Source organism: Halobellus sp. LT62 (genome assembly GCF_037031285.1).
Lineage (GTDB): Archaea > Halobacteriota > Halobacteria > Halobacteriales > Haloferacaceae > Haloquadratum > Haloquadratum salinisoli.
Genome location: NZ_JAYEZO010000002.1, coordinates 448131 through 503353 on the forward strand (window position 1 = coordinate 448131; position 55223 = coordinate 503353).

The window sequence follows — 55223 nt, forward strand, 5'->3', positions numbered from 1 at the left end:
CCGGTGGCGAGGGGAGCGTCGGCTTTGACGGTCGGATTCGCGCGACCTTCGCCGACACGCCGCTCGAAGAACCGATGAACGAGTTCGCGACTCGCTGGGCGCACGTGACACCGTGGCTTCGCCCCGTCTGGATGTCTGGCTGGGACTTCGTCTGGGCGATCTGCGCGGTGCTCGTCGGAGTAACGTGGGCGAGCGGCGAGCTGATTGTCGGGCGACACAAGATCGCAGCCGGAATCCGTCGCCTCGTCGACCGGTGACTGACGTCGCTCTCGCCCTGAACGGTCTCTCGGAACGCCTCTGTGCGTTTTCTACGCACTCGACCACGTGACTCTTTACGTCGGCGTTCCTACCCGGACGTGATGTCTGATCTAGTGCTGTACGAACTCGAAGGCTGCCCGTACTGTGCGAAAGTGATTGACAAGCTGAACGAACTCGGCTTGGAGTACGAGTCGGTGAAAGTCCCCTCCGCGCACAGCGAGCGGACGGCAGTCGAGGAGATCAGCGGCCAGACCGGCGTTCCCGTCCTCGTCGACGAGGCGAACGGCGTCGAGGGGATGCCCGAGAGCGACGACATCGTCGAGTATCTCGAGGAGACGTACGGCGACGCGGCGAGCTGAAGCGGGCCAAACGGCGAACCGGGCGCGAAACGCCGTCGTCCGAGGCGAGCGATGACCATTCGCTAACGAGTGTTCTTTTGTGGACGCGATGAACGCGTTTCGTCGGCGACGATACCCGAACCGCTAGCTACTGGGGCGAATCGTTAGCTACTGAGACGAACCGCTAGGCTTCGGTCGGTTCCTCCGACCGGTCGCGGATGAGGTCGCGGATCTCGTCGGGGTCGTCGATGTCCGCCAGCTCCTCGCAGCTGACGAGTGCGGTCCCCTCGACGGCGTCGCGCTTCGACTGCCCCTCGGTGAAGTACACCGACCGCGTCCGCGTGACCTCGCCGAGCGAGGACATAATCCGCGCGCGCTTCTCGGCGCTGCGCGTGAAGGTCGAGTGACCGGTGAGCATCGGCATGAAGCCGGTCCGGCGGTCGTCGTCCTCGCTGACCGCTTTGAACGGCGCGCGAGCGGTCGGATGGACGGTGAATCCCGCCCGCGTGAGGACGTGCACGACGTGCTCGTCGCCGGATTCGGGGTCCGGATCGTCCGGAGTCGGTTCGGCGTCGCGGACGTCTTCGGCCCCCTCCATCACCTCCACGGGGCTCGAAAACGGCTGGTCGAACATCTCTTCGAGTTGGATCGCGACGTCGATGCTCGCGTTCATCCCGTCTTCGTACTTCGAGACGGTGCGCCGGGAGACGCCGAGCTCCGTCGCCAGTTGGCCGAGGCTCCAGCCGCGTTCTCGTCGTTCGTCCGCGAGGAGGTCGCCGTCGATGTTGACGTACAGGCCGCCCGGCGCGGCGTAGATGAGCGGGGGGACGCCCTCGACGAACAGCTCCATCGCGGTGTCGGGATTGAACACGGGTACGCCGTGGCGGAAGTAGACGACGCCGGGTTTCAGGTCCTCATCGCGGGTTCGCAGGCCGACGACCATCGGCGTCGCGTTGAGGTAGGTTCCCAATCGCCGCATCTCCTCGCCGGTCCTCCCGTCGAACGCGTCGATGTTTCCGAGGATTTTGAGGAGTACGAGGTCCTCGCCCCGCCGCGCGGCGACGTCGAAACTCTTCGGTCGGATCGCACAGCGCTCGCTGACGAGAAATCCCGCGTCCTCGAGCATCGCCGTAATGTTTCCGACTATCGCCGACCGAGACATAGGCACATATAGGGGAGTCAGCCCATATATGCGTTGTGCCGCCGGAACCGCCCGCGTCCGGTGGTTTTGCGGTTTACAAGTCCAGCTCGGTCGCGTCGCTCACCTCGAACTGCGTCACCGTGGGCTCGCCCGCCAGAATCTCCGGCAGGCGCGCCTCGAACTCTTGGAAGTGCGCCGACCCCGCGTGCGCCTCGAAGGCCGGTTCGTCCTCGTACCGCTCGAAAAACCGGAGTACGGTCTCGTCGTCGACGTCCACCGCCGCGCGGTACTCGACGGTTCCCGGTTCCTCGTTCGACTCCTCGACGAGCGCTTCCTCTCGGTGCTCCGGATCGATCGGAAAACTCGCGTGGAGTACGATCATCGGACAAATGGTGTCGCCATACCGACAAATATCCTGCGCAACCCCCCAATCGTCGCCGCGTCCCGAAAGCCGTTAGCCGCCGCGCCGCCTACCCGAGGCCGATGACCGTTATCGGCCTCGACGATACCGACTCCCGCGAGCGGGGGATGTGCACGACGTACCTCGCGACGCGGCTCGCCGAGCGTGTCGTCGCCGAGGGCGGAGCGGTCGATCGCCGCCTCTTAATCCGCCTCAACCCGGCCGTCGAACACAAAACACGCGGTAACGCGGCGCTCGCGCTCCACACCGACATCGACCCCGAGCGAGCGCTGGAACTCGCCGTCGCGGAGTTGGAACCGCTCGCCGAGATCGACGACCCTCGGACGAGTCCCGGCGTCGTCGTCGCCGACGGCACTCCCGACGCGGTCCCCGACGATGTCGCAGATTTCACCCACAGTGCGATCCGCGACCTGCTCGATCCGGCCGACGCGCTCACCACTATCGACGAGTTCGGCTACCGCCACCACGGGTGGGAGGGCGGCCGCGGCCGAATCGGTGCGCTCGCCGCCGTCGGTGCGTGGGCCGCCCTCGACGAATGGACGTACGAGCACATCTCCTATCGGGCGTTCGAGCGCTGTGGGTCACCACGTGACGTCGACGAGGCGTCCGTCTTCGCGGCGGCCGACCGATTCTATCCCGACGCGTGGGACACCGTCGACCGCACCGAGCGGCAGGCGGTTTGCGTCCCCAACGCGCCCGGTCCGATCCTCTACGGCGTCCGCGGCGACGACCCTGACGTGGTCGTCGATCTCGCCGATCGAATCGAGAGCGAGCCGATCGAGCGCTCGGCGACGTTCCTGACGAACCAGGGGACCGACGCGCATCTGCGCGACGGCGCGATCGGTGACCTTCGCGACGGTCGCGCCTACCGCGTCGACGGCACTGTCGCGAACGACCCGGAGACGCGGCGCGGTGGGCACGTCTTCTTCGAGCTTGCGGGTGGGGACCGCGCCGATCCCGCGGCTCCCGACGGCGGGATCCCCGGCGACACCCGTCTCGACTGCGTCGCCTTCGAGCCGACGAAGCGCTTTCGCGACCGGATCAGAGCGCTCCGCGTCGGCGACGAACTCACCGTCTGCGGCGAAGTGAGCGGTGGGACGCTCAAACTGGAGAAGTTCGCCCTCGACTCCCTGCGACGGACCGAGGAGACGAACCCGACGTGTCCCTCCTGCGGTCGCTCGATGGCGAGTGCCGGTCGCGAGCAGGGCTATCGCTGTCGCGACTGCGGAACGTCGACTGCGGAGCCCGCGACCGTCTCACTCGATCGCGACCTCGAACTGGGGTGGTACGAGGTCCCGCCCTGCGCGCGCCGGCACATCGCGAAGCCGCTGATCCGTGGCGGATTCGACGCCCCGATTCACCCCGAGCGGTGAGCGGGCGGTCGCAGTCGCGATCCGATTCGATCCAATTCGACCCGCTCACTCCTCGACGACCAGAACCTCCGTGTTCGATCTCCGGTCGACGTACTGACTTCCCGAGGGCGGCTTCACGTCGACGACGAGCGTCCCGGTCTCTTGATTCGCCCGCGTGTCGACGTCGACAGTAACACTCGCGACCCCGTTCGCGTCCGATCTCGCCGTCACGACTCCCTCCATCTCGGCGCTGCCGTCTTTCACTATCACCGTCGCGCCCTCGACGCCGTCACCGTCGTCGTCGACGACGACGAGTTCGAGCTCCTGTTCGCCCGGCTCGACAACGTCCGGCGTTGGCCGCACGTCGAGTTCGGAGACGGCGAGCCCCTGCACCCCCGAGAGCATATTCAGCATCACGCTCATCGTGGCGACGCCCACCACGAGGGCGATGACGAGTCTGATCGGCAGTCCTTCGATCGCGCGGTCGTCCCCGGCGAACCGTCCGAGTTCGTCGAACATACCGCCCGTGGTCCCGTCTCCGTATATAAACGCTCGTCCGGGGGTTCAAGTCGGATGGCGCGGCCACTCCCTACGATGCACACAGAGGTACTCGGTCGGGGCGACGGTGCCGACGCCGCCACCGACGACGCAGCGCCGACTGCGGCACCGACGTTCGCCGGACGGTTCGGCCACCACCGCGCCCGCGACGGCAGCCGCGGCGCGCCCGTCGCGATCGATTTCGACCGCCCGCACGCCGCGCTGGTGGTCGGCAAACGCGGTTACGGCAAGTCCTACACGCTCGGGGTACTCATCGAGGAAGCGGCCCGAACGCCCGGCGTCGCGCCCGTCGTGATCGATCCGATGGGCGTCTTTCGCGGTCTCGAAGACGACGCCTCGGGCGAGGCCGTCCCGACACGGGTCGTCGAGGAGCCGCGTATCCGCGCGGACGCGATCCCGGCGGCGAACTGGCCCGCGCTCGTCGGCACCGAGCCGGACCGCCCCGTCGGCGCGCTCGTCTGGCACGCCGCGGCCGCGGCGGCGACGCTCGACGGAATGTGCGAGGTCGTTTCCGACTCCGACGCGACGCCCGACGTCCGCCGCGCGGCCGCCAACCGCCTCCGGCGCGCCGCCTCGTGGGACGTCTTCGATCCCGACGGGTTGGACGCGCGGTCGCTCGGAGATGGGTCAGCGACGGTCCTCGATTGCTCCGCGCTCGACGACGCGCCGTCGAACGCCGTCGCCGCCGGCGTCGCGGCCGCGCTGTACGACAGCCGGCTCGGCCGGTCGGCGTCGGACGGAGATGGGCCATCCCACATCGACCGCCTGCCCTGGCTCTTCGTCGACGAGGCGCACGTCTTCTTCGAGGGCGTCGCCAGCGCACCGCTCCGCACGATCCTCACACGCGGCCGCGCACCGGGCGTCTCGCTCGTCGCCGCCACGCAGCGACCGAGCGCCCTTCCCGCGGTCGCCGTCTCGCAGTCCGATCTCCGGATCGTTCACCGACTGACGGCCGGTTCGGACATCCGCGCGCTGGCCGCCGCGGATCCCGCCTACGTCGACGGCGACCTCGCGGCATCGATGCCGACAGAACCGGGTGAGGCGCTCGTCGTCGACGACACCGCTGAAGCGACTCGTACGGTCGCGATTCGCGCGCGCGACACCCCACACGGCGGATCGAGCTCTCGGGCTTCGGCGGTGGCGCGGTCCGTCCACTGCGGAGTGAACGCCACCGAAACTGACGAGTAGTCGCACGGAAAATGGCACTCGATGGCCGATCGGCTCCTCCCGGTGCTCGTCGCCCTCGGCGGCTTCCTCGGGGCGACGGCGCGCTACCTCGTCGGCACGGTCGCCGGCGGCCCAATCGGGACGCTCCTCGTCAACGTCGCCGGGAGTTTCGCGCTGGCACTCGCCGTCGGGAACGTTCGATCGACGCGCCTGCGGACGCTGCTGATGACTGGGCTGCTCTCCTCGTTCACGACCTACAGCACGTTCGCCGTCGAGACGGCATCGCTCGGGCTAGAACTTGGAATCGCCAACGTCGTCGCCACATACGCGCTCGGCTTCGCCGCCGCGTTCCTCGGACTCCTCGTCGGGAGGCGATGGGCGTGACGGCCGTCGTCGCCGACCTCCTCGGCGCGCTCCCCACGCCACTGCTCGTCGGCCTCGGCGGCGCGTTCGGCGCGCTCGTTCGCTACGGCGTCGATCTGGGACTCGACGGCGGTCGACGGAGCACGTTCGCGGTCAACGTCCTCGGGAGCGTCGCCCTCGGCGCGCTCGTCGCCTCCGCGCCCGCGGACGCGACGCTCGCGCTCGCTGGGACGGGATTCTGCGGCGCGTTCACGACGTTCTCGTCCTTTGCGGTCAACGTCACCCGCGCTGTCGACGCGGGCGACTACCGGCTCGCGGTCGCCGACGCCGTTGGGACGCTCGCGTCGGCGCTCCTCGGCGTCGGGATCGGTTTTTGGCTTGGTGGCGGTTGGTAGAATCCGTGCTCGGGAGCCGTCGAACATCTGTGCTTTGGCACGCGATTGCTGATTGACCGACTGTCGGGCGGACTGAAGGGGCCGCGCTCTCGACGAAGACGCGCGAAGTAAGCACTGCAGGAGTGAGCGGAGCGAACGACGAAGCGCACAGCGAGCGCATCGAGTCGAGAGCGCGGGGGCTTCCGAGTGGGTACTGTTCTATTGCGTCAATCGACTCGTTCCACTGAGAACTCGGCGGGATTTGAACTTCACTCGTTCCGCTTCGCTCCACTCGCTAGTTCAAATCCCGCTGTGAGCGTTTTCCGACATCGGGCTCGCTCGTCGCTTCGCTCCTCGCTCGCGTAGATGTCGGAAAAAGCGCCCGAGGCGGGATTTGAACCCGCGTCACGACCGTGACAGGGTCGTATGATGGGCCACTACACCACCCGGGCACACCGTCGGAGCCAAGCACAAAGCGCCCGAGGCGGGATTTGAACCCGCGTCACGACCGTGACAGGGTCGTATGATGGGCCACTACACCACCCGGGCTTGCTCCATCTCCTCGTAGCCCGGTAGTCTAATTAAGACTTATCATCTGACGGCGGCGTGGGAGCGATCCCCGGGGCGTCCGGCGATGGCTCTCGGCCGCTGTGAGTCTCGTCGAAAACGTGGCCGAAGCGTTCGGTTCGCGCGAGCGGTACGCCGGTCGAACAGGAAACCGGGCCGTCAGGCGTCCGCGGGGGCTGCGGCGGCCGCTTCCTCGGCTTCCTTCTCCTCTTTCTCTTCTTCTTCCTTTTTGTTCTTGATCTTTTTCAGTCGGAAGATCTCCTCGCGTTCCTGCTCTTCGAGCTTCTGTTCGATGTACTCCTTGTTCTCGTACAGTTCCGGCAGGAGCTTGAACTCCAAGGCGTTGACACGGCGCTTGGTCGTCTCGATCTCGGTGAGCATCTTCTTCATCGCGGTCTCGACCTCCGCGGCGAGGATGATCGTTTCGAGCAGCTCCTCGTAGGCGTCGGCGGCCTCGTCGATTCGCGCCGAGGAGCCGAGCAGGCCGTAACCGCGCTGATCGAGGCTCTTCTTCACGCGCGAGGACTCGATCTGCGGGACGACGACGCCCATAATGTTCTTCGATTGGGTCGTGATCTCGGGGTGTTCTTTCAGCGCCGCGGCGGCACCGCGGACGGCGACGTCGCCCTCCATCGCCCGCGCCATATTGATCTTCTCTTGGGCGGTCTGGTAGTTCGCGTCGAGTTCCGAACGGACGTCTTGGGCCTGATCCAGAATATCCATAAACTCCATAATGAGGCCGTCACGCTTCTGTTCGAGCGTGTCGTGACCTCGTTCGGACAGTTGGATGCGATCCTCGATCGCCATCAGATTCTTACGGGTCGGTTTGACGTCTTCGGCCATCTTGTAGAACGCTAGTGAACCGAGGCTGTTAACCTTTTACTGTTCGCCCCGGATTCGGGTGCGACCGGCGCTCTCACCCCGATCCGTCCACGTCACGGTCGCGACGTGTGGACTCGCGATTACGAGGCAACGAACTCCCGATTACGACGTACAACATCCCGAGTACGACGTTCGAGATCCATTCGGATGTCACGCTACCGGGTCGCGGTCGGTGCAAAAATAATTCGTCCACAGGGGGACGCCCGTGCCGACTCGAATACCGATCAGTCGGCCGTCGCTTCGGCTTCCGTGTTGTCGGCGTCGGTCGCGTCCTCGTGGTAGTACTCCTCGATGAAGTCCTCGTCGACGCGGTTGAGTTCCTCTTTCGGCAGCATCGAGAGGAGTTCCCAGCCGATTTCGAGCGTCTCCTCGAGCTCGCGGTTCGTCTCGAAGCCCTGATCGATGAACTCCTCTTCGAACCGGTCGGCGAAGTCGAGGTACTTGTTGTCGCGATCCGACAGCGCCTCGCGGCCGACGATGTTCACGAGGTCGCGCAGGTCCTCACCCTCCGCGTACGCCGCGTACATCTGATCGGAGACGTCGGCGTGATCCGCGCGGGTGAGCCCCTCGCCGATGCCGTCGTCCATCAGTCGCGACAGGCTCGGCAGCACGTTCACCGGCGGCTGCAGGCCCTGACTGTTGAGGTCGGGGTCGACGTAGATCTGCCCCTCGGTGATGTAGCCGGTCAGATCCGGGATCGGGTGCGTGTCGTCGTCGCCGGGCATCGTGAGGATCGGAATCTGCGTGACCGAGCCGTCACGGCCTTGGATCCGGCCCGCGCGCTCGTACAGTTGCGCCAGGTCGGTGTACATGTATCCGGGGTAGCCACGTCGGCCCGGGACCTCCTCGCGGGCTGCACCGATCTCGCGGAGCGCCTCGCAGTAGTTGGTCATGTCCGTCAGGATGACGAGCACGTGGTAGTCCTTCTCGAAGGCGAGGTACTCCGCGGTCGTCAGGACCATCCGCGGGGTGACCGTCCGCTCGACGGCGGGGTCGTCCGCGAGGTTCATGAAGACCACGGAGCGCTCCAGCGCGCCGGTGCGCTCGAAGTCCTCCATGAACTCGTTGGCCTCTTCTGCCGTAATCCCCATCGCGCCGAAGATGACGGCGAACTCGGAACCTTCGCCCTCTCCTTCTTCCTCTTCGGGCACACTCGCCTGCCGGGCGATCTGCATCGCCAGTTCGCTGTGCGGCTGGCCCGAACTGGAGAAGATCGGGAGCTTCTGGCCGCGAACCAAGGTGTTCATCCCGTCGATTGCGGAGACACCCGTCTCGATGAACTCCTCGGGATACTCCCGGGAGTAGGGGTTGATCGCCGCGCCCACGATGTCTTGGCGCTCCTCGGGGACGATGTCCGGGCCGCCGTCGATCGGCCGGCCGGACCCGTCGAGCACCCGTCCGAGGAGGTCCTCGGTGACGGGCATCTTCATCGTCTCGCCAAGGAAGCGAACCGATGCGTGCTGGTCGATACCGCTGGTGCCCTCGAACACTTGGATGGCGACGACGCCCTCCGAGGATTCGAGCACCTGACCGCGCAGGGTCTCGCCTTGGGCCGTCTCGATCTCGACGATCTCGTCGTACCCGATCGCCTCGTCGACCTCGGCGAACACCAGCGGACCGCTGATCTCGGTGATTGTTTGGTACTCTTTCATTGTTAGTAGAGACTCCGGAGCTCGTCTGCGATGTCCGATTTGAGTTCGTCGACGTACTCCTCGTAGTCCTCTTGGACACCGATCCGGTTGATCCGCGGCACGGACTCGACGTCGATGATCTCCTCGACCGGAACGCCCGCTTCGAGCGCGTCGAACGCCTCGTCGTGGAACGTCTCGATCGTCGTCAGCATAAGGTACGTCTTCTCCGGCGGACAGAAGGTGTCGACCGGGTGGAACGCGTTCTGCTGCAGGTACGCCTCGCGCAGGTAGCGCGCGACTTCCAGCGTCAGCTGCTGGTCCTCCGGCAGCGCGTCCTTGCCGACGAGCTGGACGATCTCCTGCAGTTCCGCCTCCTCGTCGAGGACGTCGACCGCCCACTGGCGCTTATCGGGCCAGTCGTCGGAGACTTCCTCTTGGAACCAAGGGTCGAGCTGGTCCTTGTACAGCGAGTAGGACTCGTTCCAGTTGATCGAGGGGAAGTGCCGACGCTCCGCGAGGTCGGCGTCGAGCGCCCAGAACGTCTTCACGATACGCAGCGTGTTCTGGGTGACCGGCTCGGAGAAGTCGCCGCCGGGCGGGCTGACCGCCCCGATCGCCGAGACCGACCCCTCGGAGCCGTTGATGTTCTCGAAGTAGCCGGCGCGCTCGTAGAACTGTGAGAGGCGCGCGGCGAGGTACGCGGGATAGCCCTCTTCGCCGGGCATCTCTTCGAGGCGCGAGGAGATCTCGCGCATCGCCTCGGCCCACCGCGAGGTGGAGTCGGCCATCAGCGCGACGTCGTAGCCCATGTCGCGGTAGAACTCCGCGATGGTGATCCCCGTGTAGACGCACGACTCGCGCGCCGCAACGGGCATATTCGACGTGTTCGCGATGAGCGACGTCCGGGCCATCAGCGGGTTCCCCGTCGAGGGATCCTCGAGCTCGGGGAAGTCGTCGATGACCTCGGTCATCTCGTTCCCGCGCTCGCCGCAGCCGACGTAGATGATGATGTCGGCGTCGGCGTACTTCGCGAGCTGGTGCTGGGTGACCGTCTTCCCGGAGCCGAACGGCCCCGGAATCGCGGCCGTCCCGCCCTTCGCGATCGGGAACAGGCCGTCGAGGATCCGCTGCCCCGAGACGAGCGGCGTCCGCGGGGTCTTCTTCTCGACGGTGGGTCGGGCCTCGCGGACCGGCCACTCCTGCAGCATCGTGACGTCCTCGCCGTTGTCGAGTTCGGCGACCGTCTCCTCGACGGTGAACGACCCGGACTCGACGGAGACGATCTCCGCCGTCTCGCCCTCCTCGAGGGCGTCCGGCGGGACCATCACCTTGTGGTCGATGGTGATCGTCTCCTCGACGACGCCGACCACGTCGCCGCGGCCGACTTCGTCGCCCTCCTCGACGGTGGGCTCGAACTCCCACTCCTTGTCGAGTTCGATGCCCGGCGCGTCGACGCCGCGGTCGAGGTACGGGCTCCCCATCTTGTCTTCGAGGACGTCCAGCGGACGCTGAACGCCGTCGTAGATCGTGTCGAGAAGGCCCGGACCGAGGTCGACGCTCAGCGGCTCCCCCGTGTTCTCGACGGGTTCACCGGGGGCGATCCCCGACGTCTCTTCGTACACTTGAATCGTCGTCGTGTCGCCTTCGATCTCGATGACTTCGCCCATCAGACCCTCGTCGCCCACGTAGACGACGTCGTTCATTCGGGCGTCGAGATCGCGGGCGACCACGACGGGGCCACTCACGCTCGCGATGATGCCGTCCTCGCGGACGGCTTGCTCTGTCTGACTCATATATTAATTGTCCTCCTCCATCAGATCGATTCCGATGGCTCGCTTGATCTGGTCTCGGAGGCCGCCCGCGCCCGCGCCGCCGCCGAGCGTGACCAGCGTCGGTTCGATGCTGGTCTCGACGTCGTTGCGGACCGATCGGGAGAGGTACTCGAGGTCGTCGTCGTGCATCACCACGATGCCGACGTTCTCGTCTTCGAGTACCCCGCTCACGGCCTCGTCGAGCTGTTCGTCCTTCTCGTCGTCGGCGACGGTCTCGAACTTCCGGACGCCCGCGAGGCGGAACCCGGTCGTGAAGTCGGGACTGCCGATGACGGCGATCTCTTGGCTCATAGGATCACCAGCTCCCGTTCGATCTGCTCCTCGGGCAGGCCCGCCTCGCGTCCCCGCGCGATGGCGCGAATGTTGTCGACTTCGCGCTCCTTCGCGAGGATGTACGACGCGATCGGCGTGATCGACAGGGGGAACACGTGGCCGAGTGCCTCCGTGTATTCGAGCAAGGCGACGTCGAGGGCCCGCTCGAAGTTGATGAGGCTCTCCGCGGACTCGAGTTCGTCGAGCGCCGCAGAGAGGTCGTCACCGTACTTCGACTCGCGGATCTTCGTGACGAGCTCGTCGCGGTTCTGCGACAGCGTCGAGAGCTCGCTCGCGTTGAAGAGCGACCCGCCGTCGATGTAGTAGTCGGCGGGGTCGATGTCCGCGCCGCTCTGAGCGAGCCGAAGCGCGTTCCGGGCGTTCCGGAAGTCGATCTCGGCCTCGAGGAACTCGCGGTACTGCTGGGTGGCCTCGTCGACGACGAGGTCCTCCAATAGATGCTCGTAGTACGTCCTGTCGACCGCGTTTTCGAGGGGCACGAGGACGCCGGTGTCCTCGTAATCGCCGTAGGCGTCTTCGAGCCCGGGACCGAAGATCGTCCCCGAGAGGCGGTCGACGACGTCCTCGATGGTCGGCGCGTCGAGCAACTGATCGAGCAGTTCCTCGTCGAACTCGCCGGCCCGGATCAGATCGTCCGCGATCGCGTCGCGGTCGGCCTCCGAGTAGATGCCGCGGATGACGGTCTTGACGTTCCACGCGTCGAATTTTCGCAGATAGCGCGCGATCAGGTCGTACAGCCGACCGTCGGCCCAGCGGAGGAGGTCGTCGAACTGCTTCGCGAGGTTTCGGTTGAGGGCGTACTCGATGAGGTCGACGCCCGAGTGCCGCGAGCCGAGCGCGTTGATCTCGGCTTCGTAGTCGGACTCCTCCATGAACCGAGCGATCTCGGCCGGACCCATCCGAATCAGTTTGCGGTACTCTTCGTCCCCGTAGAGCGCGCCGGAGCGCGCTCGCACGCGGGCCGTCACGTACTCGGGGTTGGAACCGCCGGCGGAACTCATTGGTCGAACAGTCTCTCGCTGACGTTCTTGAGGTTGTTCTCCCAGACGCTTCCGAGAACCGAGTCGAACGTGTTGTTCACCCGAACGCGGGAGCTCTCGCCTTCGACGACGACACCGCCGAGGCAGTCGTACTCTCCGGCGTACTCGAAGCCGTCGTGTTCCGCACAGAGCGTTTCGAGCAGCTCTTCGTCGCCGGCGCGTCCGTACACCGACACGGACTCACCCTCGTCGAACTCGTCGGTCGCGTCCTCCAAGAGCGCGCGGGTCAGTTCCTCGCGCTTCTCGTCGGGAAGCGAGGCGAGTTCGTCTTCGACCCGACTCCGGACGTCTTCGAGGACGTCGCGGCGGGCTTCGAGCCGTTCTTGCTTCGCTTCGAGCTTCGCGCTCGACAGCGCCTGTTCGCGCTCCTGTTCGATCTGGCGCTCGACGGATTCCTTCCGCGCTTCGAGGAGTTCCTCGGCGTCAGTCTCTGCCGTCTCGACGATCTCGTCGGCGCGACGCTCGCCCTGCTCGCGAATCTCTTCCGCACGCGCGCGGGCTTCGTCTCGGATGTCTTCGACGACGTTGTCCAAACTCATTGATGGAAAGAGCGGGGGGCGTTCAGACCAGGAATACGACGACGAGCGCGAGAATGACGAGCGTCTCCGGCAGAACGGTCAGGATCAGACCGTTGACGAAGAGACTGTCGTCCTCCGCGATGGCTCCCATCGCGGCCGCGCCGATGCCGCGCTCGGCATACCCTGCGCCGAAAGCCGCGAGGCCGACCGCGAGCGCGGCGGCGGCGGTTGGTTCAAGAGCCGGGGCAGCTTCTGCCTGCTGTAGGAGTGCTTCGAACATTGTTGGTAGTGTTGACCGGATAGTCGTCTCCGAACGTGCGTAATTGAACCCACGTATCTCATAAAGCTTCCCAAACTGACTCGCCGCAACCGGTGCGAAGCGCCCGGACTCGCCCGTATTCGACCGATTTGAGAATGAGTGACACGGGGTTTCGAATCGAGCGTACCGGAGGTTCCGAAAGCGAGGATGCGACCGCACCCGCGAGCGCGATGCGCTCGGTGCGGTGACCCCTCCCGCGTCAGTCCTCGGTCGTGAAGCGCCGCTCGTAGCCGAACGGTTCGTACTCGCGGCCGCCGCCGTCGAAGAACTTGTTGAAGAACTCGACGTATTCGAGACGCACCGCCTGCAGGCCGGCGCTCGTGACGCCGAGTGCGAGGACGAGCAGGTGGCCGAGCACGAGCACGAGCAGTCCGATCAGGATCGTCGCCGCGTCGCCGTGGACGAGCCCGCCGAACATAATCTCGGTCACTTCGTAACCGTGGTAGCTCAGCGTCTCACCCTGCCCGAGCGCCGCCACGGCCTCCGCGTCCGGCATCCCGGTGAGACCGAAGTGCCAGCCGCCGTGGTCGTCGACGTACACGCCGAAGAACAGGAGATTGACCGTGAAGGCCATCCCCGCTTTCGCGAGCAACACCGCGGCGATACGCGTGTACGAGAGGACGTTCACGAGGACGTTCAGGAACTCGACGACCTCGATCGGCTCGCCGATCGCGAGCAAGAGGAGACCGGCGATGAACACGAGGAGCGGGACCGTGATCGGCCCGACGCCGGGGATGGTGAATACTTCCATCGTCGGGAAGCCGCTGAAGCCGAGCGGGATAACGCCCTCGCTGGAGAACGTCGTGTAGAGGAATCCGGGGGCGACGCTTGCGAGCGCGTCGCTGAAGACCCACACCCACAGACCGTTCATCATCAGTAGCCACGAGCCGTTCTCGTAAATCGCGTGTTCGAGGTCGTGTAGCTGGTAGTCCTCGATGAAGCCGAAGATCCACGCCACGTTGAGGTGGAAGATGCCGATGAGGACGCTCACGACGAGCCAGCCGCGGGCCCAGTCGATGCCGGCGGGCGAGAGGCCCTTCTCGATCGGCGGGTGCGCCAGTCCGAGCGCGCCCTCCCAGAAGTACGTCGAGATGACGTGCAGGCCGAACAGTTCACCGTAGAGTACCCCGAAGATCGCCGTGAAGATCCCTGCCGCGATCGTCACGCCGCCCATGCTCCGGAACGCCGGCCGGTCCGCGAAGTTGGTGTAGAGGTAGTAGCCGATCGCGGTGTAGATGATCCCGTAGCCGAGGTCGCCGATCATGAACCCGAAGAACGCCGGGAACGTCAGAAAGAGGATGATCGTCGGATCGAACTCGTAGTAGCTCGGCCGGTTGACGGCCTGTACGAGGATCTCGAAGGGTTTGACCGCACCGGGATTGTCCTGCACCGTCGGCGGTTCGTCGTTTTCCATAACGACTGCGCTGCCGCCGTCGGCGCGGGCCTGCGAGCCGCCGTCTGCGGCCGCCGCGGCTCCACCGTTGCCACCTGCGGGTACCTCCTCGCGGACGTGGTCGGTCCCGTCCTTCGAGAAGGTCGCGCGCTCTAACTCCTCGACCTCGACGCGGTCGCCGACAGCGTCGGTGACTGCGCCCTTGAACTCCGTGTAGCGCTCCGAGGGAATCCAGCCCTCGGCGATGAAGGCGTTGTCCGTCGTCGCAAAGGACAGCGGCGCTTCGGTCTTCTGGACGTCGATCGAGAGCTTCTCCTCGGCGGCGAGTAGGAAGCCCGCGGCGTCAACTTTCTCGGACTCCAGCTCGTTCTCGACGGTCGAGAGCTTCGATTCCAGTTGCTGTTTCTCGTGTTCGAGCTCGGCCTTGTAATCGCTCGGCTCCTCGTTCCCGTCGGTTTCCGGAATCTCGTAGGCGGTGAAGTCCGCGCTCACCAGCGCGTCGACGAGCGCCGAATCGTCCGCGTCCGCAGCCGGTCGAGCGAAGACGGCGAGGACGTCGTTACCGGCGAAGATTTCGTGTGAGCGGAGCTCGTCGGCGTCGATGACCGCGCGCTCGATGGTGTCGCGGTCGCCGGAGCCGACGGCGACCTGCAGCGTGTCGTAGCCCGAGAGCAGGTCGAGGTCGATTCCGAGGTCGACGAACGGCTCGACGGCGTCGAGCCGGTCTTCGAGCGCTCGGATCTCCTGACGGAGCTCCTGTCGACGGTCGTCGAGTTCGTTGACGTGGGTCCGAATCTCTTCGAGTTCCTCGTCGAGCGCCTCGTCGGTGACGATGCGCGTCGGCCCCGCGTCGTCGGCGTCGACGTCGAGAATGCTCTCTAGGGAGCGAACCGTGACGAGTCGGTCGGAGGACTCCTCGGCCCCTTCGACGGGGTTTCCCGGGTCGAAGCCGTCCCACGATCCGTCGTACTCGGTGACGTGCAGGAGGTTCAGGCCGTGAGCGGTCTCGATGACCTCGTCCATCACGGCTTTCGATCCCGTCACCGAGACCTTGCTCATCTGCTCAGGTCTGAGCATGTACCGCCTCCTCGAACTGACTGATCGCGTATTCGACCGCCTCGTCGGCGTTCTCCTCGGCGGACGCGACCAGTTTCTCGCGGGCCTGCTTGCCCTCTTCGATGAGCTCCTCGCGCTCGGCCTCGATCTCCTCGCGGGCCTCGGCGAGCCGCTCGGATTCGTACTCGTCGGCCTCCGTCTCTGCGTCGGCGCGGATCTCCTCGGCTTCGCGACGCGCTTCCTCGATGCGCTCGTCGCGATCCTCCTCGGCCTGTTTCACGATGTCTTCGGCCTCGGATTCCGCCGTTTTGATCCGTTCGAGAACCTCTGGTCTCGGCATACTCGTATCACCGAAACGTTGCGCAAGCGGCGTATAAGGTGTTTGCGAAACACCGTCACCACGCGCTCGCGAAACACCCGCTCCACACGTTCGCCGATCCGCCGTGAGACGGGAGCGGATCCGCACCGTTATGATTCTCCCGTTCCAACCGCCGTCCGATGGGTGTCCTCGAAGACAAGGCCAACGCGCGCCTGTTCTACAAGTACCTCTCGAAGGTCTACGACCGGATCAACCCCTTCATCTGGAACGAGGCGATGCGCGACGAGGCGCTGGAGTGGTTCGACGTACGGCAGGGCGATCGCGTGCTCGACGTCGGCTGCGGCACCGGCTTCGCGACCGAAGGCCTGCTCCGCTACACCGACGACGTACACGGCCTCGATCAGAGCCGCCATCAGATGGAGAAGGCGTTCGAGAAGTTCGGCTCGCGCGACCGCGTGCGGTTTTACCGCGGCGACGCGGAGCGACTCCCCTTCGCCGACGACTCCTTCGACGCCGTCTGGTCGTCGGGATCGATCGAGTACTGGCCCGATCCGGTCGCGGCGCTGACGGAGTTCCGCCGCGTCGTCAAACCCGGCCACACGGTCCTCGTCGTCGGCCCCGACTACCCGAACAACCGCATCTTCCAGCATCTCGCGGACGCGATTATGCTCTTTTACGACGAGGAGGAGGCCCAACGGATGTTCGAGGAGGCCGGCTTCGTCGACATCGAACACCACATCCAACAGGCGTATCCCGGGAGCCCCCGAGCGATCACGACTCTCGCGCGTGCGCCAGAGGAATAATCTAGGACCCCGCTCTCCTGCGACCGCTCAATCAACGGTCCCGCGCACCCGACTCACACGCGCGGATTCGACGTAGACGGTGACCGAGACGGTTCGCCCGCGCCGCAACTGCGGGTCGTTCGTGCCGGCGATCCGGAACGAGCCCGTTTCGCCCTCCGACCAGACGCCGTCGCTCGCGAGGTTGAACGGCCCCGTCGGCCCGCCGCGAAAGCCCGTCGCCGCGAAGAACGGGACGGGCGGTTGATACCGCAGTTCCTCCCCGTCGACCGCGACGACGACTCGCACGTCCGCGAGGGGCAGCGGCGCACCGCGCTCGTGCGTGAGCGCGATCGTATCGCCGTCGAGCCGCAGCGAAAGGGCGACCGTTCCCACCTCGGAACCCGGCGGCGAGGCCGCGTCGCTCGCGATTCCCGGTTCGCCCGTCGCCGCCGCGACGGCCTCCGCACCGGCGGCGACGACGCCACCGAGCACGACTCCGACGAGGAGCAGCAGTACGACACCGATCACCGACGCCGACGCACGGGGAGACACGCGGGGCTCTGGGCGCTCGATGAGTTATGAACCTTCGGCCGCCGCGGGGTCTGTCAGTTGGCAAGAACGCCGGTCGGCGTCATCGACTCCGAATCGTTGCCCAGCGCGCTCTCGTTGACCGCGCCGTAGACGAACGGCGTCGGCGTGGGGTCGACTGAGAGCACGACGACCGAGCTCCCGTCGATGGCGGTCACTTGGTAGGTTCCGCTGGGTGCGAGCGTCCACAGCGAGCCGTCGTCGCCGGTCCGGCCCACGACGGAGCTCCGTCCGCCCTCGGGACCGACGGTGAGTTGCGCGTCGACCGGTTCGTCGTTCGACGTGCTGTTGAGTTGCAGTCGGACCGGACCGCCCGGATACGTCCGGTGGGCGGTCAACTCCAGGCCGTCTTTGACGGCCGAGGTCTCCGACCCGGTCGTCACCTGATCGATCGGGCGGTACTGGTACTCTTTGAACACGCGCTCGCTCCCGCTGTCGACGAACGCGACGAGCCGGCCTCGTTCGTGTTCGATGGTTACGCGCGTGCTGTCGCTCTCCGGGTTCCCGACGATGTCGTCGCGGATCCGAAGCTCGGTGATCGTCGGGTACGCCTCTTCGGTCGCGTTCACCGCGTCGGCGAGCGAGAACGAGCCACCGTTACCGAGTCGAAGCTCCCCGCGGTACGTCTCGCGGACGTACGTACCGTCCCGGATGACCGAGAGCTCGATGCTGTCGGCCCCCGACTGGACGAAAAAGCGCGTCGATTCGGCCTCTCCGTTGAGCACCGACGCCGCGTGGCCCCGAACCGGGCCGGTGAGCGTGTTCAGCTCCAGTTCGATGTTCCCGAAGCGCGACGAGGAGATGCTGAATCCCGGCGTCGACTCGACGAGCGACTGGAGCCGCTCGCGACGCTGCTGGAGCTCCCGCGCCTCGGCGTCGATCACGGCGAGTTCGTAGAGCAGTCGCCGCGGCGTCAGCTCTCCGCTCCCGTACGCCGCGATGACCTGCTGCTGTCTGGTCCGTAGCGTGATCGTCCGCTGTTCGATCGCGCTGACCTCCTGCAGCAGGTACTGCTGTCGTCTGTCGTTGGCCCCGGCGGCTTCGATCCGTTCGACGACCGCGGCGCTTTCGAGGCGGACGTCCGTGGTCTGTGACCCGAACGCGAGGCCGCTTCCGAGTTCGACGTACTCCGTCTTGAGCGTACTCCGAGTGGCCGATCCCTGCGGGATTCCGAGGACGCTGATCGACGTCTCCTCGTCGGTTTCGTTCGGCGTCGAGACCTGCATCGACGGACCGTACCCGGTGGAACCTGACGCGTCGCTGGCGAGCGCGTCCGAACCGTCGGGGAGCGCCGGAACCGCGCCGGCGACGGCGGAGAGGACGAGGAGGAGGGCGAGTGAGAGGGCGGCAGCACGCATACGCAAAGCGTATTCCCGGAACGTTATTAAAAACGCGCCATTCGGTCGGCCGTCGAACGCGTGTCGCATTTCAGCGTTCCACGTGCACTCTCTCGTCGGCGTCGGTCCGGTAGCGCGGTCCTGCCTCCCCACACCGTGGGTGACTCTCACGATGGAAAGCGTTTTCAGCGTTCCACGTGCACTCTCAGCAAATGCGGACGTCCGCGCTGTGGGTTGCCCTCCTCCTCGTCTCCGCCGCGGTCGCTCCAGCCTCCGCCCTCGCCGTCGGCGATCTCTCCGCCGGCTCGTCACCGTCGCCGACCGACGCTGGCCCGCCGGCCGACGAGACAGACGCCCTGCGATCGCCCGCCGTCTTCCAACAAGCGAGCGAAGACGATGTGGCCGCCCGAACGAGCGTCGAGATCGATCTCCAGTCCGACCGGAGCGCGGAGTGGCGCATCGAGACGCACTACGCGCTCGAATCGGAGAACGAGACGCGCGCGTTCAGAAGTCTCGCGTCCGAGTACGAGGCCGGCGAATCAGACGTTGGACCGACCCCCGTGTTGTTCGAGTCGCTCCAACAGCGCGCGAGCGAGTCGACGGGGCGGCAGATGGCGATCGAGAACGTCACGTATCACAGTTCGATCGACGAGGAGGTCGACCGCGGCACGCTCGCGCTGACCTTCCGCTGGACGAACTTCCTGCGTCAGGGCGAGAACGAGACGCTCCTCCTCGACGACGTGTTCGCGCTACCGACCGCCGAGACCGACGAGCAGCGGACGTGGCTCTCGATCTTCGACGACGACCAACAGATCCTCATCCGCCCGCCCGAGAGCTATACCGTCACGGGGACGAGCATCCCCGTTCAGCAGCGAGAGAGCGCGATCATCCTCGCTGAACCATCGGACTTCGAGGGCGAGGACGAAGCGCTCGAAGTCACCTACTCCGCCGTCGGACCCGCCGGACGGCTCCCGGTCGGCCTCCTCGCTGGCGGCGGTATCCTCGCGGTCGTGACGCTTTTCGCCGGGCTCTGGGTGATCCAGCGGAGCGAGACGCGCACCCTTCCGTGGGCGTCGCCGTCGCCCAACGATGCGCCGCCCGGCGGGGCGGTTGGGGCTCCCGAGTCCAACGGCGGAACGGATGCGCCCGCGACGCGGCCCGCCGACGAGACGGCCGTAGACCGATCCGCCGAGTCGGCACAGCCGGTCAGCGAAGGTGACCGACGTCCCGACAGAGACGATCCGTCCGCCGGCGACGTCGAAGCCGGGCCCGACCTGTCGCTGCTCTCCGACGAGGAGCGCGTCGAGCACCTTCTCGAACAGAACGGCGGGCGGATGAAGCAGGCCACCATCGTCGATGAGACGGACTGGTCGGACGCGAAGGTTTCACAGCTCCTGTCAGCGATGGCCGACGAGGGCCGCGTGGACAAACTTCGGCTCGGGCGCGAGAACCTCATTTCACTCCCCGATGACGCCGAAGAGTCGACTGACGCCCCCGACGACGAGTGACGCCCTCCGACGACAACTGACGCTCCCGACGACAACTGACGCCCAACGACGACCGCCGGTGCTGAGGCTGTCGCCGCCACTGAGGGCCGACGCCCGTGTCGAGAAACGGACGATCGGATCCTCGATAGGATCCGCTTTTCGGAACCTCTTTTGCCGCCCCATCCTCAGCGACGGGTAATGGAGTATCTGGAGCGTCGGGTGTCGCTGGTCGAGGCGCGCCTCGAGGAGGTCATCGAGGCAGTCGACCCCCCGGAGCTATCCGACGAGATCGCACACGTCGCGCTGGCGGGCGGCAAGCGCGTCCGACCGGCGGTCACGATTCTCGCCTGTGAGGCCTGCGGCGGGGAGCCCGCGGACGCGGTCGACTTCGCCGTCGCGATCGAGCTGGTCCACAACGCGTCGCTCGTCATCGACGACATCATCGACCGCTCGGACGTGCGGCGCGGCACGGCGAGCGCGTGGGCCGAATACGGGTACGGTCCCGCCATCATCACCTCCGACGGCCTCTTGGGCGAGGCGTTCGCGCTCCTCTCGCGGAACGACCACGCGACGCAGATCGTCGCCGAGTCGATGGTCGAACTCGGCGAGGGCGAGGCAACCGAACTGGTCGCACGCCCCACCGACGAGAGCGAGTACATGGAACTCGCGCGTCGAAAGACGGGGGCGCTGTTCCGCGCGGCCGCGGAACTCGGCGCGGTCGCCGCCGACGCGGACCCCTTCACGGTCGAGGCGTTCGGCGAGTACGCAGAGCGCGTCGGCGTGGCGTTTCAGATCCGCGACGACGTCCTCGACGCGACGGCCGATCCCGACGACCTTGGCAAGCCGACCGGGCAGGACGCGGAGATGGACCGACCCTCCTTGGTGCAGGTCACCGGGCTGTCCGCGGAGGAGGCCAACCAGCGCGCGCACGACCAGTCCGAGCAGGCGCTCGACGCGCTGGCGGCGTCGGACGTCGACGACAGCGAACCGCTCGGGTACCTCACGGACCTCGCGGAGTTCGTCGTCGTTCGCGAGCGCTGACCGAGTCGCCCTCGGCTTCCCGTTTTAGCCCTGCGTGGCTTCCGCAGCGGTCGGGAACCGCGACTCCGCGATCGCGAACGCGAGCGTGCTGAAGACGCCGAGGAGCGTCCCGGCAGTGAGCCCGACCGCCAGCTGCGTCATCGAGAACGACTCGACGCCGGCGATCCCGCGCGGGAGGAAGAACCCCGAGACGACGTAGAGCACGACCGCGATGGCGACGACGTAAAACGGCGCGTTGAGGTAGCGCCACTTGAATCGATCCGCGAGGTACTCGTCGGTCACCTGCCCGAGACTGGAGGTGACGCCGGCCGCGGCGAACCACTGGACGGACCCGTGAACGAGTGCCGCGAGGACGAGCGGCGGCGTCGCGTCGGGAACGCTCGCGCGGACGGTCTCGACCAAGGCGTACCCGCGGAACCCGCCGACGACGAGGAGCGCCGCGGCGGCGACGTAGGTGATGAGGGTGACGCGGCCCTCATAGAGCACGTCGCGGACGCGCTCGGCCGTATCGTCGACGGCGTCCTCCAGCCCGAGGCCGCGAAAGAGGGTGTACAGGCCGAGGAACGCCGAAATGAAGCCGAGAACGACCGCGCCCGGGACGTCGAAGAGGCTCGCGATCGTGACGAACGGATAGATCAGGAGGAGGATGCCGAGGGGTACGAGAATCGTTCCCCGCGTTTCCGGGTCGGCGAGGACCTGTTTCATCGTGTAGTAGATCGATTCGAGGTCTTGGGCCTGCCGGACGACGACCCGGCGCACGCTGTCGATCGGGACGCGCGAACGGATGATCGGCAGGACCGACTCGTCCTGCGCGCCGTCGGTGATGACGATGGCGCTGACGTTCTCGCCTGTCGAGAGCCCCGCCAGCACGCGGTCGATCTCCTCGCCGATCGCGCGGTTGGCCTTCACGTCGCCGCCTTGGGTTCCCGTGACGGCCGCGACGGCGACTTCCTCGTCGACGTCGGGGTCGCGGTCGAGCGCGTCGTGCTCGTGAATCCCCTGAAACAGCACGTTGACGTCGGAGTCCTCCGGGTCCGCCGTCGCGAGCGCAACGGCTGCGGATTCGACGGCGTCGCGGCCGACGACCGGCGTCTCCAACCCGGTCTTGCGGCCGAGGTCGTCGTCGAGGTCGACGCAGAGGACCAACAGCATCTCCCGGAAGGTACGCCGTCGTGGTATATCTGTTTTCGGGAGCACTGCGGCGGCGGCGACGGTCCGGCGGGGCGGACCGTTCGTCGTTCGTGGCGGCCGTTCGCGGTCGTCGCTCCAAGTAGCACGACTTTTGAGCCTCCGGACGGTAGCAAGGACAACAGAATGATCTCGAAGGGCTGTGAGCAGTGCGCGAAAGGCGGGAAGATGGTCCTCTTCGTCTACGGTTACTGCGACCAGCGCGACTGCTTTTACTGCCCGCTCGGCGAGAACCGCAAGAACGTCACCGACGTCTACGCCAACGAACGCCTCGTCGAGTCCGACGACGACGTCCTCGAAGAGGCCCACCGGATGAAGGCCCTCGGCACCTCGATCACCGGCGGAGAGCCCCAAGAGGCCCTCGATCGGACGTGTCACTACCTCTCGCTGCTGAAAGACGAGTTCGGCGAGGACCACCACACCCACCTCTACACCGGGATCACCGGCGGTCGGGAGAATATGCGCCGACTCTCCGAAGCCGGTCTCGACGAGATCCGGTTTCACCCGCCCTACGAACTGTGGGGCGACCTCCACGGCACCGAGTGGGAGGAGATACTCTACGTCGCCCGCGAAGAGGGGCTCACGCCCGCGTTCGAGATCCCAGGTATCCGCGCCGAGGAGGAGTTCTTGGACTTCCTCGACGAGGGGGCGGCCGAGTTCTGCAACATCAACGAGTTCGAGATGAGCGACGGCAACTACCGGCGGATGCAGGAGGAAGGCTATGAACTACAGGAGGGCCACATGTCAGCCGTCGACGGCTCGAAAGCGGAGATTCTCGATGCGATGGGCGACCACGAGCGCGTGTACTTCTGTACCTCCGTGTTCAAAGACGCCGCCCAGCACCGCAATCGGCTCAAGCGGATGGCGCGAACGATCCGCCGGCCGTTCGACGAGGTGACCGACGACGGGACGCTCGTCTACGGCAAGACGTGGATCACGGCGGACGAACTCGACGCCCTCGGCGTCCCCGAGGAATTCTACACCGTCAAGTCCCAACACGTCGAGGTCGCGTGGTGGCTCCTCGAAGAGATGATCCAAGAGGGCGACGTGCCCGACGGCGAGATCGTCGAACAGTACCCGACCGCCGACGGAACAGTGGTCGAGCGGACGCCGTTGGCGTAGGGACGTCGCGAGCAACGCTGCTATCCGGGTCGTGACAGCTGTTCTATCGTCAGCGCCGCGTAGAGGCTCGGGACGAGCGCGATCGCCGTTCCGACGAGGAGCCACTCGCCGAGCGCCCCGTCGACGACGAGGCCGACGACGACGACCCCGACGCCCAGCAACCCGCCGCCGGCCGCGGCGCGCCGCTTCGTCCGGCGGTCGACGTCGACACCGCGGACCGAGCCGTAGAGCGCACCCCCGAGCGCGCAGATCACGCCGGCGGCGACGCCGACGAGCGGGTCTCCGACTAGCGTCCCCGAGAGGGCGAGGACGACGCCCGCCGCGGCACCGAGGAGCACGGACGTCCGCGGAGAGAGCGGGTTGACGTCCGCGCCGAAGTGCGCGGCGTACCCCGCCGGGGGCGCGGCCAGTGCGATGCCGACGAGCGCTGCCCGGAGCGCTCCGCCCGCGGTGAGATCGTCGACGAGAACGCCCAACGACCCCGACGCCGCGATCACCGCGCCCCCCGCGAGTAGCCAGCGGGGGCGGAGCGTCGCCGCCGGGTCGTCGTCGCGGACGATGCCGAACCCGACGAACGGGTAGGAGACGAGCGCGCCGACGACGACCGTCGCGTAGAGGCCCCAGCCGAGGGTGACGCCGGTCACGACGACCGAGAGACCGAGGAACACGCCGATGATGACGGCGAATTCGGGGACGCGACGGCTCATACTCGGGGTCGGGGCGAGGCAGCAGAAAGCGTTGCGGTCGTGGGAGGCGACGAGGCAGCGCCTCTCGTGTGCACGCGGGCCGGATGAATCTCGTCTCGCCACGCTCACGTCCGTTGCCACCGACAGGTGCCGTTCGCAGACCCGCAAGCGTTTAGACGACCCGTCAAGTATCTCCCGCTATGTCAGACTGTCCGTTAGCCGACGACTGCCCCCGGTACTCGGAGCGAATCGACGGAATGGGGTGTCAGTACTACGGCGACCGCGGCGGCGCGGAGTGGTGTAACAACTACGAACAGCCGATCCGCGACCTGAAGGCCCAGCCCGTCAAGCCAGGCGAGGAGATCGTCGTCGACGTCGACGACATACACGAGAGCGGCGCGGGCGTCGGTCGGACTGACGACGGGTTCATCGTCCTCATCGACGGGCTCCTCCCGGAGTCCCGAGCCGTCGTCCGGATCGATCGCGTGAAATCGAATCACGCCACGGCGAAGAAGATCGTCGAGCGGCTGCCCCTCGACGAAGACGAGAGCGCTGAGGGAGACGACGGGGACGATGAGGTCGAGGCGAGCGGTGCCGAGAAAGACGAGGACGAGGACAAGAATCGTGACACGGGCGGTCGCGGGCGACCGACCGCGCTCGGAAGCCGCGACAACTTCTGGGGCGGGTAGTCGGCCGCACCGGTCGGCGGAGACCGAACGGACAGTCGGGTCTCCGTCTCGACGGACAGTGACACACCGACGCGAGGAGCGGTCGATCTTCTGTAGCTTTTTTGCGACGGCCGCGCAAGAACACGATATGGCTGATGGCGAAGGCGACGACGGAGACGGCGCAGGTTCGACGGAGCCCGACGGGATGGACGGGTTCGACGTCGACGCCGCGCTGTCGGAGGTCGGATTCGACCCCGAAGAGAGTGTACTGACCCGTCGGCAGGCGGAGGTGCTGGTGCTTCGAGAGCGCGGCGTCCGACAGTCGCGAATCGCGAAGATGCTCGGGACCTCGCGCGCGAACGTCTCCAGCGTCGAATCCAGCGCCCGTCGGAACGTCGAGAAGGCCCGCGAGACCGTCGCGTTCGCGGAGGCGCTGGCCGCGCCGGTGCAGATCGCCGTCGAGCGGGGGACCGACCTCTACGACGTGCCCAAGCAGGTGTACGACGCCTGCGATGAGGCGGGCGTGAAGGTGAACCGGACCGCACCCGAGCTGATGAAAGCCGTCTCCGACGCCGCCGGCGACGCCATCCAGGGACGCGAAGTCCGCGAGCCGCTGCTCGTGGGCGTCACGACCGGCGGGAAAGTGCAAGTGCGACGTACCGCCGAGTAGGATAAGGATCGGCGGTGACAGCCGGCGGAGAACCGCTAGAACTCGCCTCGATCCTGCAACGACCGCACGAGCGATTTGACGTCTTGGGCCTTCGATTTCGGCACCACCAGCACGCGGTCCTCGTACGCGACGACCGCGAGATCCGACACCCCCACGAGCGACACGTGGGCGTCGTCGGCGACGACGACGTTGTCCCCGGCGTCGACCGTCCGGAGCGCGACGTCGCCGTCGGTGACGTTACCGTTCGCGTCGGCATCGAGAACGCGTTCGAGGGCGTCCCACGAGCCGATATCGTCCCACGGGAACGACACGGGGACGACAGCGACGTCGTCGGCGGTCTCGAACACCGCGTTGTCGATGCTGACGGCGTCGGTGGATTCGAACGCGTCGGTGACGCTGTCGTCGTCGGCCCGGAGCGCGTCCAAAAGCGGAGCCAACGGCGACGTCTCGACGGCGTCGAAGAAGACCGCCGGCCGCCACGCGAACAGCCCCGCGTTCCAGTAGTGGCCCGCCTCGACATAGGCCTCGGCCGTCTCGGCGTCGGGCTTCTCGTGGAACGATCGGACCGGAAACCACTCGCTCCCGCTTCCTTCTTCGGCCCCGTCCGCGGGTTCGATGTAGCCGTATCCCGTCTCCGGGCGGGTCGGCTCCACGCCGAACGTCACGAGCCGACCCTCGGTCGTGGCGACGGCGGCCCCGCGGCTGACGGCCGCCGCGAACCCGTCGCCGACGAGGTGATCGCTCGGGAGTGCCAGCACCACGCAGTTGTCGTACTTCGTCGAAATCCGATGCGTCGCGTACAGCAGTGCCGGACCGGTGTCGCGGCCGACGGGCTCGATGAGTACCGTCGCGTCACCGACTCGCTCGGCGACTCCATCTCGGTATGATTCGCGCGTGACGACGACTACCTCGTCGGCGACGCCGCGAGCGCGGGAAACAGTGCGTTCGAGGAGCGATTCGTCTGTGTCGTTCCCATCGTTTCCGTCCGCGGCCAGCGAGAGGAACTGTTTCGGTCGATCTGACCGGCTCGCGGGGTAGAGCCGCGAGCCGGTTCCGCCGGCGAGCACGACGGCGACGACCGGGAGCGGGACGTCGGCGTCGGCGGCACCGGCGTCATCATTGGCCGACGTGGCCGTCGTCCTAGTGTGGGTGTTCCGAGCCATCACCACGACTCCACGATGCCGTCTCGAATGTCGGCGACGCAGCCCTCACAATCCGGATGTCCGGCCTCGTAACAGTCGGGGTGTCCGTCGTCGTCGACGTCGACCGCTCGTCGTTCAGCGTAGCGACGACAGACGAGTCGGACGCGGCCCTCGTCGTCGCGGGAGAGCGCGTCTGCAACTGCGTCCTGACTGCTCGAATCGGTCGAATTCTTTCCGTCTCGGTAGGCGTCGCGGGCGCGAGCGTACTGTCGCCCCGCCTCGCGAAGCTTCTGTCGCAGGATGTGTTCGAGACGGTCGTCCATCGGTCGGGTGTGGGGCACCGATGAACATAGGTCCGTTGGTGAGTTCGCTCGGACCCGGTGGATTGCTCGCTCAACGGCTCCCCCGCAGACGCCCCGACGATGTCCACCGAATTCCACTTTCACTCCGGTTACGACACTTTATTACCCATCGCGCACCAAACGCCCTGTGCCTCCCAATGGAAAACAAGGCGGAGGCGAGTGAAACTATGTCAGACCTGCGAACACACGCAGCGGAGATAGCCGAACAGTTCTCGGACCACCTAGACGTCACCGAAGACGAGGTCGAAGAGCGACTAGAGAACCTCGTCGAAGAGTACCGCGTCCCCGTCGAGGAGGCGCGTCGCTCGGTGATCAACAGCTACCTCGAAGAGGCCGGTCTCGAACGCGACGAGATCGGTCGCGGCGGCAACGACGAGGTGCGCCTCGCCGACATCGACGAGGACGAACAGTGGATCGACGTGACCGCGAAGGTCGTCGAACTGTGGGAGCCCCGGAGCGACTCGATCGCGCAGGTGGGCCTGCTCGGCGACGAGTCCGGGCGAACCAAGTTCGTCGCCTTCGAGACCTCGGATCTCCCGAAACTCGAAGAAGGGGCGGTCTACCGCCTCGGAAACGTCGTCACCGACGAGTACCAAGGAAACTTCTCGGTGAAGCTGAACAAGACGACCTCGATCGAGGAACTCGACGAGGACATCGAGGTCGGCGACGACTCGACCACCGTCGAGGGCGCGCTCGTCGACATCCAGTCCGGAAGTGGCCTCATCAAGCGCTGTCCCGAGGAGGGCTGCACGCGCGTCCTCCAGAACGGTCGCTGCTCGGAGCACGGCGACGTCGACGGCGAGTTCGACCTCCGGATCAAGGGCGTGCTCGACGACGGCGAACGCGTCTACGAGATCATCTTCGGCCGCGAGGTCACGGAGGATCTCACCGGCGTCACGCTCGACGAGGCCCAGCAGATGGCGATGGACGCCCTCGATACGACCGTCGTGGTCGACGAGATGCGCGAGGACCTCCTCGGCACCTACTACCGCGTCTCCGGGCCCGAACTGGGACGCTACGTCCTCGCGGACGAGGTCGAACGACTCACCGAACCAGCGGATCCCGAAGCGGTGCTGATCAAAGCGAGGTCGATCTGATATGAGTTCCAACGAGATTCCGTCCCGAGAAGTCGCCCGACGCGTGTTCGCAGACGAGTTCAACGACTCCGCCTTCACGTTCAAAGAGTCCGACGACGACCGCGCGCCCGTCTACCTGCTATTGCCGACGGGCGAGAAAGCCAACCGGGTGTTCTTCGTGGGCACGTTAACCGAGAAGGACGACGTCGGCGAGGACAACGAGTACTGGCGCGGTCGCATCGTCGACCCGACGGGCACGTTCTTCGTCTACGCGGGGCAGTACCAGCCCGAAGCTGCGAGTATGCTCCGGGATCTGGAACCGCCAGCGTACGTCGCCGTCGTCGGCAAGCCGCGAACGTACGAGACCGACGACGGGTCGGTCAACGTCTCCGTCCGCCCGGAATCGATCCAGGTCGTCGACGCCGCGACCCGCGATCGCTGGGTCGTCGAGACCGCCGAGCGGACGCTCGACCGCATCGCGGCGTTCGACGAGGAGAGTAACGAGTACGCGCGGATGGCCCGCGAGGAGTACGACCTTCCGATCGACCGCTACAAGGAGTCCGCCGTCTCGGCGCTGGAGAGCCTCGAAGAGTCCGACAGCGACGAGTTCGGGCTGGACGGTGGCACCGTCGACGACTCCGCGGCCGAAGACGACGAAGCGGGCCTCCAGCCCGAGCCGTAGGACGGCTCGACAGCGAGCGGCTCAGCGATTTTTTGTGTCTCGTATGAGCGTCTGACGAAGGGTTAAGTGGGTCGCCGGACGAGTTAGAGAAGAGCTATGGGCAACAAAAACAAGACCATCTCGTTCCGCGTCAACGAGGATGCCTTCGAGACGCTGCGCGAGATCGCCGAGGAGCGAGACATTTCGCTGTCGGCGGTCTTCCGCGACTACGTCGATATGCTCGTTGCCCACGACGGCCAAGTGCAGGTCGTCCCCGAGCACGAACTCGACCAGTTGCGCACCGGCGACGACGCGGAGTTCCCGCCGACGGTCACCGTCCCGAAGAGCTTCGTCCGCGAGCACGAGCGCCTCGAACTGGAGGCCGAACACCTCCGCGAGCAGCTCGACGAGCACAAGCAGTACGTGAACCATCTCCGCGAACAACTCGAAGCGGAGGACGAGGAGGTCATCCACCTCGAAGACCTCGACGCCGACGCGGAGGAGCCGTCGTTCCGGCTGGGCTGACGAGGTCGGAACCCGTCGTCGAGGTGGTCAAATTCCGTCGTTACGACAGCGCTCCACGCCGTCTCGGCCGTCAATTCGGTTTTTTGCCACCTATCGACGACATATATTTATGCGTATATCTCCTGAGACCACCGTGCATTCCTTAGACGAGGTGTTTAGGCTATTAAGCAAAGAACGACGGCGGTATGCGCTCTATTACCTCTATCAGCAGGACCGCCCGGTTACGATCGAAGAACTCGCCGAGGCGGTCAACGAGTGGGAAACGGCCGCTGACGACGTCGATGCTCCCGACGAGCGGTTCGAAGATGTGATGCTGACGTTGAATCACAGCCACCTTCCGGAAATCGAGGCTGCCGCGAGCATCGAGTTCGATCAGGAGAACGGGAGAGTGAGAATCACAGACGCCTCGCGCGAGGCCGAAATCCTCATCTCGATAGCGCAGCGGCTCGAACAGTCCTCGTCGGACGTCGATATCGTTGATGTCTCGGAGTTACTCAACTAGTTGCCTGTCCGAAATCGCAGGGGTTTCGGCGGCCTTCACGCTCCGTTTCCACTGCTGTTATTTCCTCTACCCCGATAGTGCCGTCCGCGCGCGGTGCAGTTTCTGTTCCATCTCGTCGTTGCCCTCGACGCCCGCGAGCGTCTCGGCCGCTTCGAGCGTTCTGACCGCGTTGTCCAGAAACGAGAGCACGTCGCCGGGGTACGCGTACAGCATATATTCGTCGCCGATCACGTCGACGATGGCGTCGGGGCCGAGCCCTTGGGCGCGCAGTTCGAGGAGGTAGCGGACGAACTGCCGCTCGGGATAGCCCGTGTAGAGGTCGTCGGGATTCTCCGGATCTAGGAAGTCCTCGGCGAAGTCGAGCAGGCGGTCTCGCGTCGCGTCGTCGACCTTCGAGAGTCCCTCGCCGGAGTAAAGCACGTCCATCGTCGCGCCCTTGAACGCGCCCTTCGGGATGTTGACGTCGAGCTGGGAGACGATCTGGCGGTGGTTCTTGAGGTAGACCTTGTCCGTGATAGCCACGGTTGCGCGTCCGTAGGCCGCTGCGGGCGAAAAGCCTCCCGGTCTCCGTGTGACCCCGCCGCACTCCGGTACGGAGTCGTAACGTATTTGACTGCGACGGGGGTACCTGAAGGTGCGTGTCCGGGTTAGGGTAGTGGACCATCCTTCAGCCTTGTGGAGGCTGAGACGCGGGTTCGATTCTCGCACCCGGACCTAATTTCCGTTTCTCACGCCTTCTACCGTTGGTTTTCGGCACCCATCAAACAAGAGGGAGAAATGATGCCGAAAGCCTATAGGATTAGAACGAACGCCGAACCCGACACCGTACAGCGATTACCAACCTCTCGGGACAAATACAATTCAGAGGTGGAATATGCCACTTCCTGATGCTGTTCCGCTTGTCATTGAGGGCGACCGAGAGTACCTCAATCGTAGACAGTTGGAAGACTACAAACAACACAGGGAAGAGGTGCTTGAGTGGCTATGGACGGTCGGTAAAGACCCGGAACGGAGTGAGGGGTACAGCAAATCAGTCACCCGGAATATGGCATACCGACTCTCCAAGATTTACAGGTGGGTATGGGAACGTGAAGATAGATATACTACCGAAATAACCCGAGAACACGCTGATTCATACCTACGTGAAATCGCGGGGAAGGATTGGAAAAACTCAAACAAATCACAGTATCTCAAGGCCCTCAAACGTCTATTCAAGTGGAAGATACACGAACTCGGTGGAAGCCCGTGGGAGCCTGAAATCACGTTCTATCCTTCCTCGGAAGAGTATCAGCCTCAGGACTATCTTACCCTTGAAGAACGGAAGCGTCTCCGAGAGGCGTCGTTAGAGTACGGTGCTGTTCCTTCCTATGGGAACCTCACTCCAAGCGAACGCTCCCGTTGGAAAGCCCACATCGCTCAACGACTTGAGAAACCAAAGGAGAACGTCTCAAAAGTGGATTGGGAGCGTGTGAACAGTTGGAAGGTTCCCTCACTTGTGGCTACAAGTTTGGATGCGGGCTTACGCCCGGTCGAAGTAGAGCGTGCTGTTACTTCTTGGGTGGATATACAGAATCACGTACTACGAATCCCGAAGGACGAATCATCCAAAAACCGTGACAATTGGATTGTGAGTCTACGGGAACAAACTGCCCGCTCACTCAAGATGTGGTTGGATGAGCGGGAGAATTACGCTAAATACGATGGGGCGGATGCGCTGTGGCTCACCCGCCGGAAGAATCCATACCAATCGGAGAGTTTGAACTATCTTCTATCTCAACTATGCGATGAAGCCGGAATTGATACTACTAATCGTAAGGTGAGTTGGTACAGCATCAGGCACTCTACAGGCACCTATATGACCCATTTTGAAGACCTTGGTGCGGCCAAGGCTCAACTCCGTCACAAGTCGGAACGAACCACGCTCAAGTACGACAACGCTCCCGTCGAAGAAAGAAGAGACGCCTTGGATAAGATGGGCTGAACAAGCAAACCGGCTCTTACGGCAGAAGGACTATCTATTCACTTTCTGAAGACCTTCCCAATGTCATTCGATTTCTCGGAGTGGATAGAAGCCTACGGGAAGGTCGCCCCGGATGAGTCAATAGAGTACAAGGATGACTCCGGGGCTTGGTGTGAAGAGACAGACTATCGATTAGGGTCAATTTCATCTGAGTTTCAGCGACGTGGCTACATCTCCCGAGAAGATTTACGTAAAATCGGGAAGTGGAAAGCAGGGGGTCGGATTGACCACCACATTAGGAAGAACAGCACATCAGAGGTCGAAGACCAAAGCGAACTCGCGCTTCAATCTTCGGGCGATGTAGAGGCTGTAGAGGAGTTGACCAAACTAACAGGTGTGAGAGTTCCTATGGCGTCCACTATTCTCACAATGGCGAAACCAACGGAATTCGCTATCATTGATTATCGGGCGCTTCGCGCTCTTGGCGTTGTGAAGCCTGAACTCTTGGATGCTCAATCATACACCGACTACTCGACCTTTATGGAGTGCTTCAGAAATCCAACCTCAGAAGGATACGTCTTCTATATGGACATAGTACGGAAGATAGCCCGGCAAGAAGACCTGTCCACTCGGGATGTGGATATGGCTCTTTGGGCCTACGACAAATCTATGACCTGAGTTAATTACCGAAGGTGCTGTAGAATCTGTAGAATACGGAATCCGAGTTCCCCATAGTCCTTCTCCGTCTCAGATGCCTTCTCCTGTAGTTCCTTAATTTTCTTAGAATAGCGTTCGTTGATGACCAACTCCAATTCCATCCCCGTCTCTTCCTCAAAGTCGGCTTCCAAGGCATTCAGCCCGCCCAAGAGATATTCTTCATCTGAATTGCCGGGAACAACCGGACTCCATAGTTGGAACACGTATGAATCAGCGGAGTCGAAGAGTTCAGTCACGTAGTTCTTGTCTGAGTTGAACTTCTGCCACAGGCGCTCTAAGGAGTGCTGATAGTCTTTTGCCCCGTATTCGGCCCATCGGTTGGTGTCCGGAGTTCCTACGTAGTGAAGACCGTTCAGGTGCGTTACAACCTCGCAAGTGTAGACTATCTGTTCCCCCTCATCGGTTTTGTCAACTCCTATCACATCAATTTCCGATTGGTCGCCTTCTTTCTGAGGGCGCTGATTATACATCACCAACTCGCACTCTTTTATCAGTCTGAGATACGCCCCAACAAGGAGTTCACCTGATTCCGGTTGTGTAGTCATAATCCACTTATCTGTTTCCGGCGGTCTTCCCAATCGTTCGGTACTCGCCGATACTTCATTCTCAAACCTCTCCGTCACCGTTATCCCTGTATTCTTCAGGAAGCGAAAGAAGAGTATCATCTTGATAGAACATTTCTTCAATATCGCCTTTGTCTGTACCCTCTTTCAGATTTAGTTCTACAAGATGATACAAACCAACAGTAGAAAGAACCTTGTAGTCTCCTCGTTGCTCCATATACTTCTCTACGTTTGGCTCTATGCTAATATCGCGCTCATTCGGCGCAGTTCCCATCTCCGGATTCACAATCAACAGGCCCGAAACATTGTCGTCGGGGTTTTCTGCCACTACGTTCTCAACCCAATCATCCAATTGTCTTCCTTTGCTTTTCTTGATGCCACCCGTTGTTCCCGTGATTTCAAGAGCAAACTGAGTTTTATCCGTGTGTAGGATTCCATCTCGTTTCCCCGGTACTTCGCCGTCTACTGTGAAGCCAAGTTCGCGTAATGCTTCTCTTGTTACTTCCTCAAGGTTAGTGCTTGTCTCATAGAGTAACTTCTTGAATTTCGTTAGCGACTCTAATTCCTCTTCTAATTCTTCAATCTCTTCCTGCTTCTCTTGGATACTGTATTCTATGCCTTCCTCATTTGGAAGACGGTACTCAGAAAGCCAAGCAGGGGGAGCGCGGCCTTCCACATTAGTTTCAATTCCGAATACGTGATGGAGGGTGTCTTTGACAAAATCAGAATACGTAATAGATTCATCCGGTGGAATAATAGCGACATAGCCGTCATCTGAACCATAACTATGAGCGACCTTTGTTGCTATAGATTCTGAATAAGAGTTCTCCGCGATAGTTTCCGAGTTGTAACTTGATTCGTGAGTAGAATGATTGATTATTTTTTCCCAATCAAAACGGCGACCAAAGAACCATTCCCACTCTTCATCAATTGTCTGTACAGATTCACCCGACTCATCAGTATCAATGTCAACTGAAAATGGAAGCCAATTCAAAAGTTCATAATCATCGTAAGGCTCTACCTCATTGTCTTTCTGTCTCGCGTGTCTACCCATCTGCGAAAGTGTTGTCGTATTGCTCTTTTTCGGCTTCGTCGTCGTATTCCCCATACTCACAGTAAGAGACTCGGGTAGATAGACCACCAAGAACCCTCCTGTTCTAATAAACGTAGTAACATCTCCGGAGTCGAACACAATTGGAGATTCATCTGATTCGTTGTAGGGATGGTCGTAGTCTTGAGCCGCTGCTTCTAACGTTCTCAGATTGACAAACACGATATCGTAATCTTTGAAATTGGTAGATTCATCCCACCCTGCAGATTTGTGGACAAATGGCAACTCACTTCCTTTTGATAAGATTCTCATAAGCGGGAGTGTGGTTCGGTGTGCCATAATATTGGCGTAGTAATTCCAAATCGAAGGGATGGGTTCACGCGCCGGGGGTAGAGTACGGAAAGACTGAACCGTTAGACAGACCGCTCAAGGCTCTCAATACCCCTGTAGCCCAAATCTTTGAGTGTAGGGTGTCCCGCTAAACCGAGTCTTCACTTTATATCCCTTCTTCAATTCGCATACAATGGCGTATTCCGACCGTACTACCATACCCTGTGAAAAGTCCACGCGAGAGCGGTTGAAAAGTCTGAAACGCGGAGGTGAAAATTGGGATTCTCTACTGAGGAAGTTGAGCGAATCCTACGACCCCAACTAATCTCACCGCTAACCAATCAGAACGAAGTGAACGGGTAGAGGCAGGTTCCCAAGCCCGATGCCTCACCCACATAGGATGGAGTCACCTAAACGATGACAAACGAAACTACCGGATATAACGCTATAAACATTGGCCTTTCTGAGTCGAATAGCATACAAATAGACAATTCTGATAGCCCTATTATTGGATATGGTGTAGAGTATGCTAAAACATATGCGGAAAGGGTGAAGAGAGCGGAACAGATTCACAAAGACCGCTGTGACGACGTTCCCGCTGATGTAATCGGGGGAACCGCCAAAGCGCAAGAAGATTATCACCCATCCGAATCTTGGAATGAAGTACCGTCTGTTCGTGATGGATACGATGACCGGCGAGACAAACTGTTCTCAGGTGGATGGGCAAATCAAGACGTGTTCACTTCCCTGTATAATGGTGAGTTCGGGAACTACAACCAACTTCAAGCGGAATCATATCTCGCGGCTATGTTCTCCTTCACTTTCGGGAAGAACCACGACATAGTAGCCTATGAGATGGAGCAACTTTGCTTTGATACGGAGTGGGAGATTAATCCCCGACACCGGGTCTATGTCTTGGATGTGGTCGAAGACATTCCTTCTATTTATTGTGAAGGGATTGACCTAACAACGAAATTTAACGTGGCTCAAGAAATTCTACTCTTCACCAACGTAACTGTATCAGACCTTGATTCCCGTCTTGATGTGGGTAGAAGGCATATTTCCAACGTTCTTCCTGTTCTTCACGCTGAAGGATGGGTGAAAAGAGAAACAAGTAGTAGAGTCAATGAGCCGGATATTTGGAAGGATAATGGACTTACAACAGACTATCTTGATATGCTCTTAGAAGCAAAGGAAAAGTTGGAAGAGTAGTTTACCGTCTCTATTAATTAGAGTATTCTTCGTTACTATGTATAGTATAGCCATTTCCCTATGCATACATTTCCTACCAAGCGTTGACATTTCCCTTGGTGAGGCGAGACTATACACAGGTCGGTGCTTTCTCTATACAAGAATTTAGACTCAATAGCGCCTGATACGCCCATACAGCCTGTTCTTCTCTTCTACAACCAATGCCTCTCACCGGGGCGTTAGAATGCGCTGTGACCCCTTCTCAATCCATAGCGCGGCTTCAGGCGTGTTGGCTTTGTCCGGCTTGAAGAGTGATTCGGGCTGAAGGTTGAGGGAACAATAATAGGGGTACTGAGGAAGTTACCTACTCTCGCGGATTTTCGGCTTGTTGCTCCTTACACCACTCAAACAACTCTTCTCTCAGGTCTTTAGACGTTTCTCCGAACAGACTACCAAGACGGTATCCAAGGTTTTCCCAAGTTAGATTCGGGAGTTCAGGATTCTCTTTGTATTTCGACTTGTCCGGGTCATCTTTGAGGGCTTCTGTCCATCCGGCATTGAAATTCCTTAGGTGGTTTGAATCGGGATTCGTGTTCCGCTTGTCTTCTTCGTAACTCAGTAGGTCATCGGACATACACTCATATGTGTTATTGGGTATCAAGATATTTTCCCTACTGAGTAAAGTAGCCTGAGATTCGCTGTTTCAGATGAAATTCTGTCGGAGTCCCACGGGGTTCTAACATACAAAGGGGCGGGGGTGTTCGTACTTGTTAATATAGGGCAAGTATCCCCGATAGGTTCAGATTCTGTGAAAAATCTCTAAACCACTACCCTCAAGTCTGAGAAGTGCCCAAAATCGGAGAAAACCTACCCCCTCAGAAGTGGACAGATGGGAGTAACACATAATCCGAATACAGACCCCTTCCTCTACTGATTCAGATGAAGCGGAGTGCTGATAGAGAGAAAGGCTGTGTGATGTACCTGTGAGTGCGTAGGTGCGCTCTAATGCGTTTCTACTGTCTGTCTGCCCTTCTCAGCACACACGAATAGATGAGTAGAGAAGGCAGATAGGGCGCTCTCACGGGTCTACCTATTCCCACTTCTTCACCGCTACTCCTTACTTGCGCTTCTTGCTGTGTTTTCGTGATTTGAGGAACGGAATAATGGAGAACAGAATACCGATGAAAGTTGCCCATAGACTTGACGCGGCAGAACTTGAGCCGGGTGGCGAGTGACCGTTCTCTCAGACTGTGGAAGAGTACGTGGGCACCGAACCCTTATTCAGGAAGGTTATGAAGAGCCACTATGCCACCATCGGACGAATATGAGGAAAAGATAGCAAACTCAATAGAAGAAATCTACGACCTTCAGTTAGAAGCATTACGACGCGCCGGAGTCGCTAATGAAAAAGAGCAAGGTCTTGAGATTGAGTCAACGGAAGCGGTTAGACTGTTTCGGGAAGCGACAGGATACCTACTCCGTATGCGGGAACTCCGAGATGACGTTGAGATGGAACTTCGTAATAGCCAATTCTACCACATTGAGCGCGTTATCGGACATATTGAAGACTACAATCGGATTCTTCAAGACATACGAAAGAACGATTCCTTTGAAAACGCAATACAAAGTTTCAATGAATTATCCTATGGCCCCGGAAATAAGCAATATGCCAACCGTGCGGGATACAAAGTAACTATTGAAGGGCGTTCAGATTTTGTGCCCTCAATCTATGTTTCAGTAGATGGACTAAAAGGTAAGCAACGACAACAGAATGTACCAATGGATGGGACGACAATTGTTGAGAATTTTGTGTATCCTCGCTTAATCCGTCTAACAAAAGATGTAGAAAACTCTCTTATCGGAAGGTGCGCATCCGGTAAGCGACCATAGCCCATTTTCTCACATCTCGGATATGTCTCAAGATAATCTATGAAAGCGCCCGAAGAGCAAAGAGTGTAGTTCCCGTAGTAGGACCCGAGAGAACCAATGATTTGCCCTGAATGCTCTTGGCATTGGGCCTTTGAGGATGACGGAATTGTATGTCCATTTTGTGCGAGGGCTATAGGAACGCCAACCGATGATGACCCTCAGGAAGCCCACGAAGCGACAACCGAAGTTCAGGAAGCGTGAATGACTGATTCCAATAGAACTCCCGAAGAACAGGCGGTCATCAACAAGGTCGCGGAGAGGAAGGGTGAAGAGTGGGCTGAAGAACACGCGGGACTCATCATTGCTCAGGCTCAGTTGGTTGGAGAGATTTAGGAACCTATCCTAAGGTCTCCCGATGGATTCGTCTGAGAGGGCGAGAATAAGCCCGTGTATGTCTTCGTCTGTTGATGAAGGGAATCCACCGTCTATTCTGAGGTGTCCTCAGCGGCTTCAGATAGCCCTCAGTTCGATTATGATTTTATAAAGAGAATGCGGAGCGCGGGGTAGTACGACTGAAAAATTTCACAGAAGGGCGACGGACTAAACGACGGAGATACTGATATGGGTATCAGAAGGGACCAATCTTTCTCGCTGATAGGTTTGATAACCCCAACGAATTTTTGCTAAATGGTTCCACGTATATATTAAATTTAAAAGAGTCAATCTTCAGCGCATCCGGACTGAATACAGACTTTTATCACTATTCTATCAGTATAGAGGCGACAGGTGAACGGGGATTTATCGGTAAGAACTTTCATCCCACCGTGAATTGGAACGTCTAATGGCTGATTCGTCTGCTATTCTGAACGCACTTCACGGGGTGGCTTCCCGTATTACCGATGATAGTAGTGAACGGGACGTTGAGACTGCTTTTCTCCAAGAGGGGTTCTTCACACAGTTAGGCTATCAGGGAATCGGACACGACCTTCGGAGCGAGTGGAAACTTCCTGATGACCGACGCCCGGACTATGCGACCCTGAACGATAATCAGGCTGTCACCGCTGTCTATGAGTTCAAGAATCCGAGTGAAGACCTATCCGGACACGAATCTCAACTCTTCCACTACACCAAGGAACTCAAGGCTGAGTACGGGGTTCTTCTCAATGGACGCGAGTTCCGGTTATTCAGACGAACAAACGGCTCTCATACCCGCTTGGTAACGCTGAACCTCGCTGATGCAACCCAATCTGATGTTCGGGAACTCTCGGGTGCGTTGGAGAAGCCAACGTGGGACACGACCGACCCGGATATTATCACTCAATACGTCGGAGAACTTGAGCCGGTTTCTCTTGAGGATGAACTTGGGCGAGAAGAGTTCTTTGAGACGTTTAGATTGGAAGAGGGGAGTCCCTTCGCTGAACTTGTTATATCTTCTATGGAACTTCTTCACGAACTCCGAGATGAGCAAGAAGCGAAGTTCGTTGAAGGGGCCTACGACTTTTGGGATGCTTCATACGCAAGTGAGCCGGATGATATTCCGGATTCGTGGGAGCCGTTCATCGATGGGGAGCAGTCTCTTCGTGACTTTATGTTCTGCTTGGAGTCCGGTCACGCGCTACTCGCCCGGCTTCTGTTGGCAAAAGCGAGTGAAGACCACGATTTCTTCCCCGACAACAGGGGACTCCGTAGGTACTTTGATGAACTTCCCGGCTTCGGGGATGAGATTGATTTAGACGCTTACCCCGTTGCCGCTCACGGATTGATTGATGATATGCGGAATCAACTTGTTGAGAGTCTGTTTGAGGATGACCTGTTCATTTGGTGGACTGATGCGTTCCAAGAGTCTACAACCTCTCAGCACGCAAATCCATTCAATCGCTTCCGAGATGTGGCCCGTGAAGGGAGTGGCGTTACCCGAGTGAGCGACCCCGTCCGAGAGAAATTTAGCCGGGCTGTGGCTAACGTGTTCTTCTCCATTCTGAAGTTCGACTTTTCACGGATAGAGGGCGACCCGTTGGGGAACCTCTATCAGCGGTACTTCGACCCTGAGACGCGGAAGGCCCTTGGTGAGTTCTACACCCCACAGCCCGTGATTGATTACATTATGGACGGGGTAGATTATGATGTAGGAGTTTCCGCTGAACGCTTGATTGACCCTGCCTGTGGCTCAGGGACGTTCCTTGTTGAAGCGGTGAGGCGATACAAGCAGGACGTTCGACGATACAACGACGACCCCGATTGGGAGAATCATCTTACGGAACTATGCTCTCGCCCACACATCGTTGGGCTTGATATTCACCCGTTTGCCGTGCTAATGGCCCAAATCCGGTTTATGGTGGAAATCCTGCCGGAGTACCGAGAAGCCAAGCGGAACAATCCTCAGTTCACGATTCGACGGCTCCCGATATTCCGAACAGACAGCCTTCGGAATGAGCGAGAGAGTACCGGGGCAGACCTTGGAAGTGACGGACAACGACAACTCACCTTTGATTCGCTCACCGAAGACAATCAGGACGTACTCATTCCTGTTCCTCTCCCCGTTGAGGTGGATGAAGATGAAGTGGAAGAGACGGACGGCGAGTTCCTTGTTCAGCGCGTCCGTATGCCGCTATTCAATACGATTCAACTACAAACCAATGTGAGCAATTTCGGGGAGTATTTCGCGGCTCTACAGGGCGTCTTGGACGTTGTAAAGTACCATATGAGCGAAGAATGGTGGGAGTATGGTGGCGGTCTTCAGGAAGGTATCTCACGCTATACAACGCGAGAGTATGAGGGTGTAGAGGAGTTCTTCGCGCCGTATGTTGATGATATTCTGAGTACCGTCCGATACCTACGGGAAGAACACGGTGACGGTCGCCTGTTCAAGATGTTGGAAGACAGCGTTCTGTCGCTTGTTGTGAAGAACTACTTGGACTACGAATACGTGGTCGGGAATCCCCCTTACGTCCGGATTCAACATCTACCTGATTCTCAGAAGGACTACTTCGCTCAGTTGTACGACTCTACGACAGGGAATTACGACATTTACTGTCCCTTCTACGAACGGGGATTAGATTGGCTCAGCGAGGGAGATGGTCGGCTTGGATTCATCACACCGAATCAGTTTATGGTGACAGACTATGGGGAAGGAATCCGGAAGGTGATGCTCCAAGAAGCCCAAATCGATGAGATATACGATTTCCGAGATTCGGGTGTGTTTGAAGACGCAACAAACTACCCGGCAATAGTAATCCTGAGCGATGAGGATGATGAATCAATTCGCCGGGAGAATCAAATCCGCTGTGTCCGGGTGAAAGCGAACGTGGATGATGATAGTGGAAGAGCGTTGGATGAAGAGATTATTCAGGCTGTTCGTGACCACCGAGGAGAACCGGGGTATAGCGATGAATATATTGATGTTTTTGATTATCCACAGGGTGAACTCGGAGAGGGTTATTGGCCCCTGATGCCGCCTGAAGAACTTCAAGTTTTCAACAAACTCGCAAATCAAGGTAATACCTCAATTGGAGAGGCAACTGATGCGGTATTCCAAGGTATTCGTACAAGCAAGAACAAAGTGTATATCGTTGAGGTGTTGGATGCAGACCGGATTGAATCAACGGACACGGGCGGAACGGTTACAGTAATTCCTTCAGGGTTCTCAGAAGAGTTTGAAATTGAGACAGACCTGTTACGTCCGTTCTTACAAGGGAATGACGTTGAACGGTGGCGAGGGGAGTGGTCGGGGAGTCACGTTATCTACCCATACCACGTTCAGAATGACGACGGTGAGCGGAGCGCCACCTTGTACTCAGAAGAAGAACTACGGCAAGAGACTCCGTTGACGTGGGAGTATTTCCGGGCCTACGAAGATGAACTTAGAGGAAGAGAGAGGGGGGCTTGGGAAGATAGCGATACTTGGTGGGAGTTCGGTAGAACACAGAATCTTGAGAAATTTGAACAGCGGAAAATTGTTCAGGCCCATATCTGTAGAAATGCTACGTTTATGATAGATGAAGCGGGGACGTGGTACTTCACTACAGCATATGGGGTCTTGCTTGAGCCGGACTACCGAGAAATCACCGAAGAGGTTGCTTGTCAACTGAACTCAAAGGCTCTTGATTTCTACTTCAAGCACATCACCACGGTCAAGGCAGGGGGATACTACGAATACCGCTCTCAGTATGTTGAGAAACTTCCCTGTGTGGTTAGCGAGAATTCTTCCTTCCCGGTGATGCGGGAAAAATCGGAATCTATCGTAGATACCATCGATTTAGAAAGTAAGACAGAACGCTTCCCGGAAGCCTACTTGGGTGACTTTGAGGGCGAGTTAGATTACATTGATTACGAATGGCAAACACGCCGGTATCCGGTGGATGCTCACATACAGGCACAGGCAGACGGGACGTTCGCTGTCGAAGCCGGACGGTCGGATAGCATCACAGACCCACGGATGGATAGCCAAGACCGCGCCAAGTACGTTCACGCCGCTGTAGATGGCCGCAACGTGAAGAGCGGGGAAGAGATGAGTATCCCCATTCCTCGGCGAGATACAGGCGTGAGGGCGCTCTTGGATGCGTTAGAGGAAGACAGGGAGACTGTAGAGAATACGGATATTGGTGAGTTGGAAGCCGATATTGACCAAGCCGTGTATAAGATGTTTGAGTTGACTGAGGAAGAGCGCGAAGTGATTGAAGACTACTTGGAAGTGTTCTGAAGACCTACCAACCACCTTCAAACTCAACTTCAAGACCGCATCTCTCGGCAAATCGCCGTATGTAGCGTATTTTATCCTCTTTGCTCAGATTGGTGAAGAGGTAGTAACCACCGGGCAATTCTCGGTACGTCTTCATCTCGCGGTTATCAGGGTGGGCCGGATGGTCGTTGATTACGGCATTTTTATTGCCGGGAACGTAGGGAATTGAGTCCATCTTAGAAATCAAGTCATAGTTCTCAATCAAGTGGCTTACCGCCTCAGCCATTACCTTTGACTGATAGTTATCTCCGAATGTGGCTAAGGTTTGTCCGTCGTTCTGAAGCCTAATGACGTAGTCACCGGACGCATCTGTGGAAACTTCAGAAACAGACACGGAAGCACCCTCATCTTCCTCATCCGGGGAAACAGCACCATCTGAAACTATCTCCGTGTCAATATCCTGAATCAGCCTATCAATCATCTCCTTGGCTTGAGATTCAGCCGGAGAAGAAATCGCGTCTGAAACCTCAACGGTCAACAACTCCGTCACTTCTGTAGCCAACCTGTCCTTCTCCGATTCAAGCACTCTCCGGGCTTGTTTCAGATTGTTAATTCGGGTGGCAATCTTCTCAGAATTGCCGGTCTGAATGGCGTCCTTGGTGAATGCCCGAAGAATCGTAATCCTCTCCGGAAGATTCTGAAGTTCCGTATCCGCGAGAGCGTTTACATTGACCTTAGAATCAATAACTTGTCTCCGATAGAACTCATACTCGGCTCCATTGGTTAGAACGCCCCAATTCACGTCTTCGCTCTTCATATACTCCTGAATCTGTTCTCTATGGTCATCTGTGAGCGGTGTATCAACGCCCTTAGCCTCAATAAACGCGACCGGGGCACCTTCTAAGACTAACGCATAATCTACCTTGAACGTCCGACGAAAAGCCTTCACCGGGTATTCATGTTGGGTGTCTGCCGGAATTTCCCACCCAAGAAGTTCAAGAAAGTCCTGTAAGATAGCGGCCTTTGTAGTCGCTTCCCCCATCTGTGGCGAATCCTCTATCGTAGATTGAGCGTGTTCAACATATCTTCTCACCACCTCTTCATCCATAATTGTCTACAGACTGTTCAGCCCAATGTTATCAAAGTATCCGAACAGTCCTTCTAACCCGTATTGTCTGAAGGACAAACGAAGTGGGGTTTTTTCACGGTAGTCTTGCTAATGTGGGTGGGTAAAGAGAATCAACGGAAGGTCGTGAAAACACGGAAATTAAGGGTTAGAACCCGTTTAGACAGATAGCGCCTCTACACCAAGGCGGCAAAATCGGACAGGTGCGTGTCCGGGTTAGGGTAGTGGACTATCCTTCAGCCTTGTGGAGGCTGAGACGCGGGTTCGATTCTCGCACCCGGACCTTCTGAGGAACGTAGTGGCGAAGAAGGCCGGAAGGCGAAATCGAACCCTGCCAGTCGCGCGCAGCGCAGTAGTGAGCGAGCACGTCTGGATTCGGTTCGATTCTCGCACCCGGACCTTCTCTCTGAGACTATAACCGACGAGCACCGCGAAGCGTGTGCTCGCCACGAGTGTCGAAGGAGAAGTCGACGAGAGAATCGAATCAGGGAGCAACTGAGCGCAGCGAAGTTGCGAGTGAGGTTCGATTCTCGCACCCGGACCTTGACGATCTAGCCCATCGCTGTCGCGCAATTTTCGGTCGTACACCGGAAGGGACATCGGAAGGATAGTCACAGACCAGCAACTCAGAGAATGCACTGACCATCGAATTTTATTGTGCACTGGATTCAGCGGGACGTATGGCGAGTTCGGATTCCCAAACGTTCAGTGATTTCGTTACTGGGGACAAGCAGTTCGAGGTTCCCCTCTATCAGCGGAATTATTCGTGGGAGAAAGACCACGTAGAGGATCTTTGGGACGACCTGGTCGAGGCCGTCGAAATGGATCGTGACCACTACATCGGCACGTTCCTGCTGATGGATGATGATAGAGCGGATGATTCCGCTCACAAAATCATCGACGGCCAGCAGCGACTCACAACGCTAACGATTCTACTCTTCGAACTGCAGGAGAGACTCGATGAACTCGGCAAGGAAACGGAGGCTCGGAAGATCCGTGGCGAATATATCGCCAGATACGGCGATCAGAAACTGACGCTGGCCGGCGACGACAAGACGTTCTTCAAGCGGACGATTATGGAAAATGTCCTCGATGACAACCGGAAGGGACAGAAGCCGAATGCACTTTCCGATGTCGAGACTGCCAGTCCATCTCAGGGCCGACTTCTCAAAACGAAGGAGCTAATCCGAGTATGGCTCAGAGAGGGTGTTCCTGAGAGTAGCTCTCACGAGGATTATGTCGACTTCTGCATCGATCTCTACCATAAGATCCAGTCGCTCCCGCTTTTGGAGTACACCGTCAGCTCTCGAAGCGAGGCGGCCCGAATATTCCAGACCGTCAACGACCGCGGGAAGTCGCTCACCGATCTAGAGATCACGAAAAGCTACCTTATGCACCGTGTGTCCCTCTTAGAGAACGAGGACGAAGCAGACTCATCGATCGAATCCATTCAGGACTCGTTCAACGAAATCTACGATTCGATCGAGAATATCTCGTCGGGGCCCAGTGAGGATCGCGTACAGCGATACCATTTCATTATGTGGGACGACGAGTGGGGGACTGGCTGGGATCAGCGGCACTATCAAAACCACCTCGAACACCTCAAAGAAGACTTCCGGGCGGTCGGGAGTGTCGAGGAAATTCTACGCTACGTTCAGGAATTGGAGCGGATGTTCGGAAAGCTCGATGAACTCTATAATTACACCGAAAGGGACGATCTCGACAACAAATGCATCGAGACTCGTCTCTCCAATCTGTTCATCGCAGGCCGATTGGCGAATTTCTATCCGTTGTTGATGGTTGCGTACGACCAGTACACCCGCGAGGAAGTATCAGAGATGACAGAAGACAAATTCTGTGAACTGCTCGAAAAGGTGGAGACGTTCATCGTTCGAACGTATATTATCGAGCAGAAGAGTGCGGATACGGGGCGAACGAGAGTCTATCCCCTTGCAAGAAAGCTCCACTATAACGCGAAAGAGACGGTCCCGAATTCGATTAGTCCGTTGCATCCAGACGGTGTTATCGAGCGGCTCAAAAAGCGGATCAACGACTACTGTAGTGACTCAAGGCTCGAATCGACGCTCGGTGAATCGGACGTGTACCGATACTACGGAAGCCGGAAAAGCGAACTCCGACTCCTGCTGTACACCTACGAGAGTTATCTCGAAGATGACGAGGAAGACATTCAGTTCTACGTCGAAGATGTCGTCAACAACAGAGACGATCGATTTTCGATCGAACACGTCTGGCCCCAGACACCGAAGGAAGGGTTCGATGAGGAAACCAAGGAGTTGGTGAAACAGCACACTCATCGGCTCGGGAACCTCGCCCTAATGACGCCGGAAGATAACGCCGTGAAAGGGAACGACCCATTCGAGGACAAAAAGAAGGATTTCACCAGATCGAAGATCCGGATGCTCGAGGCCATCTTCGCGATGGACGAGTGGGGAGTGAATCAAATTGAGAAGCGGGAACAGGGGATGATCCGTGTGATCAAAGAACGCTGGCCTGACGAGTATACGGACTCGTAGCCCTCCGAAACCCTATCCCGAAACACGCACTCCATCGACAGCGACGCGAGCGCCCCGGTTGCACCGAGACACCAACCCGCTCGATTTCCACAGATTCGAGAACCATTTCCCAGTTATATGCTCCGAGCGTGCATCTGTTCATCTGTAAGGTGAACGATTATGAGCACAACCCCCACGACCCGAACCGCGGCTGAGACGACGTTCGGCAACGTCCTCGACTTCGACCTGCAAGGTACCCTCGCCGGGTACTGGATCGCCGCGCTGCGCGTGATCACCGGCTACTGGTTCCTGCACGCCGGCTTCACGAAGTTCAGCTTCGTCGCCGGCGAACCGTTCGACGCGAGCGGCTACCTCCTCAACGCCTCGGGAAGCCCGATCGCCGGCCTGTTCGCGTGGGTCGCCGGGACCCCGTGGCTGCTGGAGTTCACGAACCTCGCGATCCCGCTCGGCGAGTTCTTCATCGGCCTCGGGCTGATCGTGGGCGCGCTCGTCCGATTGGCCTCGTTCTTCGGGGCCGTCCTGATGACGTTCTTCTACTTGGGGAACGCCGATTGGGCGCACGGGCTGGTCAACGGTGACCTGATGGGCCTGCTGCTCTTCGTCACGGTCGCGACCCTCGGTGCGGGCCGGATCCTCGGACTCGACGCCTACCTCGAAACGCTCGACTTCGCGGACACCCGCGTCGCGAAGTTCTTCCTCGGGTAGCTCCCGAGCCCTGTCGTCGTTTGGTGACGGTCTCGCTTTCTCTTTTCTTCTCGTTTGGGGCTGCGCCCACGACGCCGATCCGCGGATATTTTGCTTCCGACACCGACGCTTCGTGTATGGCGATCGACCTCCGAAGTGACACGGTGACGCGGCCCTCCGATGCAATGCGCGAGGCGGCCGCGGACGCGCCGGTCGGCGACGATGTCTACGGCGAGGACCCGGCGGTGAACGAACTCGAAGCGGCCGCGGCCGAGCGGGTCGGCACCGAGGACGCCCTCTACGTCCCGACCGGGACGATGGGCAATCAGATCGCCGCGCGCGTCCACGCCGACCGCGGCACGGAGATTATTCTCGATCGGAAATCGCACATCTACTGCTGGGAGCTCGGCGGGCTCGCCCAACTGTCGGGGATCCAGCCCCACCCCGTCGACGCCGACGAGGCGGTTCCGACGCCCGCACAGATCGAGGAGGCGTACGTCGAGGAGGATCTGCACCGCGCCGGAACCGGACTCCTCGCGCTCGAAAACACGCATAACGGCCGCGGTGGCGTGGCGGTTCCCGTCGAAACGATCTCGGCGGCGGCCGGGGCGGCACACGACCGCGACGTCCCGGTGCACCTCGACGGCGCACGGTTATTCAACGCCTGCGTCGCGCTCGACGTCGACCCCGCGCGGATGGTCCGCGACGTCGACTCCGTGCTCTTCTGTCTCTCGAAGGGCCTCGGCGCGCCGGTCGGGTCGATCCTCGCGGGCGATGCGGACTTCATCGAAGCCGCCCGCCGCGTCCGCAAACTGCTCGGCGGCGGGATGCGACAGGCCGGGATCATCGCCGCACCCGGTCTGCTCGCGTTAGATAACGTCGAGCGACTCGCGGTCGATCACGAGAACGCCGCCGCGCTCGCGAGCGGACTCGACGCCGTCGAGGGACTGCGAGCCGCGGAGCCGGACACCAACATCGTGCAGGTGTTCACCGACGACCTCGGCGTCCGCGCGGAGGCGTTCATCGAGGCCTGCGAGGGCCGCGGTATCCGCGGCGGTCAACACGGTCCCTACCTCACGCGCTTCTGCACGCACCTCGACGTGACCCGCGAGGACGTCGACGACGCCGTCGATCGGATTTCCGAGGTCGTCGCCGACTTCCGAGACTGATCGCTGTAGCGAGTCGAAAGAGAAGCGAGTCGAAAGCGACCCGTTCACAGCCGAGCGGAGACTTCCGGCTCGACGAACACGTGCGTCACGCGGTCGTCGGTGTCGCGAAGCCGCGATTCGATATCGTCGATGACGCCGTCGAGATCGGCGGCCTCCGTTTCGGGGTCGACGGTGACGTCCATCGTCACGAGCACCGTCTGCGGGCCGACGTAGACCGTCCGGAACGTGTCGATGTGGAGGACCTGTGTCGACTCGCGAACCGCGTCGCGGAGTTCGGCCTCGACGTCTGCGGGGAGGCTTTCACCGAGGATCAGCCGCTTGTTCTCCACCGCCAACGCGATTGCGAACCCCATCAGCAAGAGCCCGATGAGCAGCGCGGCGATCGCGTCGAACACCTCGTTTCCGGTCGCTTTCGAGAGCAGGATTCCGACGAGTGCCAGCCCCGCACCGAGGAGTGCGATGGTGTCCTCGGTAAACGCCGTCAGCGTGGTCACGTCGCTCATCTTGCCGAACGCCTCCCTGATTCCGCTCCAGCCGTAGTGGTCGATCTGTCGCTGCATCTCCGCGTTCGCCTTCGCGAGCGCGTAGGTCTCGAACCCGATCGCACCGAGCAGCACGACCACGTTCACGTACCACGAGGGGAACGTGGTCCCGGCGAACGTGAGCGTGCCGCCCACGGCGTGGCCCCCGTGCGTAATCGCGTTGTACCCGTGCTTGAGCGACTCCCACCCGGCGATGCCGAACAGCAGCACGGCGACCAAAAACGAGTAGAAGAACTGTGCTTTCCCGTACCCGAACGGGTGTTCGCGGCTCGATTCCTTCTCGCTGAACCGAAGCCCGACGAGGAGAAAGACCTGGTTTCCGGTATCTGAGATCGAGTGGTACGTCTCCGACAGCATCGACGGGCTGCCGGTGAGGAGAAATCCGCCGAACTTCATCACCGCAATCGCCCCGTTCGCGAACAGCGCGGCGAGGACGACGCCTTTGCTTCCGGCCATATTCACACCACTGAAGACGGGGATAAAGTGGTTTGCACCGATCGTCGATCCGGCAGTTCGTTGGGCAGTTCGGTGGATAACGCGCCTTCCACCGGTGGTCGCACGGTTCTTGAGGATCGACTCCCTATGGCGGCTATGCTCACTGTCGTCTCTGACACCCACAGCACCGATTCGCATCGCCTCTCCGGGCGGACGCTCGAAGCCGTTCGCGAGGCCGACGTCGTCGCGCACGCGGGCGACTTTATGCGCGAGTCCGTCCTCGACGACTTCGAACGCGAATCGACTCGACTGCTGGGCGTCACCGGGAATAACGACGACGCGGGGGTCCGCGCTCGGCTCCCGGACGCCCGGAACTTCACCTACGGCGGGCTCACGTTTGCGATGACGCACACCCGACCCGGCGGACCGACGGCGCTCTCGCTGTTCGGTCGCCAGCGCGGTGCCGACGTGGTTCTCTTTGGCCACAGCCACCGACCGACGTACGACGCGACGGGGGAGGTGGCGCTCCTCAACCCGGGCAGTCACGCCCAGCCGCGCGGCAACCGCGCGGCGCACGCGGAACTCGAAGCGCTCCCCGACGGCGGGGTCGAGGGACGACTCGTCACCGTCGACGGCGACGTGTTCGAGTCGTTCGTCGTGTCCGAACACTAGCGGAATCGAAGCGGCGTCCCCGGCCTCTCACAGCCACTCGCGCTGCCACGCCACCGCGAGGAACGTCACCGCGATGGCTCCGCCGACGAAGAAGAACGCGCCCGGCGGAAGGGCCGACAACGCTTCGGCGACGGATCGGACGGGGCCGTCGCCGCCAGCCCGTGCCGTCTCGACAGCCGCTTTCGTCACGTCAGCGGCGGTCTGGGTCGCCTTCGCAGCGGTTTCTGTCGGCGCTTCGGTCGCCGTCGGTTCGGAAGTTGGCGCTGCCGTCGGTTCCGCGGTCGGTTCGGGAGTCGGCGTGTCGGCCGATTCGGCGATTTGAAACCCGCCGTCCTCGGACGTCGCGGTCGGCTCCTGCGTCGGTTCCGATGCCGGGGTGGCCGTTTCGGATTCGCCCGGCGTCGCCGTCTCGGTGGCGGTCTCCGTCCCGCTTTCGTTCGTCGCGGCGTCGGTGCCGCCGGCGCTTCCGCCGTCGGCTCCGCCCGCACCACCTTCACCCGCACCGCTCGATCCGAGCGATACCGTCGGGGCGGCTCCGGACCGCACGAGCCTGTCGACGATCACGCTCCCGAGCGCGACGACGCCGAGGCCGCCGAGCACTTGAGTCAGAACTGACTGGAGCCCGCTCGTGTCTTCCTCTTTCCCGGCGACGACGACGAGCGCCCGGTCGGCGGGCGCGTAGACGGTCATCTCCCTGCCCTTCTCTGAGTACGCCGTCCCGGCGGACTCGATGAGCCCGGCGGTTTCGAGCCGATCGAGGTGGTACTGGGCGTTCTGAATCGAGGTGTCGACTCGCGAGGCGACCTCCGAGGGCGTCCCCGGCTCGTCGTGCAGTTCCGCCAGCAGCGTGCGCGCCGTCCCGGAGCCGATCGCCGCGAGCAACTCGTCGACCTCGTCGCTGTCGAGTCCGACGACGCGCGGATCCTTATCGTCGTCGTCGGAGACGTCTGGCCGGGAGGGGAGGATGTCGGCCATTTCTCGGAAACCTTTCGACGCACGTGTGATGAGTCTTGCTCTCGCCGTCGGGGTGTGAAACGGACGGCGAAACGCCTTTACTGACGCCGGGGGTAGCGGCGGCTATGTTCGTCTCACCACCAGGTGCGGTCGGCCGCTCGCGAGCCGTGCATCCGGGTGGCGACCCTGCCCAGATCGATGCCGTCGTCGACTTTATCGCGGCCAATCCGGCGCTGGTCATCCTCCTCGCCTTTCTCTTGGGATTCGTCTTCTTCGCGTACCTCTTTGTCAGGCGGACGCTGACGGGGCTCCGCGAGGGATTCGACGACGGGTACGAAGGGAAGTAGCCGGATGGTCGCCCTCGAAACACTCCTGACGCTCGTCGTCGCCGCGCTCGCCAGCCTGTTTATGGCGTGGTCGATCGGCGCGGGCTCCTCGGGGTCGACGCCGTTCGCCCCGGCGGTCGGCGCGAACGCTATCTCGGTGATGCGCGCGGGGTTCATCGTCGGCGTGCTCGGTCTCGCCGGTGCCGTCCTCCAAGGCGCGAACGTCACCGAGGCGGTCGGGAACGAACTCGTCATCGGCTCGGTCCTCACGGCGACGGCCTCGACGGTCGCGCTCTTAGTGGCCGCAGCGCTCGTCGCGATCGGCGTCTTCGCGGGCTACCCGATCGCGACGGCCTTCACCGTCACCGGCGCGGTCGTCGGCGTCGGCCTCGCCAACGGCGGCGGCCCGGCGGTCGCGAAGTACCAGCAGATTGTCTCGCTGTGGGTACTCACGCCGTTTGTCGGCGGCGGAATCGCCTACGCGACCGCCAAACTGCTCCGCAGGGAATCGATCCCCGAGCGCGTCGCTATTCCGGCGCTCGGCGGCGTCGTCGGCCTCCTCGTCGCGAACATCCGATTCGCCGTTCTCGGGGGCGAGACGGGGCGCTCGCTGGCTGAAGTGGGCGCATCAACGACACCACCGATCGAGATTCCGCTCGTCGGTATCGACCTCGGCGTCGTCGCCGTCTCCGGACTGTTCGTTTTGGTCTCGTTCGCGCTCGTCCGGCGCGAAATCGTCGTCGACGCCGCGCGCGGGCAACGCCGCTTTCTGCTCGTGTTGGGCGGACTCGTCGCGTTCTCGGCGGGCGGGAGTCAGGTCGGTCTCGCGATCGGCCCGCTCGTCCCGCTTCTCGGTGCGGTAGCCGTGCCGCTGCCCGCCCTACTGGTCGGGGGCGGTCTCGGACTGCTCGTGGGATCGTGGACCGGCGCGCCGCGGATGATCAAAGCGATCGCACAGGACTACTCCTCGCTCGGCCCGCGCCGATCGATCGCCGCGATGATTCCGTCTTTCGCCATCGCGCAGGCCGCTGTCGCACTCGGGATTCCCGTCTCGTTCAACGAGATCATCGTCAGCGCGATCATCGGAAGCGGCTACGCCGCGGGCGGGGCGGGCGTCAGCAAGGAGAAAATGCTCAAGACGGTGCTCGCGTGGGTCGGCTCGCTCGCACTCGCGTTCGGTGTCGCCTACGCCGCGTTCACCGCCCTCGACGCGCTTCTCTGAGGCGATCACGTGGAACCTCTGTTCGAATTCCGGTTCGGTGGAAGTCCTTCCTGTCCGATTCCGGTTCGGTGAAGGTCACTCCTGCGTCGCGGACTCCGAGCGCTCGGCGTCGGCCTCCGCGTCCGGCTCCTCGCCGTCGGGGTCGGGCGTTTCGGGAATCGTGATTCGCGCCTTCATAATCCGGGTGTTGTCGACCTGCTCGATGCGGATCGTGATCCCGTCGAAGGTGATCTCCTCGCCCTCCTCGACCAGCCGTCCGGCGCGGTTGAAAATGAACCCCGCGAGCGTCTCGAACTCCTCGCCCTCCGGGAGTTCGAGGCCGAGTTCCTCGTTGACCTCGTCGATGTTGACCTCGCCGCGGACGAGCATCTCGCGGTCGTCGACGTACTCGAAGGACTCCTCCTCGTCGTCCTCGAGGATGTCACCGACGATCTCTTCGACCATGTCTTCGAGCGTCACGAGCCCCTCGGTCGTCCCGAACTCGTCGATGACGATCACCATCCGCAGACGGTTGTCTTGGATCTCTGTCAACAACTCGTCGACGTTCTTCGACTCGGGGACGTGCAGCGTCGGCTGGACGAGGTCCGTCAGCGATGCGGTCCCCGTCCCGTAGTGTTTCTCTCTCACGAGGTCGCGGATCGTGACGATGCCGATGATGTTGTCGAGGTTGCCGTCGTAGACGGGAACGCGCTCGTGATCGGATTGGACGCACGTCTCGATAGCCTCGTCGAGAGTGGCGTCCTTCGGGACGGCCGTCATATCGAGTCGCGGCGTCATCACTTCCTTGGCAATCGTCTGATTGAATCGGAAGATACGGTCGAGCATCTCCCGCTCTTCCTCCTCGATGACGCCCTCGCGCTCGCCCGTCTGAATGAGGTCTTGGATCTCGTCGCGGGTGATGTAGGAGGTCTCGATCGCCGAGCGGCCGCCCGTCACCTTGTTGATGACGCGCGTCAGGTAGTCGAAGACGACCACCAGCGGGAGGAGGGCGTACTCGGAGTACTTCAACGGTCGCGCGATCCGCAGCGCCCACGATTCGGTGTTCTCGACGGCGTAGGACTTCGGCGCGCTCTCGCCGAAGAGCAAGACGAGCGTCGTGATACCGAACGTCGAGGCCAGCACGGCCGTTCCCGGGTCGAAGTAGATCCCGACGATCGCCGTCGCGATCGATGACATCGCGATGTTGACGATGTTGTTCCCGACGAGGATCGTCACTAGGAGCCGGTGGGGGTTCGACTTGAGTTCGCTGACGGTCTCCGCTCTCGGGACGTTGTCCTCGACGAGCGAGTCGACGCGGTGCTTCGCCAGCGAGAACATCGCGATCTCCGAGGACGAGAAGAACGCCGAGAGGGCGATCAGGAACAGAATCGCGACCGCGCCAATGATCACCACCATCGAATCGGAGATCGGCGGGAGCTGAAGCGGCGAGGCGGGACCGACCAGTGGATCGACGGACGGACCGCGTGCGGTCGCATCAGCGACGCTGCGTCCCGCCTCGACCGCAGTCTCGATATCGATTCTACTGGGGCCTCGGGCGGCGAGAGATGCGAATGGCGGAGACAAACCCATATAACTACGTCACCTTGTCTTGCCCCGGAATTAAGAGTTACCCTCGCGGTGGGCGCGTCTCCGCCATCTCGCGCCCGCGGGCCGGCCACCGTACCGGCTCCGACAGCCTTAGGGACGACTCGACCCAACCGCGGGTATGAGCGAGTCCGACCCACAGATCACGCTGTATCGGCTCCAAGCGTGTCCGTACTGCGAGCGAGTCGTCCGCGTGCTCGACGAGCTCGACCTCCCGTATCGATCGCGGTTCGTCGAACCGATGCACGCCGACCGCAACGTTGTCAAGCGCGTCTCGGGCAAGCGGAGCGTCCCCGCAATCGTCGACGAGACCACCGGCGTCACGATGTCGGAGTCGGCCAACATCGTCGAGTACCTCACGAGGACCTACGGCGACGGGGGTGCCGCCTGATGGAGCTCGACTTCGAGGTCGTCTCCCTGCCCGCGAGCGACCATCCGACCGAGGGCGAGACCGCGCCCGATTTCACCCGCCCGCTCGTGAACGACGAGTACTGGGAGGACGCGTCGCTCTCGGCGGTCACCGACGAGGGACCGACGCTCCTCGTGTTCCACCCGATGGACGGCGCGTTCCCGACGACGTACATCTGGAACGAGATCGACGACCGCGGGTTCGCCGAGGACGTGCGGGTCGTCGGCGTCTCCGTCTCCTCGCCGTACGAGCACAAGTCACTCCTGAAGGAACGCGCCGACGGCGCGGGTCTCTTCTCGGACCCCGCGGCCGACCTCGCGACGGAATACGGGATCGAGAACCCGCTCGACGGGATGACCGGGGTGACAGAGCACCGACCGGCCGCGTTCCTCCTCGACGAGTCGCGGACGGTACAGTACGCGTGGGTCGCCGAGGAGTGGCCCGCGTTCCCCGAGTACGACGAGATCGAGGCCGCCATCGCCGACCTCGCGTAACCACGCGATCGCTGCCGCTCGCGAGCCGCCGGAATACGCGCCGCTCGAATCCACGATGCTCGATCCGTCACGCTCTCTTTCGTCACGCTCTTTTCCGCCGACCGCGTCGGTCCGATAGATGACGGATTTCGACGAGACGGCGGACCCCGAACTCGCGGCCGCCATCGACGAGGCGGTCGCGGCGATCGACCGCGGCGAGGCCGTGGTCTACCCGACGGAAACGGTCTACGGACTCGGTGCCGACGCGGCCGACTCGGCGGCAGTCGAGCGCGTCTTCGAGCTCAAGGGCCGCGACCGGTCGAAACCGCTCTCGCTCGGCGTCCCGAGCATCGACGCCGCGCGTCGGTACACCCGTCCGAGCGAGCGGGCCGTGCGGTTTATGCGGGCGTTTCTCCCCGGCCCGGTCACCGTCGTCGTCGAGCGGAAGCCCGCCCTGCCGGACGCCCTCACGGCCGGCGGCGACCGCGTCGGCGTGCGGATCCCGGACCACGAGGTGGCGCTGTCGCTGTTCGAGCGGGTCGCGCCGACGCCGGTCACGGCCACGAGCGCGAACGTCAGCGGATCGCCGAGCGTCACCGACGTCGGGTCGTTGGATCCGACGCTCCGCGAGTCGGTCGGGGCCGTCGTCGACGCGGGACCGACGCCCGGGACCGAGAGCACGGTCGTCGACCCCGAGCGCAACGTCGTCCACCGGCGCGGCGCGATGGCCGACGCAATCGTCGCGTGGCTGGCCGACGAGGCCGGCTCCGAACCGATTGTCGAGGACGGCTGACGGGGGCCGCTTCCGACGACGATCGACTGCCGACGATCGGCTGCCGACGGTCACCCGAGCCCGAGCAACGTCTTCAGCGATCGCGTCTTCGTCCCGCAGGTCGCGCGGTAGTCACAGGCGTCGCACTTGGCGGTGTCACGCACGCGAGCGGGCACGCCCGACATCGACTTGACCGTCCACAGGGTCCGTCGATAGGCGCTCTTGTTCCGCGTCGTCAGCCGGACGGTCCGGACGACGCCGTG

At 61.5% G+C, this 55223-nt stretch carries 58 protein-coding genes and 4 tRNA genes (2 of these 62 cut by a window edge); 33 read left to right on the forward strand and 29 right to left on the reverse strand.

Annotation, left to right across the window (positions count from 1 at the left end):
* A protein-coding gene (locus U5919_RS11525) for an aryl-sulfate sulfotransferase (protein WP_336024452.1) crosses the window boundary here: on the forward strand, positions 1 to 257 show its 3' portion. The gene continues 1138 nt to the left of window position 1, outside the view; the window shows 257 of its 1395 coding nt (coding positions 1139-1395); its start codon lies beyond the left edge, outside the window; it ends in the stop codon at positions 255 to 257.
* A gap of 102 nt (positions 258 to 359) precedes the next feature.
* Positions 360 to 617, forward strand: a complete 258-nt coding sequence (locus tag U5919_RS11530) for a glutathione S-transferase N-terminal domain-containing protein (protein WP_336024454.1) — start codon at positions 360 to 362, stop codon at positions 615 to 617.
* Between the two features lie 163 nt (positions 618 to 780).
* Here the strand turns inward: U5919_RS11530 and U5919_RS11535 are convergent, their stop codons facing one another.
* Both U5919_RS11535 and U5919_RS11540 read right to left on the reverse strand, forming a co-directional pair.
* Positions 781 to 1758, reverse strand: coding sequence for a transcriptional regulator (locus U5919_RS11535; RefSeq protein ID WP_336024457.1), 978 nt, complete (start codon positions 1756 to 1758; stop codon positions 781 to 783).
* A gap of 73 nt (positions 1759 to 1831) precedes the next feature.
* On the reverse strand, positions 1832 to 2119 hold the full coding sequence (locus U5919_RS11540) for a putative quinol monooxygenase (protein ID WP_336024458.1): 288 nt from the start codon (positions 2117 to 2119) through the stop codon (positions 1832 to 1834).
* A 101-nt stretch (positions 2120 to 2220) separates the two neighbouring features.
* Between U5919_RS11540 and U5919_RS11545 the strand changes: the two genes are divergently transcribed.
* Positions 2221 to 3531 (forward strand): TiaS agmantine-binding domain-containing protein, encoded by a 1311-nt coding sequence (locus U5919_RS11545; protein WP_336024459.1) that lies wholly within the window; start codon positions 2221 to 2223, stop codon positions 3529 to 3531.
* A gap of 45 nt (positions 3532 to 3576) precedes the next feature.
* Here the strand turns inward: U5919_RS11545 and U5919_RS11550 are convergent, their stop codons facing one another.
* Positions 3577 to 4029, reverse strand: coding sequence for a DUF7382 domain-containing protein (locus U5919_RS11550; RefSeq protein WP_336024461.1), 453 nt, complete (start codon positions 4027 to 4029; stop codon positions 3577 to 3579).
* Positions 4030 to 4104: 75 nt separating this feature from the next.
* On the opposite strand from U5919_RS11550, the gene U5919_RS11555 reads away from it, so the two are divergent.
* Genes U5919_RS11555 through U5919_RS11565 form a run of 3 tightly spaced genes read left to right on the forward strand, consistent with a single transcriptional unit; the run spans position 4105 to position 5993 of the window.
* A complete protein-coding gene (locus tag U5919_RS11555; protein WP_336024462.1) occupies positions 4105 to 5256 on the forward strand; it encodes an ATP-binding protein in 1152 nt (383 codons plus the stop codon).
* Between the two features lie 21 nt (positions 5257 to 5277).
* Entirely contained in the window at positions 5278 to 5619 is a 342-nt protein-coding gene (locus U5919_RS11560; protein WP_336024464.1) for a fluoride efflux transporter FluC, read from the forward strand.
* Complete coding sequence (locus tag U5919_RS11565) at positions 5610 to 5993, forward strand: fluoride efflux transporter FluC (RefSeq protein ID WP_336024466.1); 384 nt, start codon at positions 5610 to 5612, stop codon at positions 5991 to 5993. The genes U5919_RS11560 and U5919_RS11565 overlap by 10 nt, the downstream gene beginning before the upstream one ends.
* A gap of 358 nt (positions 5994 to 6351) precedes the next feature.
* Here U5919_RS11565 and U5919_RS11570 read toward each other — a convergent pair.
* The 11 genes from U5919_RS11570 to ahaH form a co-directional block, all read right to left on the reverse strand.
* Positions 6352 to 6424 (reverse strand) — tRNA-Asp (locus U5919_RS11570).
* Positions 6425 to 6448: 24 nt separating this feature from the next.
* A tRNA-Asp gene (locus U5919_RS11575) sits at positions 6449 to 6521 on the reverse strand.
* A 177-nt stretch (positions 6522 to 6698) separates the two neighbouring features.
* Positions 6699 to 7382, reverse strand: a complete 684-nt coding sequence (locus U5919_RS11580) for a V-type ATP synthase subunit D (protein WP_336024467.1) — start codon at positions 7380 to 7382, stop codon at positions 6699 to 6701.
* Positions 7383 to 7645: 263 nt separating this feature from the next.
* Entirely contained in the window at positions 7646 to 9073 is a 1428-nt protein-coding gene (locus U5919_RS11585) for a V-type ATP synthase subunit B (RefSeq protein WP_336024469.1), read from the reverse strand.
* Between the two features lie 2 nt (positions 9074 to 9075).
* Positions 9076 to 10845 (reverse strand): ATP synthase subunit A, encoded by a 1770-nt coding sequence (locus tag U5919_RS11590; protein WP_336024471.1) that lies wholly within the window; start codon positions 10843 to 10845, stop codon positions 9076 to 9078.
* Between the two features lie 3 nt (positions 10846 to 10848).
* Positions 10849 to 11175, reverse strand: a complete 327-nt coding sequence (locus U5919_RS11595) for a V-type ATP synthase subunit F (RefSeq protein WP_336024472.1) — start codon at positions 11173 to 11175, stop codon at positions 10849 to 10851.
* Complete coding sequence (locus U5919_RS11600) at positions 11172 to 12218, reverse strand: V-type ATP synthase subunit C (RefSeq protein WP_336024473.1); 1047 nt, start codon at positions 12216 to 12218, stop codon at positions 11172 to 11174. Before U5919_RS11600 ends, U5919_RS11595 begins: the two co-directional genes overlap by 4 nt.
* Positions 12215 to 12796, reverse strand: a complete 582-nt coding sequence (locus U5919_RS11605; protein ID WP_336024475.1) for a V-type ATP synthase subunit E — start codon at positions 12794 to 12796, stop codon at positions 12215 to 12217. Before U5919_RS11605 ends, U5919_RS11600 begins: the two co-directional genes overlap by 4 nt.
* Positions 12797 to 12818: 22 nt before the next feature.
* Positions 12819 to 13055, reverse strand: coding sequence for an ATP synthase subunit K (locus U5919_RS11610; RefSeq protein WP_049985092.1), 237 nt, complete (start codon positions 13053 to 13055; stop codon positions 12819 to 12821).
* A gap of 238 nt (positions 13056 to 13293) precedes the next feature.
* Positions 13294 to 15564 (reverse strand): V-type ATP synthase subunit I, encoded by a 2271-nt coding sequence (locus U5919_RS11615; protein WP_336024479.1) that lies wholly within the window; start codon positions 15562 to 15564, stop codon positions 13294 to 13296.
* On the reverse strand, positions 15551 to 15883 hold the full coding sequence (gene ahaH, locus U5919_RS11620) for an ATP synthase archaeal subunit H (protein ID WP_336024481.1): 333 nt from the start codon (positions 15881 to 15883) through the stop codon (positions 15551 to 15553). Before ahaH ends, U5919_RS11615 begins: the two co-directional genes overlap by 14 nt.
* A gap of 158 nt (positions 15884 to 16041) precedes the next feature.
* Here ahaH and U5919_RS11625 point away from each other — a divergent pair, with 158 nt between their 5' ends.
* Positions 16042 to 16665 carry a methyltransferase domain-containing protein gene (locus U5919_RS11625; RefSeq protein WP_336024482.1) on the forward strand — a complete coding sequence of 208 codons (624 nt, stop codon included), beginning with the start codon at positions 16042 to 16044 and terminating at the stop codon, positions 16663 to 16665.
* A gap of 27 nt (positions 16666 to 16692) precedes the next feature.
* Here the strand turns inward: U5919_RS11625 and U5919_RS11630 are convergent, their stop codons facing one another.
* Positions 16693 to 17196: a type IV pilin gene (locus U5919_RS11630; protein WP_336024484.1), complete on the reverse strand. Its 504-nt coding sequence runs from the start codon at positions 17194 to 17196 to the stop codon at positions 16693 to 16695.
* Positions 17197 to 17249: 53 nt separating this feature from the next.
* A complete protein-coding gene (locus U5919_RS11635; protein ID WP_336024486.1) occupies positions 17250 to 18590 on the reverse strand; it encodes a DUF7096 domain-containing protein in 1341 nt (446 codons plus the stop codon).
* A 191-nt stretch (positions 18591 to 18781) separates the two neighbouring features.
* Between U5919_RS11635 and U5919_RS11640 the strand changes: the two genes are divergently transcribed.
* The gene (locus tag U5919_RS11640) at positions 18782 to 20077 is read left to right on the forward strand and encodes a helix-turn-helix transcriptional regulator (RefSeq protein ID WP_336024488.1); all 1296 of its coding nucleotides are present in this window, start codon (positions 18782 to 18784) and stop codon (positions 20075 to 20077) included.
* A gap of 177 nt (positions 20078 to 20254) precedes the next feature.
* Positions 20255 to 21097: a polyprenyl synthetase family protein gene (locus tag U5919_RS11645; RefSeq protein ID WP_336024490.1), complete on the forward strand. Its 843-nt coding sequence runs from the start codon at positions 20255 to 20257 to the stop codon at positions 21095 to 21097.
* 24 nt (positions 21098 to 21121) lie between these two features.
* On the opposite strand, the gene U5919_RS11650 is transcribed toward U5919_RS11645, so the two are convergent.
* The gene (locus U5919_RS11650; RefSeq protein WP_336024493.1) at positions 21122 to 22249 is read right to left on the reverse strand and encodes a DUF373 family protein; all 1128 of its coding nucleotides are present in this window, start codon (positions 22247 to 22249) and stop codon (positions 21122 to 21124) included.
* A gap of 162 nt (positions 22250 to 22411) precedes the next feature.
* Between U5919_RS11650 and U5919_RS11655 the strand changes: the two genes are divergently transcribed.
* A complete protein-coding gene (locus tag U5919_RS11655; protein ID WP_336024495.1) occupies positions 22412 to 23407 on the forward strand; it encodes a radical SAM protein in 996 nt (331 codons plus the stop codon).
* A gap of 20 nt (positions 23408 to 23427) precedes the next feature.
* Here U5919_RS11655 and U5919_RS11660 read toward each other — a convergent pair whose 3' ends face one another.
* The gene (locus U5919_RS11660) at positions 23428 to 24114 is read right to left on the reverse strand and encodes a hypothetical protein (RefSeq protein ID WP_336024497.1); all 687 of its coding nucleotides are present in this window, start codon (positions 24112 to 24114) and stop codon (positions 23428 to 23430) included.
* A 179-nt stretch (positions 24115 to 24293) separates the two neighbouring features.
* Here U5919_RS11660 and U5919_RS11665 point away from each other — a divergent pair, with 179 nt between their 5' ends.
* Positions 24294 to 24782 (forward strand): TRAM domain-containing protein, encoded by a 489-nt coding sequence (locus U5919_RS11665; protein ID WP_336024499.1) that lies wholly within the window; start codon positions 24294 to 24296, stop codon positions 24780 to 24782.
* A 184-nt stretch (positions 24783 to 24966) separates the two neighbouring features.
* Positions 24967 to 25431: a Tfx family DNA-binding protein gene (locus tag U5919_RS11670; RefSeq protein WP_425604227.1), complete on the forward strand. Its 465-nt coding sequence runs from the start codon at positions 24967 to 24969 to the stop codon at positions 25429 to 25431.
* Positions 25432 to 25466: 35 nt separating this feature from the next.
* On the opposite strand, the gene U5919_RS11675 is transcribed toward U5919_RS11670, so the two are convergent.
* Positions 25467 to 26594: a mannose-1-phosphate guanylyltransferase gene (locus tag U5919_RS11675; RefSeq protein ID WP_336024506.1), complete on the reverse strand. Its 1128-nt coding sequence runs from the start codon at positions 26592 to 26594 to the stop codon at positions 25467 to 25469.
* Entirely contained in the window at positions 26594 to 26896 is a 303-nt protein-coding gene (locus U5919_RS11680) for a DUF7091 family protein (protein ID WP_336024508.1), read from the reverse strand. The genes U5919_RS11675 and U5919_RS11680 overlap by 1 nt, the downstream gene beginning before the upstream one ends.
* 206 nt (positions 26897 to 27102) lie before the next feature.
* Here U5919_RS11680 and U5919_RS11685 point away from each other — a divergent pair, with 206 nt between their 5' ends.
* The 4 genes from U5919_RS11685 (at position 27103) to U5919_RS11700 (ending at position 29699) form a co-directional block, all read left to right on the forward strand.
* Entirely contained in the window at positions 27103 to 28032 is a 930-nt protein-coding gene (locus U5919_RS11685) for a replication factor A (protein WP_336024509.1), read from the forward strand.
* A 1-nt stretch (position 28033) separates the two neighbouring features.
* On the forward strand, positions 28034 to 28693 hold the full coding sequence (locus tag U5919_RS11690; protein ID WP_336024510.1) for an RPA family protein: 660 nt from the start codon (positions 28034 to 28036) through the stop codon (positions 28691 to 28693).
* 96 nt (positions 28694 to 28789) lie between these two features.
* Complete coding sequence (locus U5919_RS11695) at positions 28790 to 29197, forward strand: DUF8146 domain-containing protein (RefSeq protein WP_336024512.1); 408 nt, start codon at positions 28790 to 28792, stop codon at positions 29195 to 29197.
* A 133-nt stretch (positions 29198 to 29330) separates the two neighbouring features.
* Positions 29331 to 29699: a DUF7344 domain-containing protein gene (locus U5919_RS11700; protein WP_336024515.1), complete on the forward strand. Its 369-nt coding sequence runs from the start codon at positions 29331 to 29333 to the stop codon at positions 29697 to 29699.
* A gap of 66 nt (positions 29700 to 29765) precedes the next feature.
* Here the strand turns inward: U5919_RS11700 and U5919_RS11705 are convergent, their stop codons facing one another.
* The gene (locus U5919_RS11705) at positions 29766 to 30221 is read right to left on the reverse strand and encodes a DUF5814 domain-containing protein (RefSeq protein ID WP_336024518.1); all 456 of its coding nucleotides are present in this window, start codon (positions 30219 to 30221) and stop codon (positions 29766 to 29768) included.
* Between the two features lie 119 nt (positions 30222 to 30340).
* On the opposite strand from U5919_RS11705, the gene U5919_RS11710 reads away from it, so the two are divergent.
* The 3 genes from U5919_RS11710 to U5919_RS11720 all read left to right on the forward strand — a co-directional run bounded on the left by U5919_RS11710 (position 30341) and on the right by U5919_RS11720 (position 32337).
* Positions 30341 to 30413 (forward strand) — tRNA-His (locus U5919_RS11710).
* 160 nt (positions 30414 to 30573) lie between these two features.
* The gene (locus tag U5919_RS11715) at positions 30574 to 31680 is read left to right on the forward strand and encodes a tyrosine-type recombinase/integrase (RefSeq protein ID WP_336024519.1); all 1107 of its coding nucleotides are present in this window, start codon (positions 30574 to 30576) and stop codon (positions 31678 to 31680) included.
* 60 nt (positions 31681 to 31740) lie between these two features.
* Positions 31741 to 32337, forward strand: a complete 597-nt coding sequence (locus U5919_RS11720) for a hypothetical protein (protein WP_336024520.1) — start codon at positions 31741 to 31743, stop codon at positions 32335 to 32337.
* Between the two features lie 5 nt (positions 32338 to 32342).
* Here the strand turns inward: U5919_RS11720 and U5919_RS11725 are convergent, their stop codons facing one another.
* Together U5919_RS11725 and U5919_RS11730 are read right to left on the reverse strand one after the other, a co-directional pair.
* A complete protein-coding gene (locus U5919_RS11725) occupies positions 32343 to 32921 on the reverse strand; it encodes a hypothetical protein (RefSeq protein ID WP_336024521.1) in 579 nt (192 codons plus the stop codon).
* A gap of 61 nt (positions 32922 to 32982) precedes the next feature.
* A complete protein-coding gene (locus U5919_RS11730) occupies positions 32983 to 34302 on the reverse strand; it encodes a hypothetical protein (RefSeq protein ID WP_336024522.1) in 1320 nt (439 codons plus the stop codon).
* A gap of 435 nt (positions 34303 to 34737) precedes the next feature.
* Here U5919_RS11730 and U5919_RS11735 point away from each other — a divergent pair, with 435 nt between their 5' ends.
* The gene (locus U5919_RS11735) at positions 34738 to 35532 is read left to right on the forward strand and encodes a hypothetical protein (RefSeq protein ID WP_336024523.1); all 795 of its coding nucleotides are present in this window, start codon (positions 34738 to 34740) and stop codon (positions 35530 to 35532) included.
* Positions 35533 to 35875: 343 nt separating this feature from the next.
* Here U5919_RS11735 and U5919_RS11740 read toward each other — a convergent pair whose 3' ends face one another.
* The gene (locus tag U5919_RS11740) at positions 35876 to 36145 is read right to left on the reverse strand and encodes a hypothetical protein (RefSeq protein WP_336024524.1); all 270 of its coding nucleotides are present in this window, start codon (positions 36143 to 36145) and stop codon (positions 35876 to 35878) included.
* Positions 36146 to 36816: 671 nt separating this feature from the next.
* Between U5919_RS11740 and U5919_RS11745 the strand changes: the two genes are divergently transcribed.
* The 3 genes from U5919_RS11745 (at position 36817) to U5919_RS11755 (ending at position 42079) form a co-directional block, all read left to right on the forward strand.
* Positions 36817 to 37401 carry a hypothetical protein gene (locus U5919_RS11745; protein ID WP_336024525.1) on the forward strand — a complete coding sequence of 195 codons (585 nt, stop codon included), beginning with the start codon at positions 36817 to 36819 and terminating at the stop codon, positions 37399 to 37401.
* 240 nt (positions 37402 to 37641) lie between these two features.
* Complete coding sequence (locus tag U5919_RS11750; protein WP_336024526.1) at positions 37642 to 37773, forward strand: hypothetical protein; 132 nt, start codon at positions 37642 to 37644, stop codon at positions 37771 to 37773.
* Positions 37774 to 38221: 448 nt separating this feature from the next.
* Positions 38222 to 42079 (forward strand): Eco57I restriction-modification methylase domain-containing protein, encoded by a 3858-nt coding sequence (locus U5919_RS11755; protein WP_336024527.1) that lies wholly within the window; start codon positions 38222 to 38224, stop codon positions 42077 to 42079.
* Between the two features lie 4 nt (positions 42080 to 42083).
* Here the strand turns inward: U5919_RS11755 and U5919_RS11760 are convergent, their stop codons facing one another.
* Entirely contained in the window at positions 42084 to 43166 is a 1083-nt protein-coding gene (locus U5919_RS11760) for a type I restriction enzyme HsdR N-terminal domain-containing protein (protein ID WP_336024528.1), read from the reverse strand.
* A gap of 228 nt (positions 43167 to 43394) precedes the next feature.
* Between U5919_RS11760 and U5919_RS11765 the strand changes: the two genes are divergently transcribed.
* From U5919_RS11765 to U5919_RS11780, 4 genes are all read left to right on the forward strand, one after another.
* Positions 43395 to 43467 (forward strand) — tRNA-His (locus U5919_RS11765).
* Between the two features lie 397 nt (positions 43468 to 43864).
* Positions 43865 to 45718 carry a DUF262 domain-containing protein gene (locus tag U5919_RS11770; RefSeq protein WP_336024529.1) on the forward strand — a complete coding sequence of 618 codons (1854 nt, stop codon included), beginning with the start codon at positions 43865 to 43867 and terminating at the stop codon, positions 45716 to 45718.
* Positions 45719 to 45877: 159 nt separating this feature from the next.
* Complete coding sequence (locus tag U5919_RS11775) at positions 45878 to 46423, forward strand: DoxX family protein (protein ID WP_336024530.1); 546 nt, start codon at positions 45878 to 45880, stop codon at positions 46421 to 46423.
* Positions 46424 to 46539: 116 nt separating this feature from the next.
* Positions 46540 to 47571 carry a threonine aldolase family protein gene (locus tag U5919_RS11780; protein WP_336024531.1) on the forward strand — a complete coding sequence of 344 codons (1032 nt, stop codon included), beginning with the start codon at positions 46540 to 46542 and terminating at the stop codon, positions 47569 to 47571.
* 44 nt (positions 47572 to 47615) lie between these two features.
* Here the strand turns inward: U5919_RS11780 and U5919_RS11785 are convergent, their stop codons facing one another.
* Positions 47616 to 48569 carry a cation diffusion facilitator family transporter gene (locus tag U5919_RS11785; protein ID WP_336024533.1) on the reverse strand — a complete coding sequence of 318 codons (954 nt, stop codon included), beginning with the start codon at positions 48567 to 48569 and terminating at the stop codon, positions 47616 to 47618.
* Between the two features lie 135 nt (positions 48570 to 48704).
* Here U5919_RS11785 and U5919_RS11790 point away from each other — a divergent pair, with 135 nt between their 5' ends.
* Positions 48705 to 49220: a metallophosphoesterase gene (locus U5919_RS11790; protein WP_336024534.1), complete on the forward strand. Its 516-nt coding sequence runs from the start codon at positions 48705 to 48707 to the stop codon at positions 49218 to 49220.
* A gap of 27 nt (positions 49221 to 49247) precedes the next feature.
* Here U5919_RS11790 and U5919_RS11795 read toward each other — a convergent pair whose 3' ends face one another.
* On the reverse strand, positions 49248 to 50195 hold the full coding sequence (locus U5919_RS11795) for a helix-turn-helix domain-containing protein (RefSeq protein ID WP_336024536.1): 948 nt from the start codon (positions 50193 to 50195) through the stop codon (positions 49248 to 49250).
* A gap of 104 nt (positions 50196 to 50299) precedes the next feature.
* Between U5919_RS11795 and U5919_RS11800 the strand changes: the two genes are divergently transcribed.
* Together U5919_RS11800 and U5919_RS11805 are read left to right on the forward strand one after the other, a co-directional pair.
* On the forward strand, positions 50300 to 50521 hold the full coding sequence (locus U5919_RS11800) for a DUF7859 family protein (RefSeq protein ID WP_336024537.1): 222 nt from the start codon (positions 50300 to 50302) through the stop codon (positions 50519 to 50521).
* Positions 50522 to 50525: 4 nt separating this feature from the next.
* Positions 50526 to 51722, forward strand: a complete 1197-nt coding sequence (locus U5919_RS11805; RefSeq protein ID WP_336024539.1) for an inorganic phosphate transporter — start codon at positions 50526 to 50528, stop codon at positions 51720 to 51722.
* Positions 51723 to 51797: 75 nt separating this feature from the next.
* On the opposite strand, the gene U5919_RS11810 is transcribed toward U5919_RS11805, so the two are convergent.
* Positions 51798 to 53117: a hemolysin family protein gene (locus U5919_RS11810; RefSeq protein ID WP_336025582.1), complete on the reverse strand. Its 1320-nt coding sequence runs from the start codon at positions 53115 to 53117 to the stop codon at positions 51798 to 51800.
* Positions 53118 to 53427: 310 nt separating this feature from the next.
* On the opposite strand from U5919_RS11810, the gene U5919_RS11815 reads away from it, so the two are divergent.
* From U5919_RS11815 to U5919_RS11825, 3 genes are all read left to right on the forward strand, one after another.
* A complete protein-coding gene (locus U5919_RS11815; RefSeq protein ID WP_336024541.1) occupies positions 53428 to 53697 on the forward strand; it encodes a glutathione S-transferase N-terminal domain-containing protein in 270 nt (89 codons plus the stop codon).
* Positions 53697 to 54209, forward strand: coding sequence for a redoxin domain-containing protein (locus U5919_RS11820; RefSeq protein ID WP_336024542.1), 513 nt, complete (start codon positions 53697 to 53699; stop codon positions 54207 to 54209). The genes U5919_RS11815 and U5919_RS11820 overlap by 1 nt, the downstream gene beginning before the upstream one ends.
* Before the next feature lie 118 nt (positions 54210 to 54327).
* A complete protein-coding gene (locus tag U5919_RS11825; RefSeq protein ID WP_336024544.1) occupies positions 54328 to 54981 on the forward strand; it encodes an L-threonylcarbamoyladenylate synthase in 654 nt (217 codons plus the stop codon).
* Between the two features lie 50 nt (positions 54982 to 55031).
* Here the strand turns inward: U5919_RS11825 and U5919_RS11830 are convergent, their stop codons facing one another.
* Positions 55032 to 55223 carry the end of a CRISPR-associated protein Cas4 gene (locus U5919_RS11830; RefSeq protein ID WP_336025583.1) on the reverse strand. Its footprint extends 537 nt past the window's final position, so only the last 192 of its 729 coding nucleotides appear in the window; its start codon lies off the right edge, out of view — the gene reads right to left on this strand; the stop codon is at positions 55032 to 55034.

Coding starts and splice junctions, on each gene's coding strand:
- U5919_RS11530 (WP_336024454.1), top strand. CDS start 360: ATGTCTGATCTAGTGCTGTACGAACTCGAAGGCTGCCCGTACTGTGCG.
- U5919_RS11535 (WP_336024457.1), bottom strand. CDS start 1,758: ATGTCTCGGTCGGCGATAGTCGGAAACATTACGGCGATGCTCGAGGAC.
- U5919_RS11540 (WP_336024458.1), bottom strand. CDS start 2,119: ATGATCGTACTCCACGCGAGTTTTCCGATCGATCCGGAGCACCGAGAG.
- U5919_RS11545 (WP_336024459.1), top strand. CDS start 2,221: ATGACCGTTATCGGCCTCGACGATACCGACTCCCGCGAGCGGGGGATG.
- U5919_RS11550 (WP_336024461.1), bottom strand. CDS start 4,029: ATGTTCGACGAACTCGGACGGTTCGCCGGGGACGACCGCGCGATCGAA.
- U5919_RS11555 (WP_336024462.1), top strand. CDS start 4,105: ATGCACACAGAGGTACTCGGTCGGGGCGACGGTGCCGACGCCGCCACC.
- U5919_RS11560 (WP_336024464.1), top strand. CDS start 5,278: ATGGCCGATCGGCTCCTCCCGGTGCTCGTCGCCCTCGGCGGCTTCCTC.
- U5919_RS11565 (WP_336024466.1), top strand. CDS start 5,610: ATGGGCGTGACGGCCGTCGTCGCCGACCTCCTCGGCGCGCTCCCCACG.
- U5919_RS11580 (WP_336024467.1), bottom strand. CDS start 7,382: ATGGCCGAAGACGTCAAACCGACCCGTAAGAATCTGATGGCGATCGAG.
- U5919_RS11585 (WP_336024469.1), bottom strand. CDS start 9,073: ATGAAAGAGTACCAAACAATCACCGAGATCAGCGGTCCGCTGGTGTTC.
- U5919_RS11590 (WP_336024471.1), bottom strand. CDS start 10,845: ATGAGTCAGACAGAGCAAGCCGTCCGCGAGGACGGCATCATCGCGAGC.
- U5919_RS11595 (WP_336024472.1), bottom strand. CDS start 11,175: ATGAGCCAAGAGATCGCCGTCATCGGCAGTCCCGACTTCACGACCGGG.
- U5919_RS11600 (WP_336024473.1), bottom strand. CDS start 12,218: ATGAGTTCCGCCGGCGGTTCCAACCCCGAGTACGTGACGGCCCGCGTG.
- U5919_RS11605 (WP_336024475.1), bottom strand. CDS start 12,796: ATGAGTTTGGACAACGTCGTCGAAGACATCCGAGACGAAGCCCGCGCG.
- U5919_RS11610 (WP_049985092.1), bottom strand. CDS start 13,055: ATGTTCGAAGCACTCCTACAGCAGGCAGAAGCTGCCCCGGCTCTTGAA.
- U5919_RS11615 (WP_336024479.1), bottom strand. CDS start 15,564: ATGCTCAGACCTGAGCAGATGAGCAAGGTCTCGGTGACGGGATCGAAA.
- ahaH (WP_336024481.1), bottom strand. CDS start 15,883: ATGCCGAGACCAGAGGTTCTCGAACGGATCAAAACGGCGGAATCCGAG.
- U5919_RS11625 (WP_336024482.1), top strand. CDS start 16,042: ATGGGTGTCCTCGAAGACAAGGCCAACGCGCGCCTGTTCTACAAGTAC.
- U5919_RS11635 (WP_336024486.1), bottom strand. CDS start 18,590: ATGCGTGCTGCCGCCCTCTCACTCGCCCTCCTCCTCGTCCTCTCCGCC.
- U5919_RS11640 (WP_336024488.1), top strand. CDS start 18,782: ATGCGGACGTCCGCGCTGTGGGTTGCCCTCCTCCTCGTCTCCGCCGCG.
- U5919_RS11645 (WP_336024490.1), top strand. CDS start 20,255: ATGGAGTATCTGGAGCGTCGGGTGTCGCTGGTCGAGGCGCGCCTCGAG.
- U5919_RS11650 (WP_336024493.1), bottom strand. CDS start 22,249: ATGCTGTTGGTCCTCTGCGTCGACCTCGACGACGACCTCGGCCGCAAG.
- U5919_RS11655 (WP_336024495.1), top strand. CDS start 22,412: ATGATCTCGAAGGGCTGTGAGCAGTGCGCGAAAGGCGGGAAGATGGTC.
- U5919_RS11660 (WP_336024497.1), bottom strand. CDS start 24,114: ATGAGCCGTCGCGTCCCCGAATTCGCCGTCATCATCGGCGTGTTCCTC.
- U5919_RS11665 (WP_336024499.1), top strand. CDS start 24,294: ATGTCAGACTGTCCGTTAGCCGACGACTGCCCCCGGTACTCGGAGCGA.
- U5919_RS11670 (WP_425604227.1), top strand. CDS start 24,967: ATGGACGGGTTCGACGTCGACGCCGCGCTGTCGGAGGTCGGATTCGAC.
- U5919_RS11675 (WP_336024506.1), bottom strand. CDS start 26,594: ATGGCTCGGAACACCCACACTAGGACGACGGCCACGTCGGCCAATGAT.
- U5919_RS11680 (WP_336024508.1), bottom strand. CDS start 26,896: ATGGACGACCGTCTCGAACACATCCTGCGACAGAAGCTTCGCGAGGCG.
- U5919_RS11685 (WP_336024509.1), top strand. CDS start 27,103: ATGTCAGACCTGCGAACACACGCAGCGGAGATAGCCGAACAGTTCTCG.
- U5919_RS11690 (WP_336024510.1), top strand. CDS start 28,034: ATGAGTTCCAACGAGATTCCGTCCCGAGAAGTCGCCCGACGCGTGTTC.
- U5919_RS11695 (WP_336024512.1), top strand. CDS start 28,790: ATGGGCAACAAAAACAAGACCATCTCGTTCCGCGTCAACGAGGATGCC.
- U5919_RS11715 (WP_336024519.1), top strand. CDS start 30,574: ATGCCACTTCCTGATGCTGTTCCGCTTGTCATTGAGGGCGACCGAGAG.
- U5919_RS11720 (WP_336024520.1), top strand. CDS start 31,741: ATGTCATTCGATTTCTCGGAGTGGATAGAAGCCTACGGGAAGGTCGCC.
- U5919_RS11725 (WP_336024521.1), bottom strand. CDS start 32,921: ATGACTACACAACCGGAATCAGGTGAACTCCTTGTTGGGGCGTATCTC.
- U5919_RS11730 (WP_336024522.1), bottom strand. CDS start 34,302: ATGAGAATCTTATCAAAAGGAAGTGAGTTGCCATTTGTCCACAAATCT.
- U5919_RS11735 (WP_336024523.1), top strand. CDS start 34,738: ATGACAAACGAAACTACCGGATATAACGCTATAAACATTGGCCTTTCT.
- U5919_RS11740 (WP_336024524.1), bottom strand. CDS start 36,145: ATGTCCGATGACCTACTGAGTTACGAAGAAGACAAGCGGAACACGAAT.
- U5919_RS11745 (WP_336024525.1), top strand. CDS start 36,817: ATGCCACCATCGGACGAATATGAGGAAAAGATAGCAAACTCAATAGAA.
- U5919_RS11750 (WP_336024526.1), top strand. CDS start 37,642: ATGACTGATTCCAATAGAACTCCCGAAGAACAGGCGGTCATCAACAAG.
- U5919_RS11755 (WP_336024527.1), top strand. CDS start 38,222: ATGGCTGATTCGTCTGCTATTCTGAACGCACTTCACGGGGTGGCTTCC.
- U5919_RS11760 (WP_336024528.1), bottom strand. CDS start 43,166: ATGGATGAAGAGGTGGTGAGAAGATATGTTGAACACGCTCAATCTACG.
- U5919_RS11770 (WP_336024529.1), top strand. CDS start 43,865: ATGGCGAGTTCGGATTCCCAAACGTTCAGTGATTTCGTTACTGGGGAC.
- U5919_RS11775 (WP_336024530.1), top strand. CDS start 45,878: ATGAGCACAACCCCCACGACCCGAACCGCGGCTGAGACGACGTTCGGC.
- U5919_RS11780 (WP_336024531.1), top strand. CDS start 46,540: ATGGCGATCGACCTCCGAAGTGACACGGTGACGCGGCCCTCCGATGCA.
- U5919_RS11785 (WP_336024533.1), bottom strand. CDS start 48,569: ATGGCCGGAAGCAAAGGCGTCGTCCTCGCCGCGCTGTTCGCGAACGGG.
- U5919_RS11790 (WP_336024534.1), top strand. CDS start 48,705: ATGCTCACTGTCGTCTCTGACACCCACAGCACCGATTCGCATCGCCTC.
- U5919_RS11795 (WP_336024536.1), bottom strand. CDS start 50,195: ATGGCCGACATCCTCCCCTCCCGGCCAGACGTCTCCGACGACGACGAT.
- U5919_RS11800 (WP_336024537.1), top strand. CDS start 50,300: ATGTTCGTCTCACCACCAGGTGCGGTCGGCCGCTCGCGAGCCGTGCAT.
- U5919_RS11805 (WP_336024539.1), top strand. CDS start 50,526: ATGGTCGCCCTCGAAACACTCCTGACGCTCGTCGTCGCCGCGCTCGCC.
- U5919_RS11810 (WP_336025582.1), bottom strand. CDS start 53,117: ATGGTGGTGATCATTGGCGCGGTCGCGATTCTGTTCCTGATCGCCCTC.
- U5919_RS11815 (WP_336024541.1), top strand. CDS start 53,428: ATGAGCGAGTCCGACCCACAGATCACGCTGTATCGGCTCCAAGCGTGT.
- U5919_RS11820 (WP_336024542.1), top strand. CDS start 53,697: ATGGAGCTCGACTTCGAGGTCGTCTCCCTGCCCGCGAGCGACCATCCG.
- U5919_RS11825 (WP_336024544.1), top strand. CDS start 54,328: ATGACGGATTTCGACGAGACGGCGGACCCCGAACTCGCGGCCGCCATC.